This is a genomic window from Streptomyces sp. NPDC101118 (assembly GCF_044759445.1).
In the GTDB taxonomy this organism is placed as follows: Bacteria; Actinomycetota; Actinomycetes; order Streptomycetales; family Streptomycetaceae; genus Streptomyces.
The window spans coordinates 1-57,671 of record NZ_JBIVZG010000005.1 but is presented as its reverse complement, the minus strand read 5'-3'; the positions used below and the strand labels follow the sequence as shown (position 1 = coordinate 57,671).

Genomic DNA, 57,671 nt, shown 5'->3' with positions numbered 1-57,671 from the left:
CGCGTGACGCCAACCTGGTCTCCGTAGGCGGCAAGACGGCCACGGTGGTTTCTGCGACGAAGAACCGCCTGGTCGTGACGGTGCCGTCGGGCGCGTCCGACGGCAAGGTCAAGGTGACGGTGTCCGGCGTCGCCGCCGAGTCGGCCGAGGTCTTCGCCCTCGCCGGTGCGGCGCCGTCCGTCACCAGGCTGACCCCGGTGACCGGGGGTGCGGGCGCTTCGGTGACCATCACCGGGTCTCGCTTCTCATCCACCCTCACCGCCAATGTCGTCCGGTTCAACGGCGTCGTTGCCGAGGTCGTCTCCCGGACCTCCACCAGCTTGACCGTGAAGGTGCCACCCGGCGCCACGACCGGTCCGGTCTCCGTGGCGACCGCTGACGGTCAGGCGTCGTCGACGCCAACGTTCACCGTGACCCGGTCCGTCGGTGAGGTCGAGTCGTCCGTCTCGACCTCGTACGACGACACCTCGCCTCCCTCCGTAAAGGTGGCCACCGAGGGGAACACGGCCGAGGTCCACTTCGAGGGTGAGGCCGGCGACGCCGTCGGCTTCGGCATCGACGCGTCGACGTTCAACGATGCGGTGGCGCTCAGGCTGTTCGACCCGCAGGGCAACCAGGTCGATTCCGTCGCGTACATCTCCGACGCCGACGAGAAGGCCGACTGGGAGGTCGGGCGACTGCCGGTCCCGGGCCGCTACACGCTCCAGCTGTCCCCGGGCGCCGGCAACACCGGACAGGCCAGGGTCACCGTGTCGCGGGCCGAGCAGGCGGCGCCGACCACGCCCACAGGGGCGTCGAGTGCTCTGAACAACACCCGGTTCGGCCAGGACATACGATCCGCGTTCGCCGGAACGAAGGGCCGGCACCTTTCGCTCGGCCTGACGGACAACAAGTTCACCGAGTCGATGCGCGTCAGCGTGTTCGCTCCCTCGGGCGTGGCGGTCCTGGATTCCGTGTACGTCAGCGCTGGGAGGTCCAGGGCACTCGGGCTGCCGGAGCTGCCCGAGACCGGTACGTACGAGGTGCTCGTCGACCCCATGTACGGCGCGACGGGATCGGCCTCGCTCACGCTCTCAGTCGACGTGGTGGCCAGGCCGGCGGTGGACGGTGCTTCGGCACGGGCCACGGTGAGCCGTCCGGGCCAGCGGGTGCGGGCTTCCTTCGCTTCGCCTGACGACGGCGTCATCGGGTTCGGCTTCACCGGCATCACCCTGCCGGAAGGAGTGGACCTCAAGCTGGTCAAGCCGGAAGGCAAGACCTCGTACTTCGGATCCCTGCCCGACGCCACCGAGGGCGTGGCCTACGCCGATGGGCTCGCCGCCGGGACCCATACTCTGATCGTGGAGCCGGACGAGGCGACCACCGGGGCGCTCGAACTGTGGTTCTCGAAGGCGGTCCAGCTCGGAACGCTCACACCAAACGTCCCCACGCTTGCCAAACCGGCCCGCCCCGGACAGCAGTTCCGCTTCGCGTACACGGCGAAGGCCGGTGACGGAAACAGCCTCCTCGTATCGGACTCCACGCTCGAATCCGCCCGGGTACTGACCCTCCGCCCCGGCGAGAAGACTCCGGTCAGCGACCCGGTCAGCGGCACGACGGACGATGTGGATCACCGCGGCCCGCTGGCTGCGGGGACGCACTCCATCGCACTCCTGCCGGGCAAGGTCGGGGGACAGGCCACGCTGACCCTCGTACCCGATGTCGCGGCGGGCGCCCTCGCCGCCGACGGTGACCAGCGCACGGCCAAGCTGACCAAGACCGGCCAGAACGCGCGGTACACCTTCTCCGGCACCAAGGGGCAGCCGCTCGCGCTCACCGTGGGCAGGGCCCCGGCTGCCTGGGAACTGTCCGTCCGACAGCCGGACGGCACGTTCCTGCACAGCGAGCGCTACGTGGCGAAGGAAGCAACGAGCTTCGCCCTCGACGTACTTCCGGAGTCTGGGACCTACACGGTCACGGCCGCACCGATCGGTCTGGAGACCGGCGACCTGACCCTCGGCCTGTCCAGGAGAACCGTCTCTGCGGTCAAGGCGGCCGCTCCGACCGAGCCCGTACCAGCCGGCCGGCTCGCTGAGGTTCCCTCTGGCCCTGACACCTGGCGGCCGAGCAGGACCAACCTCGCCGGGACCGACTGGCTCACCGGCAAGCCGGAGACAGCCACCCCCACAGCCACTGGATTGCGCGCACCCCCCGGCCACACGGCCCTCACCGGACGCGTCCTCAAGCTGGACGGCAAGCCGCTCCCCGGGGTCTCGGTCCGCGTTGGCGCCAGGACCGGCCGCACGGACGCCCAGGGCCGCTTCCTCCTCGACGGCATTGCCGACGACGCCCGCACGCTGGTGGTCGACGGCACCACGGCCAACACGGCGCAGCGCAGCTACGGCCGCTTCGACGTACACATCGAGCCCAAGGCCGGAGCCACGCGCGAGCTCGGCTTCCCGGTGTGGATGACTCCGCTCGACACGCGCAACACCGTCCGCTTCGAGGCCCCGGCCGAGCGGGAGGTCGTACTGACCACCCCGCAGATCCCCGGACTGGAGGTCCGCATCCCCAAGGGGTCGGTGGTCCGCGACGAGCGCGGCAGGCCCGTCACCGAGCTGGGCATCACCGCCATCCCGATCGACCGCGCTCCGTTCCCGCTCCCCAAGAACAGCGTCGTCCCCGTCTACTTCACGGTCCAGCCCGGTGGCACGTACGTCTTCCCGGAGGGCGCACAGGTCATCTACCCCAACTACACGCACGAGCCGCCCGGCACGCGCGTGGAGTTCATGGACTACGACCCGGCCAAGCGCGGCTGGTACGTCTACGGCCGCGGCCAGGTCTCCGCTGACGGACGCCAGGTCCTCCCCGACGCCACGACGCGCGTCTGGGCCTTCCACGGGGCGATGTTCAACATCTCCGACCTCATCCCGTGGGACATGTCCTGGCTCAAGGACGTGATCGACTGGCTCTCCGGCGACCCGGTCGACCTGAGCACCGGACTCCTCACGGACAGCCGCACCGATCTGGCCGTGGGCGGCGCCCTCGGCACGGCCGACGTCACCCGGACCTACTGGCAGGGCGACACCCGCAAGCGCGCCTTCGGCATCGGGCGCGACCTCTCGTACAACGCCTTCCTGCACTCGGAGAAGCAGTACCAGGAGGTCGACCTGTACGTGCCGGGCGGCGCGAAGGTCCACTTCAAGCGCACATCGCCGGGCACCGGCTACCTCGACGCGGTTTTCGAGCCGGTCGACACCCCGTCCGAGCTGCGCGGAGCGAAGATCGTCAACGACAAGGCGGGTGCCTGGGAGCTCCGCTTCCGTGACGGCGGCGTCTGGGTCTTCCCGCAGTACGCACCGCTCAAGGAGATCCGGGACCGGTACGGCAACGCCGTCAAGCTCACCCGCCTCAGCCGCGACAAGGGAGAGATCACCCGGATCGACGCGCCCGGCGGCCGCTGGGTCAGCCTCTCCTACGACACCCAGCACCGGGTGAAGGAGGCCAGGGACAACACGGGCCGCAAGGTCGCCTACGCCTACGACAGCGCCGGCCGTCTCGCCTCCGTCACCGACCCCGCGGGCAAGACCATCCGCTACACGTACGACGGCACCAGCAACCGCATCAGGACGGCGGTCGACGCCCGAGGCATCACCTACCTCACCAACACCTACGACTCCTCGGGCAGGGTCAGGAAGCAGACCCTGCCCGAGGGAGCCACGTACGACTTCACCTACACCGCGAACGCCGCCAAGAAGGTCACCGCCGCCACGGTCACGCAGCCGGGCGGCACGGTGCGGCGCGTGGAGTTCGACGCCTCCGGCTACGGCGTGTCCGACACGCAGGCCTACGGGACGAGCCTGGCCCGCCGTACGGAGTACGAGCGCGGCTCGTATCACCGCATCGACGCCGTTACCGACCCGTACGGCCGGCGCACCGAGCTGACGTACGACGCGAACGGCCACGTCACCTCGGCCAAGGAGCTGGCGGGCACGGCGGACGCCAGGACCACGGGCACCGCGGAGTACGGAGGTCCCTTCGACCAGGTCAGCAGGGCGACGGACGCACTGGGCAACGCAACGCGCTTCGTCTACGACGGGAAGGGCGACCTGCGGCAGGTCACCGACCCCGAGGGGCGCCTGACCACGTTCACGTACACACCCCGCGGTCAAGTGGCCTCCGTCGTCGACCCGGTCGGCGTGACGGTCTACGGCTACCAGGGCGGTGACCTCGTCTCCGTCCAGGACGCGGAGGGGCGCGTCAGCCGCCGGACCCTGGACGCGGCCGGCCGCGTCACCGCCCTCACCGACGAGGCCGGTTCACGTACCACCATCAGCTGGGACGCGCTCAACCAGCCGAAGAAGGTCACCGACCCGCTCGGCCACGCCATCGCCTACGGCTACGACGCCAATGGCAACCTCACCAGCGTCAAGGACGCGCGGGACAACAGCACGACCTGGACGTACGATCAGGCGGACCGGCCCAAGTCGGCTCGCGACCCGCTCGGCGCGGAGGCGACCTTCGCCTACGACGCGGCAGGACGGGTCAAGCGCGTCACGGACCGGCTCGGCAAGGCCGCCACGGCCACGTACGACCTGCTCGGACGCCCAAAGGAGGCGCAGTACGGCGTCAACCTCGCGGGCAAGGCCGAGTCCTCGGCCACCTACACGTACGACAAGGCCGACCTCCTCGCGAAGATCACGGACACCCGGCTCGGGACCTCGACGTTCGCCTACGACAAGTTGGACCGGCTCCGCTCGACCAGCGGGCCCTCGGGAACCGTCGCCTACACCTACGACGCGGCCGACCGACGCCTGACCATGACGGCGGCCGGCGCCAAAACGGCCTACGGCTACGACGACTCCTCCATCCTCACCTCCGTCACCAGCGGGTCCCAGAAGGTCACCTTCGGACTCGACGCGGCCGGCCGCGAGCGGACGGCGGCGCTGCCCGGCGGCATGCTGCGGACCACGGACCTGGACCGGTCCGGAGTGGTCAAGGGCATCACCTACGCGAAGGGCACGACGAAGGTCGGCGACCTGGCGTACACCCGGGACGCCAGGGGTCTCCAGGAGAGGCTGCGGGGCTCACTGGCCCGCGTTGCCCTGCCGGCCGCGGAATCGGGTTCGGTCTTCGGCAAGGACAACCGGCTCACCCGCTTCGGCGACCGTTCCTTCAGCTACGACGCGGAAGGGCAGCTCAAGAACGACGGGCTGCGCACCTACAAGTGGGACGCACGCGGCCGCCTGGCTGCGGTCACCAAGTCCGGACAGAACTCGTCCTTCGGGTACGACGCCCTGGGCAACCGCATCCAAGCGGTGATCGGCGGCGTCAAGCGAGGCTTCCTGACCGACGCATCGAACCCCTTGGTGGAGCAGACGGGTTCCGGCGCCACGGCGGCCACGGTGGCGACCTCCGGCCTGGACGAGTTCCTGACGCGTACCGAGGACGGCAAGACCCAGGTCTACCTGACGGACGCCCTGGGCACGGTCGTAGGCCTCGCCGACCCGGACGGCTCGGTGGCCACGCGCTACACGTACGACCCGTACGGCCAGCCCACCCGATCGGGGAAGTCGACCTCCAACCGGCACACCTTCACCGGCCGTGAGGCGGACGGCACGGGCCTCCTGTATTACCGAGACCGTTACTACGACCCGGAGACGGGCCGGTTCATCTCCCAGGACCCGAGCGGCTTCGCCGGCGGCCCCAACCTGTACGAGTACGCGCTCTCCTCGCCGACGACGTTCACCGACCCGACGGGCAACAACCCGCTGCTGCTCGGCTGCCTGGGCGGCGGGCTGATCGACGGCCTGCTCGACTGGGGCTCCCAGCGGCTCTCCAGCCGGAAGGTCAACTGGAGCCAGGTGGGCCGTTCGGCGGCCATGGGCTGCGCGATGGGCATGCTGGGCGCGTGGGGCGGTGCCAAGTGGGCAATGCCGGGCTGCGGCCTCGGCAACAGCTTCACTGCCGATACGCCCGTCCTGATGGCGGACGGCACCCGCAAACGGATTGCCGACGTGGCGGTGGGCGACCGGGTCCTGGCCACGGATCCGGAGACGGGCGAGACGGGAGCCCAGGCGGTCACAGCCCTGATCCAGGGCTCGGGCGAGAAGCAGCTCGTCGACCTGACCGTGGCCGCACCGGACGGCAAGCGCTCCACCCTCACGGCCACGTCCGGCCACCCCTTCTGGGTCCCGGCCACGTCGTCCTGGACGCCGGCCTCCGCCCTCACCGCGGGCACCTGGCTCCGGACGTCGGCGGGCACCCTGGTGAAGGTTGCGGCGGTCCAGCGCCACCAGGCCGCGGGCGACGTCTTCAACCTCACGGTTTCGGGGCCCCACACTTACTACGTCCTTGCAGGCCAGATCCCGGTCTTGGTCCACAACTGCAGCGGGATGAAAATCTCCGACACTGTACGCAAGTACATCGCGCAGGGGCAGTGGGGTAGAGCGGCTGACTTTCACTGGGAAGACTTGGTGAGGTTGCATACGGGCGGCGTGTCCAAGGTGATAGATGGGCGCGAGATCGACTCAGTCACCGACAATGCGCTCATTCAGGCGAAGCGGAGTTGGGCGGCCGTGAACCGACCGAAGAACTTCCTCAGCAAGTCGGTGCGGAACCAGATCAAGGGGACCATCGAGAGGGCGGGCGAGAGGGGTGTTCAGGCCGAGTTCTGGTTCAAATATGGAGTTCATAACACTGTGCGAGATTACATCGAGGGCAAGGGTGGGATCGTGCGTATCGGGCTTGGAGGGTGACGGTAAGTGGCGCAGTATTTCAATGTTCGCGGATTCATCGACTGCGACTACCAAGACCTTGACGTGATCCGCAATGTTGTGGATCAGTTCAGCGATTCAGGCGGCGAGTTCCACCTTTCCGAAGAGTCTGTCTCCTTGTACTTGGGAGGGTGGGTCTACCAGCAGAGGGAGATCAACTGGATTGCCCACGCATTCTTCGGTGCGGTGATGCGGCTTGGCGGGGTGGACCTCGTCTTCTCTCAGCTGAAAAGGATCGCTGAAGCCGTTCCGGACCTGGAAGGCTTGTTTTTCGTGGATGACGAGGAGGGCGGCCCGACTGCCCAATGGAAAGTGGCTGATGGAAGTGTTTCCGTACGCCGCAGTGCCGCTTCGTGAAGCGGCGGTTCGTGTTGGCAGGCGTGCCCGGGGTACTGGTCGGGGCGGCGGCTCTTGGGTGTGGGCCCGTGGCGGACGCCGCCCCGCGGGTGCCTGCGCAGCTGTGGGGGGTTGAGCCCCCGCGCCGGGTGGCGATGGTGGCCTTCGGTGCCCCGGGTGGGGTGCGGCGGACGGATGTTGCCGCCGTGGTCCGGGCCCTGCCCGAGGGCGGGGGCATCGCCCTCGGGGTGACCGCCTTCCGAGACGTGCCCCGCACGCGGCGGCCCCGGCAGCTCGCGCCCATGCCCGGCTTCGCCGGTGACCTGCTCGATCCCCAACGCACCGGCGGCGATGTACTCGTACAGGTCGGCGGCAAGAGCGAGGCCGACGTCCGCGAGGCCGTCGGGCGAGTGCTCCGCGGCGCCCCCGGCTGGAAGGTCCGCTGGCGCATCGACGGGTTCCGGGAGCGGGGCAGGGAGGAGAACGGGCGCGGGATAGCTCGGAATCCGTTCCACTTCGACGACGGGTTCGGCAACCCGAACGGGGAGCGGGGGATCGCCGACACGGCGCTCGTGCGGGCCGGCGACGGGGAGCCGGAGTGGGCCGTCGGCGGGAGTTACCAGGTGGTGCGCGTCGTTCGGCTCGCCACGGCCCTGTGGGACAGGGACTCCGTCGAGGAGCAGGAGCGGATCATCGGGCGCCGGAGGGACGGGCGTTGGCTGGACGGGACCCCGGTCGGCGAGCGACCCGAGTTCGGTGCCGACCCGCGCGGGCGGGCCACGCCGCTCGACTCCCACGTGCGGCTGGCGGCGCCCGACCGCCACAACCCGCCGCCCCTGGTGCGCCGCAGCTACGCCTACGACCGCGGCGACGCCGACCGCGGCGTCCTCTTCTCCTGCTTTCAACGTGACCTCGCGGCCGGGTTCGAAGCCGTGCAGGCGCGGCTTGCCGGCGTCGAGGCGATGGCCAAGTACACGCTGACCGTCGGCGGCGGCTACTTCTTCGTGCCGCCGGCGGGTGACGGGTGGGTGCGCCGGGTCTTCGGGGACTGAGGGGGGAAGGGATAAAGACCGTTGGGGGCCTTTGGTCCCTAATTCGCGTTGTTGCCGTTTGGTCATGGGGGTGGCTGCAACCTCCTGTCGGGGGGTCACGTCATCAAGGGCGGGAGGAACGACGGATGAAGATGGCGAAGATACGCAAGCCGAAGTACACCAACCAGGCCGTGGTCGTGGCCTCGGCCGTCGCGCTCGCGGCGGCCGTGTGGGGCGCGACGCAGATCACGGCATCCGAGGCCGAGTCCCGCGGCGGTGCCAGGCCCGTGGCCCGCGAGAAGGTGCCGCAGGAGGACAAGAACCCCGCCGCGCCCCCGGCGCTGAAGCAGGTGCCGCAGGGCATCGCGCACGCGCCGCAGGGCGGCGGCGACGCGGTGAACGTCACCATCGACGACGGGCCCGACCCGACCTGGACGCCCAAGGTGCTGGAGGTGCTGAAGGAGCACCAGGTGAAGGCGGTCTTCTGCATGGTCGGGCCGCAGGCCCAGGCGTACCCCGGGCTCGTCAGGCGCGTCGTCGCCGAGGGGCACCGGCTGTGCGACCACACCATGTCCCACGACACCGGCATGGACAAGAAGCCGGTGGCGTACCAGGAGAAGGAGATCCTGGACGCGAAGAAGCTGATCGAGCAGGCCGCCGGCGGGTCCGCGAAGGTGGACTACTACCGCGCTCCCGGCGGAGCCTTCACGCCCGACAGCCGCCGGATCGCCGCCGCGAACGGGATGCGGCCGCTGGGGTGGAACGTCGACACGAAGGACTTCGAGAAGCCGGGTGTGGGCGCCATCATGCACACCATCCACAAGGAGCTGCCCCAGCAGGGCGCCACTGTGCTCTTCCACGACGGCGGCGGCAGCCGCGGGCAGACCGTCACGGCCCTGGACCGCTTCCTCGGCGAGCTGAAGGAGCAGGGGCGCAAGACCGACTTCCCCGTGTGGGACGCCCCCGGCTCCTGACACGTCCCGTTCCTGACACGTCCCGTTCCTGACACGTCCCGCTCCTGCACGCCCCGCCCCTGACACGCCCGCCGTCCGGCGACCGGGTGAGGGTCCGGCCGGTGATGGCGTCAGGGGGGTTCCCTGAGGGGGTTCGTTTCCGTTCGGTCCTGCCCACCCCTCAGGAGCCCCCGTGTCCATCGCCCCCGGCAAGCTCAGCGACCCCGCCGTCGCCGCCTTCGTGGCGGCCGTCAACAGCCACGACCGGCAGGCGTTCTTCGACCTGCTCACCACCGACGCGACCATGTCCGACGACGGGTCGGAGCGCGACCTGAAGGAGTGGACCGACCGCGAGATCTTCGACTCGAACGGCCACATGGACGTGCAGACCGAGTCCGACGGCGGCCGGGCCCTGGTCGTCGGCTACCGCAACGACACCTGGGGCGAGATGCGGACCGCGTGGCGGTTCACCGTCACCCCGGGAGGCAAGGTGAGCCGCTTCGAGACCGGCCAGGCCTGAGGCGACAGGGCCCGTACGCCCCACCCCGGGCGGGTCAGCCCAGCCGCCCCGCCACCTCCACCGCCACCCGGGCGAACCGGTCGTTCTCCGGCGCCGCACCGCCCGGGAAGGCGAACCGGCGGCGCGTGTACGCGTACGCCAGCCCCGTGGCCGGATCGGCGAAGGCGTTGGCCCCGGCCGCGCCGCTGTGCCCGAAGGCCCGGTCGCCCACCGTCGGCTGCCGCTCGAAGCCCAGGCCGAAGGCGTCCTCCTGCGGCACCACGGCGTCCGCGCCCGGCGTGGTCAGCCGCGCGCACACCGTCGCCGTCTCCGGCTCCAGCAGCTCCAGTGCGGCCGCGTACATCCCGGCGATCCCGCGTGCCGTGCCGACCCCGCCCGACGATGCCGGGCCGCCGGCCCGGACCCGCCGGTCGTTGGCGAAGTCCACCATGTCGAGCCGCGGCTCGGTGTTCCAGTTGAAGGCGACCAGCTGCAGCTCGCCGGGGCCGCCCAGTGCCGCCCGCGCCGCCAGCTGCTCGTCCGTCGGCAGCATCGGCAGGATCGGCGCCCAGCGCTCCTCCAGCTCCTCCGGCAGCCCGATGTAGAAGTCCAGCCCGTACGGGACGCGGACCCGCTCCTCGTACTCCTCTGCGACCGTACGGCCCGTCACCCGCCGCACCATCTCGCCGGTCAGGGCCCCGATGGTCATCGCGTGGTACCCGTACTTCGTCCCCGGCTCCCAGTACGGCTCCGCCCGCACCACCCGTGCCGCGAGGGCCGCGTCGTCGGTCAGTTCGTCGTACGTGAAGCCGCCCTCGACGCCGATCAGCCCCGACCGGTGCGCCAGCAGCTCGCGCACGGTCAGCCGCTCCAGCCCGCGCCCGGTGAACTCCGGCCAGTACCCCGAGACCGGCCGGTCCAGGTCGATCCGCCCCTCCTGCACGAGCAGCGCCACCACCAGGTGTGCGGCGCCCTTGGTGATCGAGTAGACCGTCCCGAGCGTGTCCGGCCCGGTGTCCTCGCCGGTCCACAGGTCCACCACCCGGCGGCCCCCGTGGTGGAGGACCAGCTGCGCCTCGGGGGAGTGCCGCTCGCCGGCCACGAACGCGGCCAGCTCGTCCCGTACGGGCTCCCAGCCCGGCGCCACCTGCCCGTGGACGCCGTCCCCCGCGCCCCGGACACTGCCCTGCACGTTCTCGTTCACGGCCTCGGTCATACGAGTTCCCCCTGTGGTCGGTTCCGGCGATCCTTGATCGGAGGCCGCCGAAGATCGACTCATACCACGAATCCGTGACCCCTCCGGAGCCCGCCCGGCCCTTACGGGTGAACCCCGCCTGGCCCACGTAACGGCCCCGCACGCGCGGTCCGTTGTCCCGGCATGAAGCGCATCCGGCTCACCCTCGTGACCACCGCCGCCGCCCTCTTCACCCTCACCCCGGCCCTCAGCGCGGCCGGGGCCCCGGCCGCCGCCCCGCCTTCGGGCTCGTACGTACAGGACCCGGCCGGGGACAAGATGCGACAGCAGTGGTCCGAGGACGGCCGCCGGCGCCTCGACGGACAGTTCCGCCTCCACTCGGGCCTGCAGATGGCGAAGAAGCCGAAGCCGGGGCCGAAGGGCGCGCCCGAGTGGGGCGGCCAGGTGGGGGACCCGGCGACGGCCCGGTACGAGCCGGCCTTCGAGTTCGCGTACGAGGTGCACAGCGCGGCCGTGCTGAAGAAGAGCGTCGTGGCGGGCAAGAGCGGCAGGCACGACGTGACCCTGCGCGCCGTGCTGCGCGACGCGCGCGGCGGGCTGGTGGCGGAGTTCGAGGAGGCGAAGGCGGGGCGGCACCACACCCTCCGCGCGACGCACCCCACCGGCAAGCGGGTCGCCTGTGACACCGGCGTCTACACCGCGGAGTGGAGCATCAGCCGCACCGGTCCCGACGCGCAGACGGTCACCGTGACCGGCCGGGTCACCTGGGACTCCAGCTGCGAGCCGCTCCGCACGAGCCTCGGCTAGGGCGAGGACCCCGAAGGGAGCGAAAGGGGGAGAAGGAGAGGGCGGGCCGGCCCGCGGGCGCCTTGTGGGCGCGGTGCGGGCGACGACCGCCCGGGCGTCGGATCGACGCCGCCGGCTCCATGCTGCCGCGTCGGGGGTGGCCACGGCACGGGTCCGGAGTCCTGTCCGGGCGGGACCTTCCGCACGTGGTACGGGGTACGTGCGGGCGGTGTCCGGGAGGGAGCGGACCGTCAGTCGTCCTACTTCTTCTTCGAGGTGCCGCGGGCCTGCTCCGCGATGTCCTCCAGCACGGTCTTCGGGTCGGAGCCCGGGGCGACCGCGCGGCCGATGTTGTGCTTGATGGTGTCGCTGACCTTCATCCAGGACGGCTCGTTGACGGGGTAGAGCTGGGCCCCGAGCAGCGCGGTGAGGAAGTTCTGGTCCACCTCGTCGGCCGCCGCGTCCTTCGAGACGCGGGTGGCCGAGGTCGTCGAGGGCAGCAGGTGGTACCGGCTCGCGAACTCGTTGAGGTTCTTGTCCTCGTAGAGGAAGTCGAGGAAGGACCCGACGCTCTCGCGGTTGCCGTTCTGCTTGAACGCCATCATCCAGTCCGCGACGCCCATGGTGGGCGGGGTCTCGCCCTTCGGCAGCCAGTCCGCCACCGGCATTTCCACGGTGCCGACGGCAATTCCCTTCGCCTTCGCCTCGTGCGCGAGCGAGGGATATCCGTTCAGCATGCCGACCTCACCGCGCAGGAAGGCCGCGAAGGCGTCCTTGCGGTTCAGCTTGCCGGGGGCGACGGGACCGGTGAGGCCCTTGCCGACCAGGTTGTCCCGGAGCCAGACGAAGGTCTGGGTGTTGGCCTCGGAGGCGATGGCGTAGCCGCCGCCGTTGTTGGCCCAGCCGCCGCCGTTGCTCAGCTCCCAGATCATCGCCTCGGCGTGGGCCTCCTCCGGGCCGAGCGGCAGCGCGTACGGGTACGCCACGCCGTCGTCCTTGAGGGCCTCGGCGGCCTTCTTCAGCCCCTTCCACGTCCGCGGCGGCTCGATGCCCGCCTTGTCGAAGAGTTCCTCGTTGTAGAACAGCAGCCGGCTGCTGGCCACGAAGGGCAGCCCGTAAAGGCGGTTCCCCACCGACCCGGCCTCCGCCAGCGGCGGCAGGAAGTTCGCCTCGGCCGACACCGACAGCAGCTCGCTGGCCTCGTACAGCTTGTCCTGGGCCGCGAAGTCGGAGTACGCGCCCATCAGCGCCATGTCGGGTGCGTCGCCGTCGGCGACCCGGCGGGTCACCTCGCGGTCGATGTCCGCCCAGGGCAGCAGCTCCACCTCGACGCGGGTGCCCGGGTGCTCCTCGCGGTAGGCCGCGGTCACCTTGTCCCAGAAGGGCCTGGCGCTGGTGCCCGGGGAGTCGCCGTACTCGGCGGCCACCAGGCGGAGGACGACGTCGTCGCCGGACCCGGAGGAACTGCCGCAGGCGGTGAGGGTGCTGAGCAGGCCGAGCGCGGCCGCCGAAGCGGTCACGCCGAAGATTCTTCGTCGCACGGTCGAAAACCCCTGAAATTCTTTGGTTCCGGTATTGCTTATGAGTTGCTCAGGGCTGCCGTGTCCCTCGGTGTCCCGTTGCGCCCGGAATTCTCTCCCGTATTCGGTGGGATCTGGCCTTTCGGGCCGCAGGTGTGGGGGTTGCCCCAACTGGCCGAATTCCTACTGGTGTTTTCCGACATCTGATCAACAATTCCCACGCGCGTAGACCGCCGTTGCGTCCCGTTTGTCCGCCGGTTCGGCGGAGTCCGGCGGAGGTCGGCGGACGGGGCCCACGCCCGGGCCCAGCCGCCCTCTGGGCCCCGTCTTGGGCCCACGGGCCCGCGCGTTCCGCTTCCGCCCGGGCGACGCTGCTGCGCAGTTTCCGGGTACGGCAGGGGAGGGCGGTCGGATGCGGGGGACCACGGAGGTCCCGTACCGGAGCGGCGCGGGAGCGGCGCTCGTGCGGGCCTGGGTCGCGGGACTGCTCGTCCTGTGCCTCACCGAGTACGTGCAAGTCGGCTGGATCTACGGGACGTTCGCCGACCCGGACCGGCTGGCGGGCTTCGGCGGGCGGCTGCTCCTGCTCCACCTGCCCAACGCGGTGTGCGTGGCGCTCGCCGCCTGGGCCGCGGCCGCCGCCCATCCCGCCCCCCACCGCCACCACCGGGGGCGTCACCTCCTGGCCGCCTGCGCCGTGCCGGCCGTCGCCCAGGTGCTGAACCTGGCGATCCAGCGGGACCGGGCCGGCGTCGAGGGCGTGCTGATGTCCTGCGCGGTGGTGGCCGCGGGCACCGCCACGGGCGTCGCGGTGGCCCGGCTGCGCGAGCCCGACCCCGGGCCGGGCACCGACCGCGGCGCCGGAGGGCCGTATGCCGGCGGAGGGCCGTACGCCGCCGGCGCCCCGTACGCCGGCCCGCGCACCCGCGGCCGCTCCCCGTACGGCCGCTCCCCGTACGGCCGGGCCCCGTACGACCGCGGCGCCACCGCCATGGAGTACCTCGGCTCCGTCCTCCTCGTCGGCGCCCTCGTCCTCGGCATCGGGGCCGCCGGCATCGGCGGCTCCCTCACCACCCGCCTCCTCTGCGCGGTCGGCGCCCTCGGCGGCGGTACGGGCGGCTGTGCGGGCGGCGGGAACCAGGCCGGCGGACCCCCGCTGACCGACGCCGACTTCGAACCCCCGCTGTGCCAGCTCTCCAGCGTCACCGACAAGGCCGGCTCCAAGGCCAAGGTGCTGTTCTTCGAGTGGGGCCAGGAGTACGGCTTCCAGCAGCAGGTCTTCCAGGCCAAGGAGGACGTCAACGGCGACGGGGTGATCGACGGCAAGGACCAGTACGTCTTCGTCACCTTCACGGACGCCGCGTCCGCCGCCCTGAAGAAGGACTTCAAACCCGGCATGAAGGTCGGCAGGTTCGGTGCCGACAAGGTCGAACTCGGCGCCGGCATCAAGGTCACAAACGGCGACACCTGGGTCTTCCGCAGCCCCGAGGAGGCCGCCCGGTTCCGCGACGACCTGGAAAAGCTCAAGATGTACGAGACGATGCGCAAGTCCCCCGGTGGCGCCGACGCCAGCCTCGGCAACGGCATCCTCGCCATCTTCGGCAAGGGCCCGCTCGCCGAGGAGGAGCGCATCCGCAAGCGCGTCGAGGAGAAGCTCGGCGACCGCCACATCGGTTACGGCAAGGTCGGCCTCGAACTCTCCGCCGGCGCAGGGCTGAAGCTCTCCGCCGCCGACGAGAAGAAGCTGAGCGCCACCCTCGGCGGCAACTTCAAGTTCTCGCCCGAGGCCACCTGGACCGACAACGACTTCAAGGGCACCAAGTCCTACACGTACACCGCCGCCCTGGAGTACGGCACCAAGGTGGGGTACGAGGCGGGCGGGCTCAGCGGCGAGGCGGGCGCCACCACCGTCCGCACCGGCGCGCTGACCGTCACGTACGACAAGAAGACCGGCGAGCTGATCCGCATCGACATGACCCAGACCATCGAGGAGGGCGGCACCAAGGACGGGGTCAAGGGCGGCGGCGACAACGGCAAGAAGGACGACGACAAGCGCGGTGGCAGCGCGGGCGTGAAGGGCACGAACAACACCACCGGCATCCAGGTGATCACCAACTCGATCAGCTTCGAGCCGGGCCCCAAGGGCGCGGCCGACCGGGCCCTCGCCCAGGCCTGGCTCGACGGCCGCGGCGACAACGCGGCGCCCTTCCTCTACCTCTTCGGCGACAGGGCCCCCACGACCCGGCCGGGACCCGACGACCCCTTCGGCCAGCTGCTGTTCGACAAGGGTCGCTCCAGCCGGACCCGCTACACCGGCACCACCGACGCGGCGGAGTACGGCTTCGAGCTCAACCTGGGCCTCAGCCTCGGCTTCTCGGTGAACACCGAGAAGAAGGAAGAGGTCCTCAACGAGGCCGAGTTCCTGGGAGCACCCCGCAACGGCACCCGCGGCTACGTCCCCTACAGCTACTGTGCGAACTGACCGAGGAGAGGGGCGGGCACGCGTGAGCAGCACGACCGGAACCCGATGGAGGACCGTCAGGGCGGCCGCCACGGCCCTCGCGGCGGCCGCGCTGCTGGCCGGCTGCGGCACGGCCGGCGGGGGCGGCGGCAACGGCGGGGGCGGCGGCGCCGGCCCGCAGGCGGTGGTCCCGGACGGCTGGGGCACCCTCAGGACGCCCACCGTCAGCGTCGCGTACCCCAAGGGGCCCGACGGCTACCGCGAGGAGGCCGCGAAGGACGGGCCCACGGCGGTGCGCGAGCGGTCCGGCCACAAGGAGTCGGTGATCAGCATCCGGATGAACTTCACGAACGCCGACTCCGTCGAGGAGGCCGCGATCGGCGCCGAGGCCGGCATCCAGCTCGGCTCCACCCTCCAGGGCACCCGCGACATCGACCTCGCGGGCACCGGCGCGGCCAAGCGCATCGACTTCGAGTTCACCGCCACGGGTGCGCCCGGCGGACCGCCCAAGGGCACCCGGGTCGCCGGGCTGATCCTCACCGGCCTGGACTCGAAGGGGCAGTCCTTCGCGGTCCGCGTGGACACGGTGAAGGCGGCGCGGAGCGGCTCCGAGCTGGCCGCCGTCATCAAGAGCGTCGAGGTGCGCTGAGCGTGCGGGTCCCGGGCGGCGGCTACCTCTTCTTCGGCGCGATGACGCTGCTCTTCGCCGCCGTCGCCGTGAAGTACGGGCGCCGCCTGGCGACCGTGCTGCGCACCGTGCGGCACGGGGTCCGGGTGCCGGGGGAGTGCGCACGGGTGGTCACCCACTCGGACACCGACGCCCGGGAGTACTTCTTCCGCTTCCGGACCGCGGAGGACGGGCGGGAGGTCGAGTTCCGCGACCTGGCCCCCTGGACTACGGGCACCGGCGACCCGGTCACGGTCACCTACGACCCCGCCGACCCGGAGCGCACCGCCACCATCGCGGGGCGCGGGGCGGGCTGGTCGCCCGTACGCCAGGCGGCGGTGATCACGGTGGGCTGCGGCCTGGCGGCCCTGCTCTCCGGGACGCTGACGGTGCTCATCGGCGGCGAGTAGGCCGGGGCCGCACACGTACGGGGCGCGGGCCGGCGTACGGGCCCTCAGCGCCCCGCACGGGCCGTCCGGCCCCCTGCAGGTCTCAGCGCCCCGCGTACGGGTCCGGCTCGCCCGTCTGCGGGTTGAGCCCCGCGAGCCAGCGGCGCTGCTCCTCGCGCCAGTTCACGAAGCTCTGGGGCCGCTCGCTGTCCCAGAACACCAGGGACACCGGATTGACCTCGAACTCGTCGGAGAACAGGCGGCACAGGAACTCCGCCATCCCGTAGGGGTGGAGCGCGAACACCTCGGCCGTGTGCCGCCCGCACACCAGCACCGGCCAGCGGTCCGGGTCCGGGTCGGAGGTGAGCCAGCAGAGTATGTCCGAGCCGCCGGTGACCCCCCAGGCCAGGATGTGCGCGGGGTCCGCCTCGAAGGCGGCCCGCCCACCGAGCACGGCCCACTGGGCGCGGGCGTTCGCGGTCTCCTCCGCCATCTGGTCCGGGTCCCACTGCGGGCCGCGCTTGGCCAGCGGCAGCAGGACGCTCGCCTCGCCGTTGATGCCGCCCGCGCCGAAGCGGGCCATGAAGGCGACGTAGTCCGCGGGGAAGCGGGTGCCCCAGGCGGCCTCCGCGGCCGCCCAGTCGATCTCCTCGTCGGCGCCGTGTACCGCGGGCATCAGCCGCTCAAGCGCCGCCACCTGCGCGTTCTCCGTCACGACCGCTCCCCACCACAGCCCGAGCCCAACCGGTCCAACCTACCGTGCGCCCCGGCCCCGGCCGGCGGGTGTCCGGCCTGTGGTCCGCGGCCCGGCGTCGCGCGGACTCCGGGCCCGCAGTCCGCCGGCCCGGCGGCCCGGAGACGTCCGGCCCGCGGTCCCTCGGACGTGCGGCCCGCGGTCCCGCAGACGTCCGGTCCGGCGTCCCGCGGACGTCCGGTCCGCGGTCCCGCGGACGTCCGGTCCGGCGTCCCGCCAGCCCGGCTTCCCGCTCAGACCCGGTGGAGCTCCACGGTGACGCCCGGCCTCAGCCCCCAGCGGGCCATCTGTCCGGCCTCCGCCTCCAGCACGTGACGGGAGTGCGGCCGGGGCAGGCCCAGGCGTCCGGGCCGCATCGTACGCACCGCGCGGACGCGCAGGTCCCGGTCGAGGTACGCCACGTCGATCGCGAACCGCATCCGGAAGGTGTGGATGCTCCCCGCGGGGGTCAGCAGCAGCGCCCCCTCGATCCCGTCCCGCCCGAGCAGCCCCCGGGTGCGGGCGCGGTAGGAGGCGGCGATCTCCACCGGCACGTCCAGGCCCTCCACCGTCAGCGTCCCCTTGCCGTCCTGCCAGCGCCGCGCCATCCGCGTCCCCTTCCCAGCCGTGCCTCCCGGGCCACCCGCGGCCCGGGCCGTGCGGGTGCGCGGCCCAGGCTAGGCCCCGCGGGTCCCGCCGCGAATGGGTCCACGGGCCCATGACCCGGGCCCAGGGGCTCCCTAGGGTCGGGGGCGTGCTCGCACTCCTGATCACCCTCGCCGCCGTCGGCTACGGCACCGCCGCCGGGCTCGTGCTGCCGCGTGCCGCCTACCGGCTCGCCGTCGAGCCGGGCGAGCCCTGGCGCGCGGCCTGCCCCCAGGGCCATCCGCTCACCGGCCGCGCCGGTGGCTGGCTGGGTACGGCCCGCTGCGCCGGGGTTCCGTACGGGCCGCACGCGGTGCGGGTCGCCGTGCTCACCGGTGGGGTGTGCGGGGCCCTGGCCTGGGCCGCCGGGACCGTGCCGGAGGCCGCCGTGTGGGTGCTGCTCGCGCCGTTCGCCGTGCTGCTGGCGCTGGTGGACCGGGCGGTGCACCGGCTGCCCGACGTGCTGACCCTGCCGCTGGCCGCCGGGGCCGCGGCGCTGCTGGGGGCCGCCGCGCTGGCGCCGGGGGCCGCCGGGTCCTGGCGGGGCGGACTGCTGGGCGGGCTGGTGCTGGGGGCGGCGTACTTCCTGCTGTTCCTGATCAACCCGAACGGCATGGGCTTCGGGGACGTCAAGCTGGCGCTCGCCCTGGGGGTCGCTCTTGGGTGGTACGGGTGGGGGGTACTGCTCGTCGGAGCCTTCCTCGGCTTCCTCTACGGCGGGATCTACGGCCTCGCCCTTGTGCTGCGGGGCCGGGCGGGCCGTAAGACGGCCCTGCCGTTCGGTCCCTTCATGGCCGCCGGGGCGTTCACCGGACTGCTCCTGGGCGGACTCGGAGCGTAATCGTGTCGCGGCAATGCACGCAGCACGCTTTACGAAGGGTTATGGTGGAACCCCCCCCTCGGGCCGGTCCGTATCCCCCCCACGGACCGGCCCGTTTTCCGTTTCCGGACGGGTCCCGGGAAACCCCAGGTCAGCGAGTGGTCAGCCGCGCTGGGCCCAGATGTTGGTGCCCGGGGTGGAGACGGCGAAGGAGTCGATCTCCTTCAGCTCCTCCTCCGTCAAGGGCGCGCCGGACAGCGCCGCGACGTTCTCCTCCAGCTGCGACACGCTGGACGCGCCGATCAGGGCCGAGGTCATCCGCTCGTCGCGCAGCACCCAGTTCAGGGCCAGCTGGGACAGCGACTGGCCGCGGCGGGCGGCGATCTCGTTCAGGCCGTTGAGCCGGCGGAGCACCTCGTCCGAGAGCAGGTCCGGGTTCAGCGACTTGCCCTGGGTGGCGCGGGAGCCCTCCGGGATGCCCTTGAGGTACTTGCCGGTGAGCAGGCCCTGGGCCAGCGGCGCGAAGGAGATGCAGCCCATGCCCGCCTCCTCCAGGGTGTCGAGCAGGCCGTCCTCCTCCGTCCAGCGGTTGATCATGGAGTAGGAGGGCTGGTGGATCAGCGCGCGCACGCCCATCTCGCGCAGGATGCCGGCGGCCTCGCGGGTCTGCTCCGCCGTGTAGGAGGAGACGCCCACGTACAGCGCCTTGCCCTGCTGGACTGCGGACGCGAGGGCGCCCATGGTCTCCTCCAGCGGGGTCTCCGGGTCGAAGCGGTGCGAGTAGAAGATGTCGACGTGGTCGAGGCCCATCCGGCGGAGCGAGGCGTCGAGCGAGTTGAGCAGGTACTTGCGGCTGCCCCACTCGCCGTAGGGGCCGGGGTGCATCAGGTAGCCGGCCTTGGTGGAGACCACCAGCTCGTCGCGGTACGCGGCGAAGTCCTGGGCGAAGATCTTGCCGAAGTTCAGCTCGGCCGAGCCGGGCGGCGGTCCGTAGTTGTTCGCCAGGTCGAAGTGCGTGACGCCGAGGTCGAAGCCGCGGCGCAGGATGGCCCGCTGGGACTCCAGCGAACGGTCGTCGCCGAAGTTGTGCCAGAGGCCCAGGGAGATGGCGGGGAGCTTGAGGCCGGAGCGACCCGTGCGGCGGTACTCCATCGAGTCGTACCGCTCCGCTGCTGCCCGATAGGGATTGTTATCAGTCACGTTGTCCTCCCTATCACGGACTTGTGACATCCCGGGTTGGGCCGCCCCTCCCGGGGCGCAGTAATGTGGCGCAGTCGGGGGAAGCGATTCGCACGGGGTCTTGGCACGGAGGGGCTGGAAGAACGTGAATCTGCGCGACCTGGTGTACCGACTCTATGCACGCCGCGTGGAGGGCCGCCTGGATCACGCTGCGGTGCCCAAGCACATCGGCGTCATCCTCGACGGCAACCGCCGGTGGGCCAAGGCCTCCGGCGGCACCACCGAGCAGGGCCACCAGGCGGGCGCGGACAAGATCTCCGAGCTGCTGGGCTGGTGCAACGAGACCGACGTCGAGGTCGTCACCCTGTGGATGCTGTCCACGGACAACCTGGACCGTCCCGAGGTCGAGCTCCGCCCGCTGCTGAACATCATCGAGAACACCGTCCGCGGCCTCGCCGCCGACGGCCGCTGGCGCGTCCACCACGTCGGCAACCTCGACATCCTGCCCGCGCAGACCCAGACCGTGCTGAAGGAGGCCGAGGAGGCCACGCACGGGGTCGACGGGATACTCGTCAACGTCGCCGTGGGCTACGGCGGCCGCCAGGAGATCGCCGACGCGGTCCGCTCCCTCCTCCTGGAGCACGCGGAGAAGGGCACCTCCTTCGAGGAGCTCGCCGAGAAGCTCGACATCGACCACATCTCCGAGCACCTCTACACCCGGGGCCAGCCGGACCCGGACCTCGTCATCCGCACCAGCGGCGAGCAGCGCCTGTCCGGATTCATGCTCTGGCAGAGCGCCCACTCCGAGTACTACTTCTGCGAGGTCTTCTGGCCGGCCTTCCGCAAGGTCGACTTCCTGCGGGCGCTGCGCGACTACGCGGCCCGCCACCGGCGCTACGGCACCTGACGGCCTCTCGGCCCACCACGGTCCCCGGCACCACCGGGAACCGCCGCGCCCCCCACCAGCGCATCCACGCAAGGCCTTCACCAGGACTTCACCGCGCGTCCGTCATATGCCATGGCATGGCACCCCGTGTTCGAGGGAATATCCCAACCAGGTCGACGCCCGATCCACGGGCGTCGAGTCTCAGCGGACGGCACCGGGCCGTCCGCCCGGGAGGCCCTTTGCACCAGGACGCGCGTGCGGACAGCACGTACGAAGCGGAGGGCCGGAAATCGGCCCTGGCATTGCGGCCGATGACCGGTCCGGTCTTCATGGCCCGACCTCACTCGAGGGGGTACGTCCTTCCGTGGTGACCAGCACAAAGCGCCGCACGCCCGACAGGCGCACCTACGTTCTCGACACCAGCGTCCTGCTGGCCGACCCGCACGCTTTCTCCCGCTTCGACGAACACGAGGTCGTCCTCCCGATCGTCGTGATCACCGAGCTGGAGGCCAAGCGGCACCATCCCGAACTCGGATACTTCGCGCGGCAGGCCCTCCGCCTGCTCGACGACTTCCGCGTCCGGTACGGCCGGCTCGACGCCCCCATTCCGCTGGGGGACCTGGGCGGCTCCCTGCGTGTCGAGCTCAACCACTCCGACCCGGGCGTCCTGCCCGCCGGCTTCAGGCTCGGGGACAACGACTCGCGGATCCTCGCGGTCGCCCGCAACCTCCAGGCCGAGGGGTACGACGTCACGGTCGTGTCGAAGGACCTGCCGCTCCGCATCAAGGCCTCCTCGGTGGGCCTGCTCGCCGAGGAGTACCGCGCGGAGCTGGCCATCACCGGCGACGGCTGGACCGGCATGAGCGAGCTCGCGCTCTCCGGCGAGCAGGTCGACCTCCTCTTCTCCGAGGAGCGCCTGTACGTGCCGGAGGCGGCCGAACTCCCCGTTCACACCGGACTGGTCCTCCAGTCCGAGCGGGGCAAGGCCCTGGGCCGCGTCACGGCCGACGGCAACGTCCGGCTGGTACGGGGCGACCGCGAGGCCTTCGGCATCCACGGCCGCAGCGCCGAGCAGCGCATCGCGCTGGACCTGCTGCTGGACCCGGACGTCGGCATCATGTCGATGGGCGGCCGGGCCGGCACCGGCAAGTCGGCGCTGGCGCTCTGCGCGGGCCTGGAGGCCGTACTGGAGCGCCGCCAGCACCAGAAGGTGATGGTCTTCCGGCCGCTGTACGCCGTGGGCGGCCAGGACCTCGGGTACCTCCCGGGCACCGAGGCCGAGAAGATGAGCCCCTGGGCGCAGGCGGTCTTCGACACGCTCTCGGCGGTGGCCGGGCGCGAGGTGATCGAGGAGGTGCTGGGCCGCGGCATGCTGGAGGTGCTGCCGCTCACCCACATCCGGGGCCGGTCGCTCCACGACGCGTTCGTCATCGTGGACGAGGCGCAGTCGCTGGAGCGCAACGTCCTGCTGACCGTTCTGTCCCGTATCGGGGCGAACTCCCGTGTTGTCCTGACTCATGACGTCGCCCAGCGCGACAACTTGAGGGTCGGCCGGTACGACGGGGTGGTCGCCGTGGTCGAGAAGCTGAAGGGGCATCCGCTCTTCGCGCACATCACCCTGACCAGGTCGGAGCGCTCGCCGATCGCGGCCCTGGTGACCGAGATGCTGGAGACGATCTGACCGTAACCGGTTAAAACGGACAGCCAGTTGGCGCCGCCCGGCAAAGGCACAGGAGCCTAGCCGGGCGGCGCCGTGTCGCACAGGGGTTTCCAAGAACCTTCTGCGTCATGCCTGGTGTGAGCTTTCACACGTAACGGGGAATTGCCTTGCGCCGTCCACCTCCGGCAGAGTCTTGCTTCCGTCAGGCCCCGCATACGGCACCCGTGTACCTCCTCGGAGTTGCACAGCACGGCAACAACTCAACAGACGACGCCGTATGCCGCCCGGAAGCACCATGCGGCACTCCTCTCAGGGGAGTTGCCCACGGGCCCGCGCCTCCAGTGACCATTGCTAGCGGAGGCCAGCGCCAGGGGCGCTCTTGCATCGCGAGGTCACGCCGCGACGCTGCTGGAAGGAAACCGTGTGAGCCGGATCTCGGTCCGGGGATTCGCAGTGGCATCTGCCACCGCGGTCACCACCGTCGGTGCAGTCGTGGGAGTCGCCGCGGGCGACACCCAGCCCTCGAGCGACCTCGAGACGACCGCTGCCGGCACGACTCTCCTCACTGACATCCCGGTCGGCGACCAGGCCCAGGTCCAGACTGCGTCCCTGACGCAGCAGGCCGACGCCCTCGCCAGCGCGGCCGACGCGGACGCGAAGAAGTCCCTCGAGGAAGCCGCACGCATCCAGGCAGCCAAGGACGCCAAGGCGAAGAAGGAAGCCGCGGAGGAGAAGGCGAAGGAGGAGCGCGAGGCCAAGGAAGCGGCCAGCCGTTCCGCCACGCGTGACGCCGACTCGTTCGCCCCGCAGAGCTCCTACACGGTCTCGCAGGTCAAGGCGATGGCCCGTCAGATCGTGGGCGCCGGCCAGTTCCAGTGCTTCAGCAACATCGTCAACCACGAGTCGACGTGGAACTACCGGGCGCAGAACCCGTCCTCCGGTGCCTACGGTCTCGTGCAGGCGCTGCCCGGCTCGAAGATGTCCTCGGCCGGTGCGGACTGGCGCACCAACCCCGCCACGCAGATCGAGTGGGGCCTCAACTACATGAACGTCCGCTACGGCAGCCCGTGCGGAGCGTGGAGCTTCTGGCAGGCCAACGGCTGGTACTAGGCCGCCCGCCCAGGGATCCGTCGCAGCCCCTCACCGTTCTTCGGTGGGGGGCTGTGCGCGTGTACGGTCGACCGGGATTGTGCTCACGGGCGGGGGGAAGGGACCGAGATGTCGAAGAAGCCAGGCTGGCTCAGCAGGCTGGGCAAGGGGCTGGACCGGGTGGAAGCGGCACTCGACGAGCGCCGTGCGGAGGTCGCGGCGGAGACGGAGGGGGACGGCCCGGTGAGTTCCGGACCCGTGCCGCCGCCCGGGGCCGCCGCCCACGCGTCCGGCCAGGTCCGCCCGGAGCCGGCCAGCGTGGTCCCGTGGGGCATGAGGGTGGCCGCCGAGGCCAGCTGGCGGCTGCTGCTGGTCGCCGCGATGCTCTGGGTGCTGATGCGGGTGATCGCCGAGGTCCGCCTCGTGGTCCTGGCCTTCGCCGCCGCCCTCCTCGTCACCGCGCTGCTCCAGCCCTTCGTCGTACGGCTGCGCCGGGCCGGGCTGCCCCGGGGCCTGGCCACCGCGGTGACCGCGGTGCTCGGCTTCGTCGTGATCGGGCTGGTCGGCTGGTTCGTCGTCTGGCAGGTCATGGAGAACCTCGACGACCTCGGCGACCGGGTCAGGGACGGCATCGACGAGCTCAAGCGCTGGGCGCTGGACAGCCCGTTCCACGTCACCGAGAAGCAGATCAACGACATCGCGAAGAACCTCCAGGAGACCATCACCACCAACACCGACGAGATCACCTCGGCCGGTCTCCAGGGCGTGACGGTGGTGGTCGAGGCGCTCACCGGCATCCTGCTCGCGATGTTCTCCACGCTCTTCCTGCTCTACGACGGCCGCCGCATCTGGCAGTGGACCCTCGGCCTGGTGCCGGCCATCGCCCGGCCGGGCGTCGCGGGCGCCGGCCCGCGCGCGTGGCGCACCCTCACGGCGTACGTGCGCGGCACCGTGATCGTGGCACTGATCGACGCCATCTTCATCGGCCTCGGCCTCTACTTCCTCGACGTGCCGATGGCCGTGCCGCTGGCCGTGTTCATCTTCCTCTTCGCCTTCATCCCGCTCGTCGGCGCGGTGATCTCGGGTGCCCTCGCGGTGGTCGTGGCCCTGGTGACGCAGGGCGTGTTCACCGCCCTGATGGTGCTGCTCGTCGTCCTCGCCGTGCAGCAGATCGAGGGCCACGTCCTCCAGCCGTTCATCCTCGGCCGGGCGGTGCGCGTGCACCCGCTGGCGGTGGTGCTGTCGGTCGCTGCGGGTGGGATGATCGCCGGAATCGGGGGCGCGGTGGTCGCGGTCCCGCTGGTCGCGGTCACGAACACGGTGGTCGTCTACCTGCGGGCGTTCTCCCGGGAACAAGAGCTGCGGATCGGTCCGGGCCCCCACGGGGCGACGGCGATCGCCGCGGCTCCGTCCGACCAGGGGGAAACGAACGGTGATATCCGAGCCTGAGCTCGACGGGGGATACGAGGACCCGCGCGGCGGGTCCGGCACGGCGGAGCCCGAGCCGCCGCCGGCGCGCGAGCGGCGCCCGGCGGCCCGGTGGCTGTGGGCGCTGGGCGGTGCCGCGGCGGCGTCCGCGGTGTGGGCGGGCGGCCTGTACGTCTACGGCTCGGGGGAGCCCGAGACACCGGTCATCGCGTACCGGGCGCCGCTGAACCTGTGTGACGAGGTGAAGGCCAAGGCCCTGAGCGGGCTGATGGGCAACCTGACGGAGCGGACCATCCGGCGGGAGAACGAGCACCCGGCGGTCGACCGGTTCACGTGCACGCTGATGGGGCAGGAGTCGGCCCCGAAGAAGGGCTGGTCGCGCTCCTACGAGGCCTACTTCACCCTCACGCTGCACAAGAAGACCGACCCGGAGCCGGAGTTCGACGCGGACTCCGAGGACATGCGGTGGGGCGGCCTGGAGCCGGCCACGCCCGAGCAGGTGCCGGGGCTGGGGGAGAACGCGGTCATGATGAGCGGCGGCGACTACCGCGGGCCGCAGCTGCGGGTGGTGGACGGGGGTGCCGTCCTGGTCGTGGAGACCGCCACCAACTGGAACTGGTCCTCCGAGGAGCCCTCGGGGGAGCAGCCCAAGGACCCCCTCGACGACACCTCGGTCAAGGCGGCGATGATCGAGGACGCCCGGGCGCTGCTGGACGTGCTGCGGCAGAAGGAGAAGAAGGACTGAGACGCGCGGGACCCCCGGCGCCGCCCGGAGGCGGCACCGGGGGTCCGGTGCGTCGAGGGGTCCGCTACTCGGCGAGCACGGCCTCGGCGTCGAGGGTGGCGCCCACGGCCTGGATCACCGCGGCGATCTTGACGGCCTCCTGGATCGTCTCGCGGTCCACGCCCGCCTTGCGCAGCACCTGCTCGTGGGAGTCGAGGCACTGGCCGCAGCCGTTGATCGCGGAGACGGCGAGGGACCACAGCTCGAAGTCGACCTTGTCCACGCCCGGGTTGCCGATGACGTTCATCCGCAGACCGGCCCGCATCGTGCCGTACTCCGGGTCGGAGAGCAGGTGGCGGGTGCGGTAGAAGACGTTGTTCATCGCCATGATGGCGGCGGCCGACTTGGCGGCCGTGTACGCCTCGGACTTGAGCCTGGCCTTGGCCTCCGGCTCCAGCTCGCGCAGCACCTTCGGCGAGCGCGAGGCGATCGCGCAGGCCAGGACGGTGCCCCAGAGCTGCTGCTCGGTGAGGGCGTCCTGGTTGCCGATGACCGAACCGAGGTTCAGCTTCAGGTCCTTGGCGAAGTCCGGTACGGCGGCCTTCAGCTCATCGAGGGCCATGCTCACTCACCGGCCAGGAGCTTGCCGGCGTCGAGGGTGTCCTCGCCCTTGGTCCAGTTGCAGGGGCACAGCTCGTCGGTCTGCAGGGCGTCGAGGACCCGCAGGACCTCCTTGGGGTTACGGCCCACGGAACCGGCGGTCACCATCGAGAACTGGATCTCGTTGTTCTGGTCGACGATGAAGACGGCGCGCTGCGCGAAGCCGTCCTCGCCCTGCACGCCACAGGCCTGCATGAGCTCGTGCTTGGAGTCGGCGAGCATCGGGAAGGGCAGGTCACGCAGGTCGGCGTGGTCCTTGCGCCAGGCGTGGTGCACGAACTCGGAGTCGCCGGAGACGCCCAGGATCTGCGCGTCGCGGTCGAGGAACTCGTCGTTCAGCTTGCCGAACGCGGCGATCTCGGTCGGGCAGACGAAGGTGAAGTCCTTCGGCCAGAAGAACACCACGCGCCACTTGCCCTCGTAGGTCTTGTGGTCGATCTGCGCGAACTCCTGGCCGGCCTCCAGCGAGACACAGGCGGTCAGATCGTACGTGGGGAACTTGTCACCGACGGTGAGCACATGCACTCCTTGCGGGAGGGAGGGCCCCGGCCCTTGTGGGGCGGAATGGGACCTTCCGTGAGGGTTGGACGGATCTCACATGCTGGCACAGCTGCATTGATTGCAGAAATAGCCAAGCTCTACGATGGTGATCGGAGGTACCTATCAGTGGCTGTCGGTAATAGAGGACCCAAAGCTCCCACGCTCGCGCAGCTGCGCGCCTTCGCGGCCGTGGCCGAGCACCTGCACTTCCGCGACGCCGCCGCGGCGATCGGAATGAGCCAGCCGGCGCTCTCCGGCGCCGTCTCCACGCTGGAGGAGTCCCTCGGCGTCCAGCTGCTGGAGCGGACCACCCGCAAGGTGCTGCTGTCTCCCGCCGGGGAACGCATCGCCGCCCGGGCCCGGACCGTGCTCGACGCGGTCGGCGGGCTGATGGAGGAGGCCGAGGCGGTCCGCGCGCCCTTCACCGGCGTACTGCGCCTCGGGGTGATCCCGACGGTGGCGCCGTACCTGCTGCCCACCGTCCTGTCCCTGATCCACCGGCGCTACCCGCGCCTCGACCTCCAGGTCCACGAGGAGCAGACCGCCTCGCTGCTGGACGGGCTGGCCGGGGGCCGGCTCGACCTGCTGCTGCTCGCGGTGCCCCTCGGCGTGCCCGGGGTCACCGAGATCCCGCTGTTCGACGAGGACTTCGTGCTCGTCGCGCCGCGCGACCACGAGCTGGCCGGCCGCCGCGACATCCCCCGCGAGGAGCTGCGCGGGCTGAACCTGCTGCTGCTCGACGAGGGCCACTGCCTGCGCGACCAGGCCCTCGACATCTGCCGCGAGGCGGGCCGGGAGGAGGGCGCCGCGGTCACCACCACGGCCGCCGGGCTCTCCACGCTGGTCCAGCTGGTGGCCGGCGGGCTCGGGGTGACGCTGCTGCCGCGCACCGCCCTGCGGCTGGAGACCACCCGCAACGAGTACCTGTCCACGGGGTACTTCGCCGAACCGGCGCCGTCCCGGCGGATCGCCTTCGCGATGCGCACCGGGACGGCGCGGCAGGGGGAGTTCACCGAACTGGCGGCGGCCCTGCGGGAGGCGGTCCGCCCCCTGCCGGTCTGGCTCACGGACTAGCCGTACCCGGCCGCTACTCGGTACGGAGGCCGTCCGGCCGCATCAGCCGCAGCAGCGGCGGCAGGCTGAGCGCGGTCACCAGCAGCACCACGCCGGCGCCGATGCCCGTCATCGCGGCCACCGAGGCCCAGTCGACCGACACGGCGACGTTCGTCATCCGCATCAGTACGGCGCCCAGCGCGAGTCCGGTCGCGGTGGCCAGCAGCAGGCCCAGGCCGATCGGCACCGCCGTCTGCCAGAGGACCGACAGGCTGAGCGTGGAGCGGCGGGTGCCGAAGGCCACCAGGGCCGACAGCAGCTTCTTGCGCTCGCGCAACTGCTCCAGCTGCGAGACCAGCATGCTCGCGCCGATCAGCACCAGCACGCCCGTGGCGCCGATGAAGAGGCCGGTGCGAATGGTGGCGAAGCGGTTGGACTGCTGGGTGGAGACGGCCGTGAAGGCGGTCATCATCGGGTCCGTCAGGAAGACCTTGGTGCGGACCCGCTCCATTGCGTCCCGGTTCCCGGGCGGGACCTGGACGTAGATGATCGTGTACAGACGGTCGCCCAGGTTCCTGGGCGCGGCCTTGGGGGTGGCCAGCACGCCGGAGCGCATGACGCCCGTGGGGTCCTTGCGCGAGGGCGCGGGGCGGGCGTCCTTCGGCAGGGTCCACCGCACCGCCTTGTGCGCGGTGGGGTCGTCGCCGTAGACGGGCCCGGCGAACAGACGGGTGCCCGGCACGGTGAGCGCGGAGATGTCGGTGCCGTACGTGTCCCCGCCCTGGAGCACGAAGGTGTCGCCGTCCTTGCAGGAGGGCAGCGTCGCGAGTTCGCTCAGGGCCGCGCACGTGCCGACGGTCAGGGACGCGCTCTGCTCCGGGTCCTTGGCCTTGAGGGCGAGGTCGGAGGTGCTCAGCGGCGTCGACCTGGTGACGCCCTCGATCGCGCCCAGTTCCCGGGCGAAGGCGTCGGTCCGGCGGGCCGACTCGCTGCCGGACGGGATGTGCACGGAGATGGCCGCCCGCCGCGTGTCCTGACCGGTGTCCCTGGTGTACTCGCCCTCGACGCCGGCGAACAGCATCTGGAGCGCGATGGCACCGGCCACGGCCACGGCGATGCCGTTGACCAGACGGGCGGCGGTGCTGCTGCCGAGCTGGAGGCGGCGTACGGCCAGCTGCCAGGAGACCCCGCCGCCACCGAGGCGGGCGACGGTCTTCTCGACCAGCCAGGGCAGCAGCGCCGTGATGCCGACCAGCAGCAGGACGACACCGCCGATGACCTGCCACTGGTTGAACTGGCCCTCCTCGTTGCCCCGTCCCATCAGCGGGACGAGCAGGGCGAGCCCGCCCAGGGGCATCAGCAGGCGCCACCAGATGCGGCGCCTGGCCGGCTTGGCGGTACGGACCACCCCGAGCGGCTCGATCACCACGCCCCGCAGGGCGAGCAGCGTGACGGCGACGGCCGCGGCCGGTACCGCGACGGCGACCAGGGCCGCGAGCCACAGGGTCGGGTTGAGGTCGGCGGGGAAGACGCTGCGCTGCATGAGCGTGACCTCGCCGGCGAAGTGCCGTACGAGCAGGAAGAAGACGGCGCCCAGGCCGAGCCCGAGCACGGAGCCCGTGGCCGCCTCACCCGCGGCGATGCGGCGGGTCATCCGGCCGTCGGCGCCGACCAGCCGCAGGGCTGCCAGACGGCGGTCGCGGCGGTCGCCGCCGAAGCGGACGGCCGCGGCGATGAACACGGCCACCGGCATCAGCAGGGCCACGAAGACCATGGTCAGCAGGAGGGTGAGGATGGGGTCGAGCGGCTCGGGCACGGCGTCGTTCTTGAAGCCGGTGACCCGCTTGATGTGGGTGCCGTCCGGCTGGAGCCGGTCCTGGCCCTGGTAGAAGGCGAGTTCGTTGGGGCCGATCAGGCCCTCGTCGCCGATGACGGAGACGATCTTTCCGTTGAGGCGCTCCCGCAGCAGCTTGCCCTCGGAGGACTTCAGCAGCTCGGCGAGGGCGGGGGAGACGGCGAGCTCGCCGGTGCCGGGGAAGCTCTTCAGGCCGGGCGGCAGGGGGGCGTCCGGGCCCTCGGGCTGGAGCTGGCGGCCGTAGACGTCGTACTCGCGGAACGTCGAGTCCGCCTCGGCGACCAGCAGGGTGCCGGGGCCGGGTGCCTCCGCCGTCGGAGCGGTGAACGTGCTGCGTGCGTCGGAGCGCACGTCCCGGGCCTGGAGGGCGCTGGGGAGAGCGGTGGTGACCAGCAGCAGGGCCACGCCCAGGCCGACGCCGACGGCGGTGAGGAGGGTGCGGGTCCAGCCCTCGCGGCCGCCGCCGAGGGCGAACCTGGCGCCCATCCGGAGGTCCTGGGACCAGGTGCGGAGGCTCATATCACGCGCTCCATGTCGCGGGAGCGGCCGTCCCGTACGACGATCTCGCGGTCGGAGTAGGCGGCGACCCGGGTCTCGTGCGTGACCAGGACCACGGCCGCGTTGGTGGACCGGGCGGCCTCGGTGAGCAGCTGCATCACGCGCTCGCCGTTGAGGGAGTCGAGGGCGCCGGTGGGCTCGTCGGCGAAGAGCACGCGGGGTCCGGTGACGAGGGAGCGGGCCACGGCGACGCGCTGGCCCTGGCCGCCGGAGACCTCGCCGGGGCGCTTGTCCTTGAGGCCGTCCACCTCCAGGCGGGCCATCCACTCCAGGGCGGTGCGCTCGGCCTCCCGGCGCTTGGCGCCGTTGAGGCGGAGGGGGAGGGCCACGTTCTCGACGCAGGTCAGCTCGGGGACGAGCTGGCCGAACTGGAAGACGAAGCCGAACTCGCTGCGGCGCAGGGCGGACCGCTCGCGGTCGCTCATGGCGGTGAGCTCGCGGCCGGCATAGGTGATGGAGCCGGAGTCGGGCGTGACGATGCCGGCCAGGCAGTGCAGCAGGGTCGACTTGCCGGAGCCCGAGGGGCCCATGACGGCGACGACCTCGCCGGGGTGGATGGAGAAGGCGGCGCCGTCGAGGGCGTTGGTGGGCCCGTACGCCTTGCGCAGGTCGGTGGCGGTGAGCAGGGAGCCTGCGGGGTTCATCGGCGTACCTCCTGGGCGAGCTGGTCGAGCCGGGCGGCGGTGAGTTCGAGCCAGCGCAGGTCCGCTTCGAGGTGGAACAGGGCGTGGTCGCAGACGAGCTGGTCGGCGAGGTCGCCCTTGCGCTTGCGGGTGGTGAGGATGCGCATCAGGCGGAGGTGCTCCGCCCGCTGCGTGTCGAGGAGGTCGGCGGCGCTGCGTCCGGTGAGGAGCGCGAGGACGACCTTGGTGTAGAGGGTCGACTGGAGGTACGGCTCGGGCTTCTCCGGCTGGGCGAGCCATTCCTCGACGTCGGTGATGCCGGCGTCGGTGATGGCGTAGCGCTTGCGGTCGGGGCCGCCGCCGGCCTCTATGCCTTCGACCTCGACGAGGCCGTTCTTCAGCAGCCGGGACATGGTCGAGTAGACCTGCCCGTAGTGCAGCGGGCGGTCGTGCCCGAACTTCTCGTCGAAGGCGCGCTTGAGGTCGTAACCGTGACGTGGGCCGGCCTCTAGCAGGCCGAGCAGGGTGTGGCCGATGGACATGCCGACGACTGTACACGCGGTGTATACCCCCGATGTATACACCCGGTGCATAGAGTGGGGCGGATGAGCTGTCCGTGCAGGTCAGAGGGTTGTGTCACGGTTCGGAACGGGACTTTGGTCCCGGCCGCGCACGGCATGGGCGAAGCCCCCGCGGCAGTGCCGAGAGGGCTTCGGGTCAGGGATCGGGGGACTTGCGGGGGCGGCCTCTGGGGGCGATGGGAGCCGCGTCGCCGGGCAGTCGCCCCGACTCCGCCAGCGCCCGCCGCAGCAGGAACTCGATCTGGGCATTGGCCGAGCGGAGCTCGTCGCCCGCCCAGCGCGCCAGCGCGTCGTACACCTGCGGGTCCAGCCGCAGCAGCACCTGCTTGCGCTCCGCCCGCGCCGCCCTGGCGGGCCGGTCCGCGGCGCGCGCGGGCCGGCCGCTCCCGCCGGGATCCGGCGGAGTCGGGGCGGCGGGGTCCTTCCCTGGAGGGGTCACTGGTACAGGGTGCCCGTGTTCACGACCGGCTGCGCGGCGCGGTCACCGCAGAGCACCACCATCAGGTTCGACACCATCGCGGCCTTGCGCTCCGGGTCCAGGTCCACGATGTCCTCCTCCGCCAGCCGGGTCAGGGCGAGCTCGACCATGCCGACCGCGCCCTCGACGATCTGGCGCCGGGCCGCGACCACCGCGCCGGCCTGCTGCCGCTGGAGCATCGCGGAGGCGATCTCCGGGGCGTACGCGAGGTGGGTGAAGCGGGACTCGATGATCCGCACGCCCGCCGCCGTGACCCGCGCCGACAGCTCGACGGCCAGCTTCTCGGTGATCTCCTCGGCGTTCTCGCGCAGGGAGAGGCCGTCGTCCTCGTGGGCGTCGTACGGGTACTCGATGGCGATGTGCCGGACCGCGGACTCGGCCTGGACCGAGACGAACTCCTCGAAGTCGTCGACCTCGAAGGTGGCCTGAGCGGTGTCCTCGACCTTCCAGACCACGACGGCCGCCAGCTCGATCGGGTTGCCGTACGCGTCGTTGACCTTCAGCACGGCCGTCTCGTGGTTGCGCACCCGCGTGGAGATCTTCTCCCGCGAGGTCAGCGGGTTCACCCAGCGCAGGCCGTCGGTGCGGATCGTCCCGCGGTAGCGGCCGAAGAGCTGGACCACCCGGGCTTCGCCGGGGGCCACGGAGTTGAGGCCGCACATCATCACGAAGGCCGTGAGCGCCAGCAGGACGCCCGCGACGATCACGGCCGCCTTGCCGCCGCCGGTCAGCGCGGTGGCGCCGAACACCACCAGCAGGACGCCGGCCGTGAGCCCGAGCAGGCCGCACAGCAGCGCGGTGCCGCCGCCGACGCTGTGCGCGGGGAACTCGCGCACCTCCGGGTCGGGCAGGACCGGGTCCACCGTGCTGTCGGTCGGTTCGTTGGTGTTCGTCATGGTCCGCCCCGTTTCAATCAGTCGCTCTGCTTAGCAAAGTGATATCACTTTTTCAGCTCACAGCAACCCCCCGCACACTCCATGCGTCGGTTCCATCGGGGTGGGTGCTCATTCTCACGTCCGGAAAAGACCGGATTGGCCGACCTTTGTCCATTCCGTCGGTGTTAGCTTCGTGAGCTGACATCGGGGGTACACGAGCGGAGCAGGAGCGATGGGCCGAGCAGAAGCGCGACGCGCTCAGAAGCAGCGCGGGGCGCGACGGGCGCCGCGTACCCGGGGCCAGAAGACCGGCATACGCCGGTTCTTCACGTTGAAGAAGGTGCTCGGCACCCTCCTCGGGGCCCTCCTCCTCGGCATGGGCCTGCTGATCGGCTTCTACTTCTACCTGCCCGTGCCGCAGCCCAACGACCAGGCGACCCTCCAGAGCAACATCTACCGGTGGTCCGACGGCTCCGTGATGGCGCGCACCGGCGAGGTCAACCGCGTCATCCTCTCCATCGACCAGATCCCCCGGCCGATCCAGAACGAGTTCATCGCCGCGGAGAACATGTCCTTCGAGAAGGACAACGGCGTGGACGTGAAGGGCCTCGGCCGCGGCCTCCTCAACACCGTCACCGGCAAGGGCAAGCAGGGTGGTTCGACCATCACCCAGCAGTACGTCAAGAACTACTACCTGAACCAGGAGCAGACGGTCACCCGGAAGCTCAAGGAACTGGTCATCGCCCTCAAGGTCGACCGCAGCATGAAGAAGCCGGAGATCCTCGCCGGCTACATGAACACGAGCTACTACGGGCGGGGCGCGTACGGCATCCAGGCCGCGGCCCAGGCGTACTACGGCGTCAACACCGACAAGCTCACCCTGGAGCAGGGCGCCTACCTCGCCGCGCTCCTCCAGTCGCCCAACGGCTACGACTGGGCCATCGCCACCGAGCGCGGCAAGGCCTTCGCCAAGGAGCGCTGGAACTACGTCCTCGACAACATGGTCAAGATGGGCGAGCTGGACGCCGGCAAGCGCGCCGGCATGCAGTTCCCGGTCCCGATCAAGCCCAAGCCCGCCTCCGGCATGGACGGCCAGAAGGGCTACCTGATCCAGGCCGCCGAGGCGGAGCTGAACCGCCAGGGCATCACCGACGACCAGATCAAGGCCGGCGGCTGGGACATCACCCTCAGCATCGAGAAGAAGAAGCAGGCCGCCCTGGAGAACGCGGTCCAGGAGGAGCTGGAGTCCAAGCTCGACCGCAAGGACCGCAAGGTCGACGCCGCCGTCCAGGCCGGTGCCACCTCCGTGGACCCGAAGACCGGCCGGATCGTCGCGATGTACGGCGGCCGGGGCCAGCAGGAGCACTGGATCAACAACGCGACCCGGCAGGACTACCAGCCGGGCTCGACGTTCAAGCCGATCGTGCTCGCCTCCGCCATCGAGAACGGCGCCAGCACCCAGGACGGCCGCCCGATCGCACCGAACACCATCTACGACGGCACCAGCCGCCGCCCGGTCGTCGGCAGCGACACCCCCTTCGCCCCGCAGAACCAGGACGACGAGGACTACGGCAAGCGGATCACCGTCCAGAAGGCGACCAACTCCTCGGTCAACTCCGTCTACGCGCAGATGATCGTGGACGTCGGCCCCAAGACGGTGAAGAAGACCGCCCTGTCCCTCGGCATGAAGGACCGCGGCGCCTTCGTCGAGCGGCCGGCCATGGCCCTCGGCTCCATGCAGTCCACGACCGTCGACATGGCGGGCGTGTACGCCACCTTCGACAACCACGGCAAGAAGGTCACGCCGTCGATCGTCAAGGCCGCCAAGCACAGCGAGCGCACCTACGAGGAGCTGGAGCCCATCGGCGGCCAGGTGCTGTCCCGCGCCACCGCCGACACCGTCACGAAGGTCCTCACCGGCGTGGTGCGCAACGGCTCCGCCAACGCGGTGTCCTCCAGCGCCTACGAGGCCGCGGGCAAGACCGGTACCACCGAGTCCAACAAGGCCGCCTGGTTCACCGCGTACACCCCGGAGCTGGTCACCGTCGTCGCGATGTTCGGCGAGGAGCCCGGCACCGGCACCCAGGTCACGCTGACCGGCACCGCCGGCGGCGGCCGCGCGGGCGGCTCCAGCTTCCCGGCCGACATCTGGAAGGCGTACACGCTCGCCGCCCTGCAGGGCGTCAGCACGGACACCTTCGACCTGGAGGACGCCGAGATGGGCCGCGTCGAGGACCCGGAACCGACGCCGAGCGCCAGCCGCTCCAAGAAGGACGACGACCCGAGCCCGTCGCCGAGCCGCTCCAGGAAGCACGACGACGACCCCTCGCCCAAGCCGAGCAAGTCGGACAAGGACCCGGAGCCGACGCCCTCCAAGACGCGGACGAGCAAGCCCAAGCCCGACCCGTCCCCGAGCGCCTCGGACGACGACGGCGACAAGCCGGAGGAAGACGGCGGCGCGCGGCTCAGCGGCTGACCGCGCAGCAGTACGCCGAAGGGCGGCTCCCCTCGGGGCGCCGCCCTTCGGCGTACTGCCGGGCGGTGACGGGACCGGCCCGGCTCAGGACCGGCCGCGCCCGCCCGGCAGCGGCAGTTCGAACCACACGACCTTGCCGCTGCTCAGCCGGGTCGCACCCCACCTGCGGGCCATCCGGTTGACCAGGAACAGGCCCCGGCCTCCCTCGTCGGTGTCCCGCGCCCGGCGCTGGCGCGGCAGCTGCGGCGAGTCGTCGCCGACCTCGCACCGCAGCACGTCCGTACGCAGCAGACGCAGCGTCACCGGCCGCTCGGCGTACCGCACGGCGTTCGTGACCACCTCGCTGACCAGCAGCTCCAACGAGTCCGACAGCTCCTCAAGACCCCACCGCGACAGCGCACGGCGGGCCAGCCGGCGGGCCCGCCCGGGGGCGGTCTCCTCCGGGTCGAGGAACCAGTACGCCACGTCGCTGGGCGCGATCCCGTCGAACCGGGCCGCCAGCAGCGCGATGTCGTCGTCCCGGTCGCCGGGCCCGAGCATGTCGAGCACGTCGTCGCAGAGCGCCTCCAGCGGCGGCGGGTGGTCCAGGCCGGTCAGCTGGGCGGTGGTGGCCAGCCGCTCGCGCAGCTGCTCGATGCCCGTCCACACGTCCCGCAGCCGGGACTCGACCAGACCGTCGGTGTACAGCAGCAGGGTGGCCCCGGCGGGCGCGTCCAGCTCCACGGCCTCGAAGTCGACCCCGCCGACGCCGATGGGGGCGCCCGGGGGTACGCGGAGCACCTCGGCGCGGCCGCCGAGGTGGAGCAGCACCGGCGGCGGGTGGCCGGCGTTGGCGATGGTGATCCGGTGCGAGACCGGGTCGTACACCGCGTACAGGCAGGTCGCCATGCGGTCCGAGCCGAGCCGCTGCGCCTGCTCGTCCAGGTGGTGCAGCACCTCGGCCGGGGGCAGGTCGAGCTGGGCCAGGGTCTGCGCGGTGGTGCGCAGCTGTCCCATGATCGCCGCGGACGTCATGGAGTGGCCCATGACGTCGCCCACGACCAGCGCGACCCGGCTGCCGGGCAGCGGTATGGCGTCGTACCAGTCGCCGCCGACCCGGGCCGTCTCGGCCGCGGGGAGGTAGCGGGAGGCCAGCCGCACGCCCGTGGGCTGCGGCAGGCTGTCCGGCAGCATGGTGCGCTGGAGCTCGTCCGCGATGTACGCCTCGCGGCCGTACAGCACGGCCTTGTCGATGCCGAGTGCGGTGTGCGTGGCCAGCTGGGCCGCGACCAGCAGGTCGTTGTGCTCGAAGGCGGGCCGGTCCGGCCGGCGCAGGAACACAGCGGCCCCGATCACCCGGCGCCGCCCGCGCAGCGGCGCCAGGATGGCCCGCTGCCCGCGCGGTACGGGGTGCTCGGCGCCCAGCAGCTCCGGCAGCGCGGCGCGCGCCGCCGGCGTGGAACCGAACACCGGGCGGACGCCGCGCAGCACCTCGGCCAGCGCGCCGCCGGGCCGGATCTCGCACAGCTCGGCCGCCGGCAGGTCCCCCTGGGGGCCGAGCAGCGGCAGCTGGCTGAAGTCCAGCTCGGGCGAGGTGCCGTCCTGGGCGGCCGTCTCGGTGAGGTCCTCGATGGGCCGCAGGCGGTCGGTCCGGCGCAGCCTTAAGACGACGGGGCCGACCGGGCGCTCGTCGCCGACCGGGAGCGGATCGCGCAGGTAGACCAGGATCGCGTCCGAGAACGTCGGGACCGTGGCCCGGCACAGGCCCAGGACGATCTCGTCCAGGTCGATGCCGCGCGCGATGCGGCGGGTCGCCGCGCCGACGAAGCGCAGCCGGTCGCCCTCGCGCCGGGCCACGGAGGTGGGGTCGATGCCCGCGGCCGGCGTGCCCGTGCCGGAGCCGCCGGCGGCGTCCGCCGTGCCGGGCACGGCGGCCGGGGCGGCGGGGGCCGCCGGGGTGCCGGGGTCGGTGGTGCCGGACGCGGTGCCGGCGGCCGGGGCACGACGGGCTCCTGGGATGCCCTCCGCGCCGGGTGCCGCGCTGCGGGTGGCCTGGCGGGAGGGGGCCGGCGCCTTGTCGTGGCCCTCGGGGTCGGCCGACGCGGTGGCGGAGGTGCGCGGGCCGGGACCGGTGCCCGTGCTCGTACCGGAGGTGCCGGCGGCGGGCCGGCCGCCCGGCTGCGCGGGCACGCCGAGACCGCCCGGGGCGTGGTTCGCCGCCGCGCTCGCCGCTGCCCCGGCACCCGGCTGCGGGCCCTCGTGAGAGGTGGGGTACTCCGTCACGCGTGGAATTCCGTCCGTTTGCGCTCGATGTGCGCTGCACACAACTCGGTCAGTCGCGGTATACCCGCTCAGCGGCACGGGCACCGTCGCCCGTCAAACCCGCTCCCCGCTCGTTACCTCTCGCTCGGTTCGGTGACTCCTGGTCAAGTCCTGCGCACAGTATGAGAATTACGGAAGTGCAGCCTTGCGGAGGACGATCCTACGTTTGAACCCCGGGGGCGCATCAAGGGTCTCATGAGGTCATATGCGCCGGGGTCCGGTCCCAGTCCTCGGGAAGGGCCGGGACGGCCCAGCCCGGATCGGGCCGCCAGTCCTGCCAGCGGTCGGAGAACGGCCGCCCCCACGCCGTGATCACGTCGACCGCCGCGCGTCCCGCGTCCCGTACCCGGGCCGCCTGGGCGGGGCCCATCAGGCCGGACCGCTGGGCCTGGGCGAACTCGTCCTCGTCCCGCCACTTCCAGCTGTGGTCCGGGTAGACGGAGATGTCCAGGAAGTGGTCCTCGGAGTCGACGCCGCCGGACCAGCGGACCCGGGGCTCCTCGAGGTTCACGTACCAGCTCTTGAACTCCCAGTCGTGGTCCCAGAACAGCCAGACCGACCAGGGGTCGCCGGGCCGGGCCAGCTTCAGCACGCCGGCGCCCCACCACTTCGAGCGGACGGTGGTGCGGGGCGCGGTGTAGCGGGTGGCGAGCGGCTCCTCGTGGACGGGGGAGCCGTCGGCGAGCACCGGCTTGACGCACTCGGTGCCCGGGGCCATCCAGACCGCGAGGAGGTCGGCGGTGTCCTGCACCACGGTCACGGGGCGGCAGATGTGGACGTGCCCCTTCAGGCCGGGGGCGTTGTCGCGGTAGCGCCAGAGGATGTGGTCCCCGGGTGCCCAGTGCGCTTCCTCGGGCGCGCCGTGCGCGGTGCCTGCCGTACCTGTCATGCGCAGATCTTAGGGGCGGGCGCACCGGGACCGCTGCGGTGCAGGTCACGGACGTAAATCGGCTGGATTTCGACGGTGCTCCGGCGGCCCGCGGAACCGGCTCGTCCGGGGCCGCGCCGGGGTCCGCATCCTGCTCCGGCCCGGGTCCGGCCCTGGTCGGGGCCAGGGTCGGGGCCGGGGCGGGGCGCGGTCAGGGGCGGGTCATGCGCAGGACGTCGAGGGCCTCGTCGAGCTGTTCGAGAGTGAGGTCGCCCCGGTCCACGTAGCCGGATTCGAGCACGACCTCACGGATGGTCTTGCGTTCCGCGAGCGACCGCTTGGCGACCTTGGCGGCCTCCTCGTAGCCGATGTACTTGTTGAGCGGCGTGACGACCGAGGGAGAGGACTCGGCGTACTCGCGGGCCCGCTCGACGTTGGCGGTGATCCCGTCGACGGTGCGGTCGGCCAGCAGGCGGGCGGCGTTGCCGAGCAGCCGGACCGACTCCAGCAGGTTCTTCGCCATCACCGGCAGCATCACGTTGAGCTCGAAGTTGCCGGCCGCGCCCGCCACGGCCACGGCCGTGTCGTTGCCGGTGACCTGTGCGGCGACCATGAGCACCGCCTCGGGCACGACCGGGTTGACCTTGCCGGGCATGATCGAGGAACCCGGCTGGAGGTCGGGCAGATTGATTTCGGCCAGTCCGGTGCGCGGTCCCGAGGACATCCAGCGCAGATCGTTGGCGATTTTGGTGAGCGATACGGCGATCGTCCGCAGTTGTCCCGAGGTCTCGACGAGCGCGTCCCGGGCGCCCTGGGCCTCGAAGTGGTCCCGGGCCTCGGTCAGGGGGAGGCCGGTGGCGGCGGCGACCTCGGCGATCACGGCCGCGGAGAACCCGGGCGGGGTGTTGATGCCGGTGCCCACGGCCGTGCCGCCGAGGGGGAGTTCGGCGAGCCGGGGGAGCGAGGTGCGCAGGCGCTCGATCCCGTACCGGACCTGGGCGGCGTACCCGCCGAACTCCTGGCCCAGGGTGACCGGGGTGGCGTCCATCAGGTGGGTGCGGCCGGACTTCACGACCTCGGCGAACTCGGCGGACTTCCGCTCCAGGGCCTCGGCGAGGTGGGCCAGGGCCGGGACCAGGTCGTTGGTGACCGCGGCGGTGGCGGCGATGTGGATGCTCGACGGGAAGACGTCGTTGGAGCTCTGCGAGGCGTTGACGTGGTCGTTGGGGTGGACCGGCCGGCCCAGGCGCTCGGCGGCGAGGGTGGCGATCACCTCGTTGGCGTTCATGTTGGACGAGGTGCCCGAGCCCGTCTGGAACACGTCCACCGGGAACTGGTCGTCCCAGCGGCCCTCCGCGACCTCCTCGGCGGCCGCGGCGATGGCGTCCGCCATGTCCTGATCCAGCACCCCCAGACGGGCGTTGACCGCGGCCGCGGCGGCCTTCACGCGGGCCAGCGCGGCGATGTGCCGGGCTTCGAGCCGCTGTCCGGAGACGGGGAAGTTCTCCACCGCCCGCTGGGTCTGCGCACGCCACTTGGCCTGCGCGGGGACCCGTACCTCTCCCATCGAGTCGTGCTCGATCCGGTGGTCGTCGGTGTGCTGATCGTCAGTCATGTTCGTTGCCTCCCAGAAAAGTTGAGCAATTGTCTTGTTCGAAGTATTCCCAAGTCCCCTACTGGCCAGTAAATACCGTGGGTAACACTGACACCGGGGAGGCGTTCCATGGCGCGTACCACACCCAGAATCAGATCTACCTTCGCCGCGTTCGCGGCGTTCGCGGCCGCTCTCGGCGGCGTGTCGGCCATCACCCCGACGGCCCAGGCGGCCACTCCCGCCTCAGCCGTCACACCCCTCTCGCCCGAACTGGAGGCCGTCCGCGCCGCGGAGGCCACCCGCATCTACGGCGACCCGGCCATCCGCCCGATGGCCGACCGCAAGACGGGACTGATCTCGCTCGGGGACAGCGAGATCTCCGGCGAGGGCGTCGGCAACTACGACCCCGCGACGAACACCTCGTCCAACCAGTGCCACCGCTCGCCCGACACCGCCATCCACCGCACCGGCATCGCCGCGGACCTCACCTTCAACGTGGCCTGCTCCGGCGCGTACACCGGCAACATCCGCATCGGCGGCTCCAAGCAGTACGCCGACGAACTCGTCCAGAGCGACAGCCTCGCGATCAAGGCCCGCAACACCCGCATCAAGATGGTCCTGCTCGTCGCCGGCGCCAACGACGACCTGCAGTTCGGCCCGGTCATGACCGACTGCGTCACGCGGTGGGTGCTCAGCCAGGGCACCTGCGAGCCGAAGTACGCCCCCGGCTGGCAGGCCAGGGTCGACGGCCTCCGCCCCAAGGTCGAGGCCACGGTCGCCGACCTCCGCACGGTCATGCGGGACGCGGGGTACGCGGACGCCGACTACAAGCTCGTGGTCATGGGCTACCCGAGCCCGATCGGCCCCGACTTCTACGACAACCCGAACTTCCCCGGCAAGCTGCCCGGCGGCTGCGCCGGCTACGACTCCGACGCCACCTGGGGCCGCAACTACGCCGTGCCGACGTTCGAGAAGGGCATGCGGGCGGCGGCCAGGGCGTCGGGCGCGGTCTACCTCGACAACTCCCGCCTCTTCCACGGCCACGAGGTCTGCATGGAGGACGCCTGGGCCCGCGGCCTCTACCTGGACCTCGGCGACCACTTCCCGTGGGACGAGAACACCGCCCGCCAGTCCTTCCACCCGAACCACCGGGGTCACGGCGCGTTCGCGTCCTGCCTGACCCAGCTCTACGACTCCGGGCTGCGCGAGGCGAGCTGCGCCGACCCGGGCTCCACCGGCACCCCCGTCCTGCAGCCGGTGGCCTGGGACGACGCCTTCAGGCCGCTGAAGAACGAGGCCACCGGCACCTGCCTGGACGCCAACGGCGGCGCGAGCGCCAACGGCACCAAGGCCATCGGCTGGGACTGCCACGGCGGCCGCAACCAGGGCTGGTGGTACGACGCGGCCCGCAAATCGGTGCACGTCGAGCTCACCCACGACCGCTGCCTCGACGTCACGGGCGCCAACTACGCGGCCGGCACGCCGCTCGTCCTGTGGAACTGCCACGGCGGCGCCAACCAGAAGTTCACCCGCGACGGGTCCACCTACCGCCCCGTGGCGGCCCCGTCGATGTGCCTCACCCTGGCCGCCCCCAAGGACCAGGTGAAGCTCCAGCCCTGCAACGGATCCGCCGCGCAGCGCTTCGCGTAACCGCCACCCGTCACACTCCGCACCCCCCACAGCCCCGGCCGGCGACCCACCGGCCGGGCGTTGTGCTTTCCGGGGGCCGCGAGGGGCCCCGGAAGGCTCACCGGGCGCGGGCGCGGGGTGCGGCGGACAATGAAGGAGGCTCGGGGGCCGGACGGGGTAAGCCTGACGCCCAGGAGGCAGTACATGTCCCGCAGCTACAGGAGACTCGGCACGCTCGGGGCCTGCGTGGCCGCCGCCGTCGCCCTCGGCTTCCCGGCGCCGGCATCCGCCGCCGTGGCCGACTTCACGATCTACGCCAAGGAGGTTCCGAGCGGCGGCGAGAGCCCCGGCAACGAGGAACCCGAGGTCGGCCAGAGCTTCGCCTTCGCCGACGACCTCTACCGCGAGAAGGGCGGCTCGACCATCGGCCGGGACGGCGTCAGCTGCACCGTCGTACGCGCCGGGTCGGGCAACAACCCCAGCGACATGCAGTGCATCGGCACGCTCACCCTCAACGGCGGCCCCGGCGGCCAGCTCGCCGTCCAGGCGCTGGTGTCGGTCAACCCCGACGACGAGGCCCTGCCGTCCTTCGACGGCGCCATCACCGGCGGCACCGGGGACTTCAAGGACGCCCGCGGCTACATCCGCTTCTCCGACGGGGGCGACGGGTACCAGAAGATGGAGCTGCACTTCTTCCGCTGACGGCGGGCGGCCGACCGCTCACCGCCCACCACCGGCCGTGGGACCCCGCCCGGGGCCCCACGACCGCGGCACGGCTCAGCCCAGACCGGGACCGCGGACCGGGATGTGGGTGAACGTCGGCTCCGGGGCGGGGTTCTGGAAGAAGTCGTTGCCCTTGTCGTCGACCACGATGAAGGCCGGGAAGTCCTCGACCTCGATCTTCCAGACGGCCTCCATGCCGAGCTCCTCGTACTCCAGGACCTCGACCTTCTTGATGCAGTCCTGGGCCAGCCGCGCCGCAGGGCCGCCGATGGAGCCCAGGTAGAAGCCGCCGTGCGTGCCGCACGCGTCCGTCACCTGCTGCGAGCGGTTGCCCTTGGCCAGCATGACCTTCGAGCCGCCCGCCGCCTGGAACTGGGCGACGTACGAGTCCATCCGGCCGGCCGTGGTCGGGCCGAAGGAGCCGGACGCGTAACCCTCGGGGGTCTTCGCCGGGCCCGCGTAGTAGACCGGGTGGTCCTTCAGGTACTGCGGCATCTCCGCGCCGGAGTCCAGCAGCTCCTTGATCTTCGCGTGCGCGATGTCGCGCGCGACGACCAGCGGGCCGGTCAGGGACAGCCGGGTCTTCACCGGGTGCTTGGTCAGCTCGGCGAGGATGTCGTCCATCGGCCGGGTCAGGTCGATCTGGACCACGTCACCGGACGTGTCCAGGTGCGCTTCGGTGGTGTCCGGCAGGAAGCGCGCCGGGTCCTTCTCCAGCTGCTCCAGGAAGACGCCCTCCGCCGTGATCTTGGCGACCGCCTGGCGGTCCGCCGAGCAGGAGACGGCGATGGCCACCGGCAGCGAGGCGCCGTGCCGCGGCAGGCGCACCACGCGCACGTCGTGGCAGAAGTACTTGCCGCCGAACTGGGCGCCGATCCCGATCTTCTGCGTCAGCTCGAAGACCTGCTGCTCCAGCGCCTCGTCGCGGAAGCCGTGGCCCAGCACCGAGCCCTCGCGGGGCAGTTCGTCCAGGTAGTGCGCCGACGCCAGCTTCGCCGTCTTCAGCGCGTGCTCGGCCGAGGTGCCGCCGACCACGATGGCCAGGTGGTACGGCGGGCAGGCCGCGGTACCCAGCGAACGGATCTTCTCCTCCAGGAACTTCATCATGGACGCCTCGTTGAGGACGGCCTTGGTCTCCTGGTACAGGAACGACTTGTTGGCCGAGCCGCCGCCCTTGGCCATGAAGAGGAACTTGTACGCGCCGCCGTCGGTCGCGAACAGCTCGATCTGCGCGGGCAGGTTCGAGCCGGTGTTCTTCTCGTCCCACATGGTCAGCGGGGCCATCTGCGAGTACCGCAGGTTGAGCTTGGTGTAGGCGTCGTAGATGCCGCGCGAGAGGGCCTCCTCGTCGCCGCCCTGCGTCAGGACGTTCTGGCCGCGCTTGCCCATCACGATCGCCGTGCCGGTGTCCTGGCACATCGGCAGCACGCCCGCGGCCGCGATGTTCGCGTTCTTCAGCAGGTCGAGCGCCACGAACTTGTCGTTCGACGACGCCTCGGGGTCGTCGATGATGCGGCGCAGCTGCGCGAGGTGCTCCGGGCGCAGGTAGTGCTGGATGTCGTGGATCGCCTCGGCGGCCAGCAGGCGCAGCGCCTCCGGCTCGACCTTGAGGAACGTACGGCCGTCGGCCTCGAAGGTGGAGACACCCTCGGAGGTCACCAGTCGGTAGGGCGTGTTGTCCTCTCCCAGGGGGAGCAGATCGGTGTACGCAAACTCTGGCATCTTTACCGCGGCCATTCCTCACTCGGCAGATGCGCTGACGTCCGTTGGCAGCGCAGTAGACCAGCGTAGGACCTCCTCCGGGAGTCCTGTATGTGAGGTAAGGCTCACTCGGCAGTATCGCGATCTATCGCGTCTCGCTATGCTGGGTCGGTGGACCTCGAAAAGCACCCCGCCGCCGCACCCGCCGACCCGGCCGCCGCGATCCGGGCCTCGGACGCCGACCGCGACCGCATCGCCCACGTCCTCGCCGACGCGCTCGCCGAGGGCCGCCTGACCGCCGAGGAGCACTCCGAGCGCCTCGACGCGCTCTACGCGCGCAAGACCGTCGGCGAGCTGGAGGCGCTGGTACGCGACCTCCCCGGCCCGCACGCCCAGGCCCAGGCCCCCGCCGCCGTCCCGCACTACGCCCCGGCGCCGCCCTACGGCGGTCAGCCGGAGACGCTGTTCGCGGTGTGCTCGGGCGCCACCCGCAAGGGCCGCTGGCGGCCCGGCGCCCGTACCCGCGCGATCAGCGTCATGGGCGACGTGACGATCGACCTCTCCGAGGCCGTCTTCGAGCAGCAGGTCATCGAGATCAGCGCGACGGCGGTGCTCGGCAGCGTCGAGATCAAGGTCCCGGAGAACGTGACGCTGCGCGGGCACGGCAGCGGCGTCCTCGGGAACTTCGAGGTCGCGGACCACGAGGGGACGGACCCGGGGGCCCCGGTCGTGATCGTCCGCGGGTTCGCGCTGCTCGGCAACATCGAGGCCAAGCCCAGGCGCGGGCACCGGCTCGTCGACCTGGCCGGCCGGCTGCGGAAGCGCCTGGACACCTGACCTGCGGAGGACCGGCGAATTCCGGTCACTTCGTGCCGGATAACGGGCGCCACGGCGGCACGCAGTGCTTAGGGGCACGCACAGCGGGTAGGGACTGTCGCATCGTCTCTCGCTCGCGAATCCGTCGTCAGGAGTAGACCGTGCTTCAACCGCCGCATCAGTCCCTGCAGGTAGCCGCAGCGCCGTCGGTTCCGGCCCCGCGGGTGCCAGCCAGGGAAGAGGACGGCCCATGGCACTCGGAGGCGGTCTGCCGCCGGGACGAGGCGGGACTCTTCTTCGCGCCCTCCAAGGAGCCGACGGCCGCCCGGCTGTCCCGGGAGGAGGCCGCGAAGCGGGTCTGCGCCCGGTGTCCCGTGATGGTCGCCTGCCGTGAGCACGCGCTGCTCCAGCCCGAGCCGTACGGCGTGTGGGGCGGCCTGACCGCCGCCGAGCGCCGCGTGGTGCTGGCCAGGCGGCGCCGCCGGGCGGCCGAGCTGCGCCAGGCGCCGGGCGCCGGACCGATCGCGGCCGCGGGCTGACGTACGTACGCGGGCACGCACGACGCGCGTACCGCGGGCATGGCAAAGGGGCGGTCCCCCGCACAGGGACCGCCCCTTGCCGTGCCGCCCCGGCGCTGCCGGGGTGTACCGCTACTGCGCGCGGTCGAAGTCGATGGCGCTGTACGCGCGCAGCTTCGACAGGCGGTGGGTGGAGTCGATCTGCCGGATCGTGCCCGACTTCGAGCGCATCACCAGCGAGGACGTGGTGGCGGTCTCGGAGCGGTAGTGCACGCCGCGGAGCAGCTCGCCGTCCGTGATGCCGGTCGCGACGAAGAAGACGTTGTCGCCGGAGACGAGGTCGCCGGTGTGCAGGACGCGGCCGAGGTCGTGGCCGGCGTCGAGGGCCTTCTGGCGCTCCGCCTCGTCCTTGGGCCACAGCTTGCCCTGGATCGTGCCGCCCAGGCACTTTATGGCGCAGGCCGAGATGATGCCCTCGGGCGTGCCGCCGATGCCCATCAGCAGGTCGACGCCGGTGCCCTCGCGGGCGGCCATGATCGAGCCGGCCACGTCGCCGTCGGAGATGAACTTGATCCGGGCGCCGGTCTCGCGGATCTCCTTGACGATGCCCTCGTGGCGGGGGCGGTCCAGGATGACGACCGTGATGTCCTCGACGGCCATGCTCTTGGCCTTGGCCACGCGGCGGATGTTGACCGAGACGGGGGCGTTGATGTCGACGAAGTCGGCGGCCTCGGGGCCGGTGACGAGCTTCTCCATGTAGAACACCGCGGACGGGTCGAACATGGTGCCGCGGTCGGCGGCGGCCAGTACGGCGATGGCGTTGGGCATGCCCTTGGCGTTGAGCGTCGTACCGTCGATCGGGTCGACGGCGATGTCGACCTCGGCGCCGGTGCCGTCGCCGACCCGCTCGCCGTTGAACAGCATCGGGGCCTCGTCCTTCTCACCCTCACCGATGACGACGACGCCGTTCATCGAGACGGTGGAGACGAGGGTGCGCATGGCGCGGACCGCCGCGCCGTCCGCGCCGATCTTGTCGCCGCGACCGACCCATCGGCCGGCGGCCATGGCTGCGGCCTCGGTGACCCGGACGAGCTCCAGGGCCAGGTTGCGGTCGGGGGCCTCGGGGGAGACCTCGAGCTGGGGCGGCAAGTTGTGCTCGGTCATCGGAGCGCACCTTTCTGTACGACGACGGCCGGAAAGAGAAGAGGGTCCTGCGACTCTATCGTTAGGCCGATAGATTGAGCAGAGGGGGGCACGTATGAGCGGCATATCGGTATCCGCTTGGTATGTGCCCGCTTTGCCCCTTCTCTTTGCCCCACCCTGCCGATGATCGCTCCAGTGGATGGGGGACGATGGTCGCGTGGCAGGTATGAAAGGCAAGCAGACCATCTGGGACATGGTGCGGTCGCTGGCGGTGATCGGCGCCGTCGTGGCCCTCATCTACGTGTTCATCCCGCATGACGAGGACGCCGACCCGACCAGGGTGGTGGACTACCGGGTGGAGCTGATCACGGCCCGGCGCGCGGCGCCGTACCCGGTGGCGGCGCCCCAGGGGCTGTCGGCGGACTGGCGCGCGACCTCGGTGACGTACGAGCGCAGGAACGCCAACTCCTGGCACCTGGGCTTCCTCGACCCCGACGGCCAGTACGTGGCCGTCGAGCAGTCGACCGAGGAGCCGCGGAAGTACGTGCCGCGGGTGACGCAGCGGGCGGAGAAGACCGACGCGACCCGCGCCCTGGGCAGCGCGACCTGGCAGGTGTGGGAGGGCGCGAAGTACAACGCCCTGGTGCGCGAGGAGCAGGGCCACACCACGGTGGTGACCGGCACGGCCCCCGTCGACCGGCTCGCCGCGATGGCGCAGGCACTGGAGGCGAAGAAGGGCTGACGCCCGCCGCCCGTGCCGGCGGCACCCGCCGCCAGGACAAGCGGAAGAGGCCGCCCCCGGAAATCCGGGGAGCGGCCTCTCGTCGCTTCGGGGGAGGCCCGGGCTCGGTGGCCCGGGCCGTCGGTCGTCAGACCGTGGTGACGACGTCGTCGTACGCCAGGCGCGGGGAGCGCGGGAACCAGGCGTCGTCGCCCGGCTTGCCGATGTTGACGACCATCAGCGGGGTGTGGTCGGCGTCCAGGAACTCCTTCTGCACGCCGCCGAAGTCCAGGCCGGTCATCGGGCCGGCGGCCAGGCCGGCGGCGCGGATGCCCACGATGAAGTAGGCGGCCTGCAGGGCGGCGTTCAGCAGCGCGGACTGCTCGCGGACCGGACGCTCGGAGAAGAAGACGTCCTTGGCCTGCGGGAAGTGGGGGAGGAGCTGGGGCAGCTCGTCGTGGAACTCGTTGTCCGCGGAGAGGATCGCGACCAGCGGGGCGGTGGCGGTCTTCGGCTGGTTGCCCTCGGCCATGTGCTTCACGAGGCGCTCGCGGGCCTCGGCGGAGCGGACCAGGGTGATGCGCAGCGGCGTCTGGTTGAACGCCGTCGGGCCGAACTTGACCAGGTCGTAGATGGCCTGGATCTGCTCGTCCGTCACCGGCTCGTCCGAGAACGTGTTGGCGGTGCGGGCCTCGCGGAAGAGGAGGTCCTGGGCGGCGGGGTCAAGAACGAGGGACATCTGGGTGCCTTCCATACGTGCTGGTCGAAGCGACGTGAACGACTCTACGACCAGATAGATGAAATTTCAACTAACTGGTGGTTCGTAGTTCAACGAACGGCATCAACCTGCGCACGCAGGTTCCTATTCCCCGGCTCCCGTTCCGCCGGTTTCCGCACCTCCACCCTCACGCCCCTCCCGCGCGGCCAGCGCGGAGTCCAGCCGGGCCCGCGCCCCCTCCAGCCAGTGCCGGCAGACCTGCGCCAGCTCCTCGCCCCGCTCCCACAGGGCCAGGGACTCCTCCAGCGAGGTGCCCCCCGCCTCCAGGCGGCGCACCACCTCGATCAGTTCGTCGCGGGCCTGCTCATAGCCCAGTGCCGTCTCCGTGCCGGTGTCCGTCTCGGCCATCCGTGATCATCCTAGGTCGGTAGTGTGGCGGAAGGATTGCGTGTGTACGAATAACTACGGTCGAATTCAAGGGACTTGAGACGGTGCGTCGGCTGCGGTTCGAGGCCGCGGCCGGGACCCCGCCGGCGCCGCCCGGTCAGCTGCCGGCCCCGTCCCCGCCGGGCTCCCCGGCCACCCGCACGGTGAACTCCCCCTCGGCGACCCGCGCCCTCAGCGGCTCGTCCGCCCCCACCTCCGAGGGCGACCGCACCACGTGCCCGTCGGCCCGCTGGAGCACCGCGTACCCCCGCTCCAGGGTCGCCGCCGGCGACAGCGCCACCACCCGGGCCCGGGTGTGCGCCAGCTCCGAGTCGGCCCGGTCCAGCAGGTGCCCCAGCGTCCGGCGGCTGCGCGCCAGCAGCGCCTCGACCTGCCCCTCCCGGTCCTCGACCATCCGCTGCGGGTGCACGAAGACCGGCCGCGCCAGCGCGTGCGCCAGCCCCCGCTCCTCCCGGTCCAGCAGGGCGCGTACGGAGCGCAGCGCGCGGTCGCGGAGCATGCCCACCCGGTCCAGCTCCTCGCCCACGTCCGGCACCACCTTCTTCGCGGCGTCCGTCGGGGTGGACGCGCGCAGGTCCGCCACCAGGTCCAGCAGCGGCGAGTCGGGCTCGTGGCCGATCGCCGACACCACCGGCGTACGGGCCGCCGCGACCGTGCGCACGACCTCCTCGTCCGAGAACGGCAGCAGGTCCTCCACGCTGCCGCCGCCGCGGGCCACGATGATCACGTCGACCTCGTCGATCGCGTCCAGCTCCTTGACCGCCCGCACCACCTGCGGCACCGCGTGCACCCCCTGCACCGCGACGTTGCGCACCTCGAACCGCACCGCCGGCCACCGCCGCCGCGCGTTCTCCAGCACGTCCCGCTCGGCCGCCGACGCCCGGCCCACCACCAGCCCGATCAGCTGCGGCAGGAACGGCAGCGGCCGCTTGCGGTCCAGCGCGAACAGCCCCTCGGCAGCCAGCGAGCGCTTGAGCTTCTCCAGCCGCGCCAGCAGCTCGCCGATGCCGACCGGCCGTATCTCCGTGGCCCGCAGCGACAGCTGGCCGCGCACCGCGTACCACTGCGGCTTGGCCAGGAGCACGACCCGCGCCCCCTCCTGCACCACGTCGGCGACCTCGTCGAAGACCTCGCGGTAGCAGGTCACGCTCACCGAGATGTCGTGCGACGGGTCGCGCAGGGTCAGGAACACCACCCCCGCGCCCGGACGGCGGTTGAGCTGCGTGATCTGCCCCTCCACCCACACCTGGCCCAGCCGCTCGATCCAGCCCCCGATGAGCCGGGACACCTGGCCGACGGGCAGCGGCGCCTCGGCCGACGTATTCAGACCCATGCAGGCAGGCTAACGGGCGGGGCCGACAGGGCCACCGACCTCCGGGCCGCGCCGCCCCCGCTGCACCACCAGCACCACCAGCCCCACGGCCAGCCAGACCGCGCCCACCAGCTGCGCCGTCCACGCCGCCTCGACGATCACCGCCACCGTCACCCCCGCACCCAGCACCGGCACCAGCACGTGCCGCCACCAGCTGAAGCCGCCCTCCCCGCGCCGCACGACGAACCAGCCCACCACCGACGCGTGCAGCAGCGTGAACGCCACCAGCGCCCCGATGTCCACCACGGACACCAGGTGGTCCAGCCCGTCGTCGCGCCGGGCCGCCCACACCGCCGCCGTCAGCGTCACCGCCGCCGCCACCAGCAGCGCCGGCCGGGGCACCCCGCCCGACGTACGCGCCAGCGCACCCGGCAGCCGCCGCTCCCGCGCCATCGCGAACAGCAGCCGCCCCGCCGCGGCCTGCCCCGCCAGCGCCGCGAACGCCGCCCCCACCGCCTTGCTGACCGCCACCAGATCGCGCAGCCACGACCCCACCGACGCGTCCACCGTGTCGTAGAAGGCCGCCCCCTGCCGACCCGGAGCCGCCGCCAGCTCCGCCGACGACACCGGCTCCAGCAGCGCCGCCAGGTACGTCTGCGCGATGAACAGCACCCCCGTCAGGGCCAGGCAGAACAGCAGCGCCCGGGCCACCCGCCCACTGCCCCCCGTCACCTCCTCGGCGAACGACGCGATCGCGTCGAACCCCAGGTACGACAGGACAGCGACCGACACCGCCCCCAGCACCGCCCCCGCGGAGAAGCCCAGCGACCCGTCCCCGGTCAGCGGCGAGAGCCAGCCGCGCTGCGCCCCGTCCCGCACCAGCACCGACACGGCGGCCACCAGGAAGACCAGCAGGACGGCGATCTCCATGGCCAGCACCACGAAGCCCACCCGAGCGGCGACCCGTACCCCCCACAGGTTGAGCAGCGTGGTCACCACCACCGCCAGCGCCGTCCACACCCAGCGGGACACCTCCGGCACCAGCGCGTGCATCGCGATGCCGGAGAAGAGGTACGCAACCGCCGGGATCAGCAGGTAGTCGAGCATCGCCATCCACCCGGCGACCAGCCCGGCCCCCTCGCCCAGCCCCTTGCGGGCGTACGTGAACACAGACCCGGCCTGCGGCGCGACCCGCACCATCTGCGCGTAGCTGAAAGCGGTGAACCCCATCGCCACCGTGGCGACCAGGTAGACCAGCGCGACCGCACCGTGCGACCGGGCGTCGAGGGTGCCGAAGACACCGACCGGTGCCATCGGGGCGATGAACAGCAGCCCGTAGACCACCAGGTCACGGAAGCCCAGGTTCCGTCGGAGCCGGCCCCGGCCCGCGTCCCGTTCCTGCGCCGCCGTCATGCTTCCCTCCACGAGCCGCCCGTACCCGCCGCACCCGTCCCCGGGCACCCCGGCCGGAAGACGATCTTCAGCCACCAGTCTGGGGCATGGGCACGATCTTCGGCGCCCGCGGGACGGCCTTACGATGGACCGCATGACTGCTCCCGCTTCCCGCCGTGTCCTGCTCGCCGCCCCTCGTGGCTACTGCGCGGGCGTGGACCGTGCCGTCATCGCCGTCGAGAAGGCCCTCGAGCAGTACGGCGCCCCCGTCTACGTGCGCCACGAGATCGTGCACAACAAGTACGTCGTGCAGACCCTGGAGAAGAAGGGCGCGATCTTCGTCGAGCGGACGGAGGAGGTGCCCCCGGGCAACATCGTGATGTTCTCCGCCCACGGCGTCGCCCCGGTCGTCCACGAGGAGGCCCGCGAGGGCCGGCTCGCGACCATCGACGCGACCTGCCCCCTGGTCACCAAGGTGCACAAGGAAGCGATCCGCTACGCCAACGAGGACTTCGACATCCTCCTCATCGGCCACGAGGGCCACGAGGAGGTCATCGGCACCTCCGGCGAGGCCCCCGACCACATCACCATCGTCGACGGCCCGCACGACGTCGAGAAGGTCACCGTCCGCGACGAGTCCAAGGTCGTCTGGCTCTCCCAGACCACCCTCTCCGTCGACGAGACCATGGAGACCGTCGACGCGCTGAAGACCAAGTTCCCGCTGCTGGTCTCCCCGCCGAGCGACGACATCTGCTACGCCACCTCGAACCGCCAGGCCGCCGTCAAGAAGATGGGCGCCGACGCCGACCTCGTGATCGTCGTGGGCTCGAAGAACTCCTCGAACTCCATCCGCCTCGTCGAGGTCGCCCTGGACGCCGGAGCCCGCGCCGCCCACCTGGTCGACTTCGCCCGCGAGATCGACGAGGCGTGGCTGGAGGGCGTCACCACCGTCGGCCTCACCTCGGGCGCCTCCGTGCCGGAGGTCCTGGTCGAGGAGGTCCTGGAGTGGCTCGCCACCCGCGGCTACGCGGACGTCGAGCTGGTCAAGACGGCCGAGGAGTCCATCACCTTCTCGCTGCCCAAGGAACTCCGCCGCGACCTGCGCGCCGAGGCCGCGGACCTCGTCGCCGGCGAGTAACGGCCGCCCCGGGCGGACCGGCCCCCCGTACGGGTGAGGGCCGGCCGCCGACGGGTACGGGCGCGCCGCTCACCGTACGGTGATTCCATGCAGATCTTCGGCGTGGACATCGGCGGATCCGGCATCAAGGGCGCTCCCGTGGACCTGGACCGCGGCGACCTGGCGCGCGAGCGCCACAAGGTCCTCACCCCGCACCCGGCCACCCCCGAGGGCGTGGCCGACGGCGTGGTCGAGGTCGTCTCGCACTTCGGCTGGTCCGGCCCGGTCGGGGTCACCTTCCCCGGCGTGGTCACCGACGGCGTCACCCGTACGGCCGCCAACGTCGACCAGGGCTGGGTCGACCTCGACGCACGCGCCCTGCTCTCCGCCCGCCTCGGCGGGCTGCCGGTCACCGTCCTGAACGACGCGGACGCCGCCGGCGTCGCCGAGATGACCTTCGGGGCCGGCCGCGGCCGTACGGGCACGGTCATCCTCCTCACCCTCGGCACGGGCATCGGCAGCGCCGTCTTCACGGACGGGCGCCTGGTGGCCAACACCGAGCTGGGGCACCTGGAGCTGCACGGCCACGACGCCGAGAAGAAGGCCTCCACCCGCGCCAAGGAGGACGAGGAACTCAGCTGGGAGAAGTGGGCCAAGCGGGTGCACCGCTACCTGGCGCACGTGGAGATGCTGTTCTCGCCCGAGCTGTTCATCATCGGCGGCGGCGTCAGCCGCAAGGCCGACAAGTTCCTGCCGCTCCTGGAGGGCATCAGGGCCGAGATCGTGCCGGCCACCCTCCAGAACAACGCGGGGATCGTGGGCGCGGCGATGGCGGCCAGGCGGTCGGCGGCGATCTGAGAGCCACGGGCTCACGGGGCCTTACGGGCCTACGGGCGCCCGGACCGGTGCGGCAACCGCCGCCGCCCCACCAGCACCGCCTTCCGCACCACCACGATCAGGGCGGCGACCAGCGTCCCGGCGTACAGCCACCCCGCGTGCAGCGCGAGGGCGGTCACCACCCCCATCAGCTGCCCTCCGAGCCCGCCGGAGCCGCCCGAGATCGGCCAGACCCCGGCCGCGAAGGCGATCGGCACGGCGATGGGCGCGGTGATCAGATCGGCCGGCCGCACCCACAGGGCGGTCGCGGCGGCCACGGGCAGGAACAGCAGCCCGTAGGCGAGCATCGAGCCGTCGAAGAGCAGCCAGTCGAACCCGGCGACCAGCGCCATCGCCGCACACGCGAAGAGCCCGCCGCCCAGCCCCGTCAGCCGGGGCCGCGGCAGCCTGCGCAGCAGCGGCACCGCCCGGCCCGCCGAAGGCCGGGGGCGCGGCCGGGCCTGGGGCGGCAGCGGCGAGGGACGCCGCGCCTGCTGTCGCTGAGGGTGGTACGGGGATCGCGTCCTGTGTTGCTCCACCCCCCAAAACTAGGTGGCGGGGGCCCGGTATCCCCCCTGGACACGTCGACCGGCGGACATCGGAACGTAAACTGTCCGGTGGCCCGTCTCCGGGCCGGGTGTCCATACCCCCCTCCAGCTCACGGGAAGTCGCCAACGTGTCGCTCACGATCGGAATCGTCGGCCTGCCGAATGTCGGCAAGTCGACCCTGTTCAACGCCCTGACCAAGAACGACGTGCTGGCGGCCAACTACCCGTTCGCCACCATCGAGCCGAACGTCGGCGTCGTCGGCGTCCCGGACCCGAGGCTGGCCGTGCTGGCCGGCATCTTCGGCTCGGCCAAGGTCCTCCCGGCCACCGTCGACTTCGTCGACATCGCCGGCATCGTCCGCGGCGCGAGCGAGGGCGAGGGCCTGGGCAACAAGTTCCTGGCGAACATCCGCGAGTCGGACGCGATCTGCCAGGTCATCCGCGCCTTCAAGGACGAGAACGTCGTGCACGTCGACGGCAAGGTCTCGCCGAAGGACGACATCGAGACGATCAACACCGAGCTGATCCTCGCCGACCTGCAGTCCATCGAGAAGGCGGAGCCGCGCCTGACGAAGGAGTCCCGCCTCCAGAAGGACAAGGTCGCGGTCCTCGCCGCGGTCGTCGAGGCGCGCAAGATCCTCGAAGAGGGCCACACCCTCTTCTCGAAGGGCATCACCAAGGGCACGGAGCAGGGCGACCTCCTCCACGAGCTGCACCTGCTCACCACCAAGCCCTTCCTCTACGTCTTCAACGTCGACGAGGACGAGCTGACGGACGACGCCTTCAAGGCCGAGCAGTCCGCGCTGGTCGCGCCGGCCGAGGCGATCTTCCTGAACGCCAAGCTGGAGGCGGACCTCGCCGAGCTGGACGACGAGGAGGCCCTCGAGCTCCTCCAGTCCGTCGGCCAGGAGGAGCCGGGCCTGGCGACGCTGGGCCGCGTCGGCTTCGACACCCTGGGCCTGCAGACCTACCTGACGGCCGGCCCGAAGGAAACCCGCGCCTGGACCATCAAGAAGGGCGCCACCGCCCCCGAGGCCGCCGGGGTCATCCACACCGACTTCCAGCGCGGCTTCATCAAGGCCGAGGTCATCTCCTTCGCGGACCTGGTCGAGTGCGGCTCGGTCGCCGAGGCCCGCGCCAAGGGCAAGGCCCGCATGGAGGGCAAGGACTACGTCATGCAGGACGGCGACGTGGTGGAGTTCCGCTTCAACGTCTGACCCACCCGCAGCACACGAAGGGGCCGGCTCCCGAGGAGCCGGCCCCTTCGCCGCACCCGGGCTGCCGGTTACGTCGCGGGGGCATGCTCGGGGTGAAGGACACAGCTAAGGGCTGTTTTGCGCCAAGATCCTGAAACCTCTCTCCTGATCGGCCGCACGCGGCGATTCTGAGTTCTGCAGGTCACTCTGGCGGGTTTTTCACGGGGTTGAGGGGAGCTGGCGTGTCCAGTCTGAAGGAGAGGCCCACGGCGGCCACGTTCGACGTGGAGGCGCTGGTCGCGGCGGCATGGAACGGCGAGATTCGCGTGCCGCACTTCCAACGGGGTTTTAGGTGGGCCCGCGAGGACGTCCGCCGTCTTTTCGACAGCATCGTGAAGGGGTACCCGGTGGGCAGCCTCCTCCTGTGGGAGCGCCCTGCCACTGAGCAGCGCGTCAGTCTGGGAGCGCTGCGCATCGATGCCCCTGCGACGGACGCGGCCCAGTGGGTGGTCGATGGTCAGCAGCGCATCACGGCGTTGGCGAACGCGTTGGATCCCTCGGGGCAGGCCGATCAGAGGTTCGCACTCTCGTACAACCTGCGAACCGGGGCCTTCATCTCCTCCCCGCCCTCTCCGGACCCCATGATCATCCCGTTGCCAGTGGTCTTCGACCTTCAGCAGATCCTCAAATGGTTCGCGAAGTACCCGGAGATCGCCGATCACCTCGATGCCGCGACCAGCGTGACCAAGCGACTCCGTCAGTTCCCGATCCCCGCCTATGTCGTCAAGCAGGGAAGTCCAGATGTCCTGCAGGACATCTTCGACCGCATGAACAACTACGGGAAGAGGCTCAAGCGCGCCGAGGTGTTCTCTGCCCTCTATGCGGGGGATGAGAGCAAGCAGGACGAGACGCTCACGATCGAGCGGATCGCTCATGGAATCAACATCGAGCGTCAGTTCGGGGCGATCGACGACGACACCATCCTGAGGGCCATCCTCGCCCGGCGCGGCCCTGACGTGACGCGCGATATCCACCACGAATTCGAGGATGGTCGGGAAGACCGGGACGCGGCGTACAAGGCGGGCGAGGAGGCCTTGCTGCGGGCCGTGACGTTCGTCCAGGAAAAGGCGGGTGTCCCACACTTCCACCTGCTGCCCTACCGCTTCCTCCTGGTCGTGTTGTCGCGCTTCTTTGCTCACCACCCTGAGCCCGGCCCCGACGCCCTGGAGACTCTGAGGCGTTGGTTCTGGCGCGCCTCGGTGGTGGGGCCCTACATCTTCCGCGGCAGCGCCACGGGTGCGATGAGGACGCAGAACTACAGGATCTCGCCGCAGTCGATGGAGGAGTCGCTGCAAGGCCTCATCGACGTTGTCGAAAGGTCAGAGCGATCCGTCCCCAATGCGGCGCGCCTGCGAACCAACGAAGGGGCCGGCAAGATCATCCTGTGCTCCCTTTGGGCCCTGGGGCCGCGAGACCTGCTGACGGCGGACAGTATCGAGCAGCCGCGTCTGGCGAGGTCCGTGGGCGAATCGAACACTGCGGCCACAGCGATCGGCTACATCGTCAATCCCCGGAACGTAGGCAGTAGCCACAGGTTCTCTGCAGGCAACCGGATCATTCTCAGTTCAGACAAGATCCCCGCAAACGAGGTGGACAGCCTCGTCGCCATGCAGCCGGTGCACCTCGGCGACGGCGAATGGGAGGCCGTGCTCGCCTCACACGCGATCACCGCTGACATGGCCGCTCTCCTCGCTTCGGGACGAACGGTCGAGTTCCTGCAGCGGCGCGAGCAGGCCGTGCAGGAGTGCCTCCGGAGCTTCCTCACCGAGATGTGCGGGTGGAAGTTCGAGGCCATCGAGCCGCTGCTGGACCGGAGGGAAGACGAGCGCGAGCCAGGAGTGATGGACTGACAGGTGAGCGTCGAGGGCGCGGAGCTGGACGCGTCCGGCCTGGAGCAGTGAGGCGGGCGCAGCCCCGTGGGCACAGAAACGGCCTAGTTCTGATGCGAGGCTGCCGGTTCCGTACCCCGCCAGGCCGTCAAGAAGGTGGGCCGGCTCCTCAGGAGCCGGCCCCTTATGGTCATTCGCGCGGCATGAGTGCAGGCACCGCCCATCCGTGGCCACGCCCGTTGCTTGCGGGCAACATGGGCCGAAGGTGAGCCGCAGGCGGGAAGTTGACACGGCCCTCCCCGATCCGTAGTCTTCTCCGAGTTGTCCGACGTGAGCGCCGACTCCGGTCGGTCCCCGGACAGCCATTCCGCAAGCACCCATTCGAACGAACGACGCACTTTGTCGTCTCGTTTTCATGCGTATTTGCGAATGAGGAATCCGTGTCCGAAGGGCGCGGCCGCCGATTAGGTCGGAGGCCGGGAATCCGCTACTGTCTCACTCGCCTCAAGGGCCCAACGGCCCGCGAAGCGAAACCCGCTGACTGGGAGTCAGGCCCGAAAGAGTCTGATAGAGTCGGAAACGCCGAAAGGGAAAAGCGACGGAAACGCCGCAGGAACCGGAAAGCACCGAGGAAATCGGGTCGAAAAGATCTGATAGAGTCGGAAACGAAGGAAGCGCCCAGAGGGCCCGGAAACGGGAACAAAGGA

General features: G+C 71.3%; 48 protein-coding genes (1 of these 48 running past the window's edge). 26 read left to right on the top strand and 22 right to left on the bottom strand.

The window, feature by feature from the left end; all coding sequences use genetic code 11:
• The 5 genes from ACIQUQ_RS11310 to ACIQUQ_RS11290 all read left to right on the top strand — a co-directional run.
• Positions 1-6,737: the 3' portion of a restriction endonuclease fold toxin gene (locus tag ACIQUQ_RS11310; RefSeq protein WP_403973967.1), read on the top strand. Its footprint begins 295 nt before the window's first position; 6,737 of the gene's 7,032 nt are visible here — the last part of the coding sequence; its start codon lies beyond the left edge, outside the window; its stop codon occupies positions 6,735-6,737.
• A 6-nt stretch (positions 6,738-6,743) separates the two neighbouring features.
• Complete coding sequence (locus ACIQUQ_RS11305) at positions 6,744-7,112, top strand: hypothetical protein (protein WP_403973964.1); 369 nt, start codon at positions 6,744-6,746, stop codon at positions 7,110-7,112.
• A 185-nt stretch (positions 7,113-7,297) separates the two neighbouring features.
• Positions 7,298-8,143 (top strand): Dyp-type peroxidase, encoded by an 846-nt coding sequence (locus tag ACIQUQ_RS11300; RefSeq protein WP_403973961.1) that lies wholly within the window; start codon positions 7,298-7,300, stop codon positions 8,141-8,143.
• A gap of 125 nt (positions 8,144-8,268) precedes the next feature.
• Positions 8,269-9,096, top strand: a complete 828-nt coding sequence (locus tag ACIQUQ_RS11295) for a polysaccharide deacetylase family protein (protein WP_403973959.1) — start codon at positions 8,269-8,271, stop codon at positions 9,094-9,096.
• A gap of 172 nt (positions 9,097-9,268) precedes the next feature.
• Positions 9,269-9,595 (top strand): nuclear transport factor 2 family protein, encoded by a 327-nt coding sequence (locus ACIQUQ_RS11290; protein ID WP_403973957.1) that lies wholly within the window; start codon positions 9,269-9,271, stop codon positions 9,593-9,595.
• Positions 9,596-9,629: 34 nt separating this feature from the next.
• Here the strand turns inward: ACIQUQ_RS11290 and ACIQUQ_RS11285 are convergent, their stop codons facing one another.
• Positions 9,630-10,790 carry a serine hydrolase domain-containing protein gene (locus ACIQUQ_RS11285; RefSeq protein WP_403973955.1) on the bottom strand — a complete coding sequence of 387 codons (1,161 nt, stop codon included), beginning with the start codon at positions 10,788-10,790 and terminating at the stop codon, positions 9,630-9,632.
• A 162-nt stretch (positions 10,791-10,952) separates the two neighbouring features.
• On the opposite strand from ACIQUQ_RS11285, the gene ACIQUQ_RS11280 reads away from it, so the two are divergent.
• The gene (locus ACIQUQ_RS11280; protein WP_403973953.1) at positions 10,953-11,576 is read left to right on the top strand and encodes a hypothetical protein; all 624 of its coding nucleotides are present in this window, start codon (positions 10,953-10,955) and stop codon (positions 11,574-11,576) included.
• A gap of 239 nt (positions 11,577-11,815) precedes the next feature.
• Here the strand turns inward: ACIQUQ_RS11280 and ACIQUQ_RS11275 are convergent, their stop codons facing one another.
• Positions 11,816-13,075 carry an extracellular solute-binding protein gene (locus tag ACIQUQ_RS11275; RefSeq protein ID WP_403973951.1) on the bottom strand — a complete coding sequence of 420 codons (1,260 nt, stop codon included), beginning with the start codon at positions 13,073-13,075 and terminating at the stop codon, positions 11,816-11,818.
• A 412-nt stretch (positions 13,076-13,487) separates the two neighbouring features.
• Between ACIQUQ_RS11275 and ACIQUQ_RS11270 the strand changes: the two genes are divergently transcribed.
• The 3 genes from ACIQUQ_RS11270 to ACIQUQ_RS11260 are packed head-to-tail and all read left to right on the top strand — an operon-like array spanning position 13,488 to position 16,613.
• Positions 13,488-15,557 (top strand): hypothetical protein, encoded by a 2,070-nt coding sequence (locus ACIQUQ_RS11270; RefSeq protein ID WP_403973949.1) that lies wholly within the window; start codon positions 13,488-13,490, stop codon positions 15,555-15,557.
• Between the two features lie 22 nt (positions 15,558-15,579).
• A complete protein-coding gene (locus tag ACIQUQ_RS11265; RefSeq protein ID WP_403973946.1) occupies positions 15,580-16,185 on the top strand; it encodes a hypothetical protein in 606 nt (201 codons plus the stop codon).
• A 2-nt stretch (positions 16,186-16,187) separates the two neighbouring features.
• A complete protein-coding gene (locus ACIQUQ_RS11260) occupies positions 16,188-16,613 on the top strand; it encodes a DUF3592 domain-containing protein (RefSeq protein ID WP_403973944.1) in 426 nt (141 codons plus the stop codon).
• Positions 16,614-16,695: 82 nt separating this feature from the next.
• On the opposite strand, the gene ACIQUQ_RS11255 is transcribed toward ACIQUQ_RS11260, so the two are convergent.
• Both ACIQUQ_RS11255 and ACIQUQ_RS11250 read right to left on the bottom strand, forming a co-directional pair.
• On the bottom strand, positions 16,696-17,307 hold the full coding sequence (locus ACIQUQ_RS11255) for an SMI1/KNR4 family protein (protein ID WP_399954487.1): 612 nt from the start codon (positions 17,305-17,307) through the stop codon (positions 16,696-16,698).
• A gap of 272 nt (positions 17,308-17,579) precedes the next feature.
• A complete protein-coding gene (locus ACIQUQ_RS11250; protein WP_403973942.1) occupies positions 17,580-17,933 on the bottom strand; it encodes a DUF192 domain-containing protein in 354 nt (117 codons plus the stop codon).
• A 146-nt stretch (positions 17,934-18,079) separates the two neighbouring features.
• On the opposite strand from ACIQUQ_RS11250, the gene ACIQUQ_RS11245 reads away from it, so the two are divergent.
• Positions 18,080-18,811, top strand: a complete 732-nt coding sequence (locus ACIQUQ_RS11245) for a prepilin peptidase (protein WP_403973940.1) — start codon at positions 18,080-18,082, stop codon at positions 18,809-18,811.
• A 141-nt stretch (positions 18,812-18,952) separates the two neighbouring features.
• On the opposite strand, the gene mgrA is transcribed toward ACIQUQ_RS11245, so the two are convergent.
• The gene (mgrA, locus tag ACIQUQ_RS11240; protein WP_403973938.1) at positions 18,953-20,020 is read right to left on the bottom strand and encodes an L-glyceraldehyde 3-phosphate reductase; all 1,068 of its coding nucleotides are present in this window, start codon (positions 20,018-20,020) and stop codon (positions 18,953-18,955) included.
• Positions 20,021-20,114: 94 nt separating this feature from the next.
• Here mgrA and ACIQUQ_RS11235 point away from each other — a divergent pair, with 94 nt between their 5' ends.
• From ACIQUQ_RS11235 to ACIQUQ_RS11215, 5 genes are all read left to right on the top strand, one after another.
• Positions 20,115-20,876 (top strand): isoprenyl transferase, encoded by a 762-nt coding sequence (locus ACIQUQ_RS11235; RefSeq protein ID WP_403973936.1) that lies wholly within the window; start codon positions 20,115-20,117, stop codon positions 20,874-20,876.
• 343 nt (positions 20,877-21,219) lie between these two features.
• Positions 21,220-22,536, top strand: a complete 1,317-nt coding sequence (locus ACIQUQ_RS11230) for a PhoH family protein (protein ID WP_403662807.1) — start codon at positions 21,220-21,222, stop codon at positions 22,534-22,536.
• Between the two features lie 402 nt (positions 22,537-22,938).
• Positions 22,939-23,625 carry a transglycosylase SLT domain-containing protein gene (locus ACIQUQ_RS11225; protein ID WP_403973933.1) on the top strand — a complete coding sequence of 229 codons (687 nt, stop codon included), beginning with the start codon at positions 22,939-22,941 and terminating at the stop codon, positions 23,623-23,625.
• Positions 23,626-23,733: 108 nt separating this feature from the next.
• Positions 23,734-25,053: an AI-2E family transporter gene (locus ACIQUQ_RS11220; protein WP_403973931.1), complete on the top strand. Its 1,320-nt coding sequence runs from the start codon at positions 23,734-23,736 to the stop codon at positions 25,051-25,053.
• A complete protein-coding gene (locus ACIQUQ_RS11215) occupies positions 25,037-25,777 on the top strand; it encodes a hypothetical protein (RefSeq protein WP_403973929.1) in 741 nt (246 codons plus the stop codon). Before ACIQUQ_RS11220 ends, ACIQUQ_RS11215 begins: the two co-directional genes overlap by 17 nt.
• Positions 25,778-25,841: 64 nt before the next feature.
• On the opposite strand, the gene ACIQUQ_RS11210 is transcribed toward ACIQUQ_RS11215, so the two are convergent.
• Together ACIQUQ_RS11210 and ACIQUQ_RS11205 are read right to left on the bottom strand one after the other, a co-directional pair.
• On the bottom strand, positions 25,842-26,378 hold the full coding sequence (locus ACIQUQ_RS11210; protein WP_403973927.1) for an alkyl hydroperoxide reductase: 537 nt from the start codon (positions 26,376-26,378) through the stop codon (positions 25,842-25,844).
• A gap of 2 nt (positions 26,379-26,380) precedes the next feature.
• Positions 26,381-26,935, bottom strand: coding sequence for a peroxiredoxin (locus ACIQUQ_RS11205; protein ID WP_399954516.1), 555 nt, complete (start codon positions 26,933-26,935; stop codon positions 26,381-26,383).
• A 147-nt stretch (positions 26,936-27,082) separates the two neighbouring features.
• On the opposite strand from ACIQUQ_RS11205, the gene ACIQUQ_RS11200 reads away from it, so the two are divergent.
• The gene (locus ACIQUQ_RS11200; protein ID WP_403973924.1) at positions 27,083-28,030 is read left to right on the top strand and encodes a LysR substrate-binding domain-containing protein; all 948 of its coding nucleotides are present in this window, start codon (positions 27,083-27,085) and stop codon (positions 28,028-28,030) included.
• 13 nt (positions 28,031-28,043) lie between these two features.
• Here ACIQUQ_RS11200 and ACIQUQ_RS11195 read toward each other — a convergent pair whose 3' ends face one another.
• The 5 genes from ACIQUQ_RS11195 to ACIQUQ_RS11175 all read right to left on the bottom strand — a co-directional run bounded on the left by ACIQUQ_RS11195 (position 28,044) and on the right by ACIQUQ_RS11175 (position 33,000).
• Positions 28,044-30,383 (bottom strand): ABC transporter permease, encoded by a 2,340-nt coding sequence (locus ACIQUQ_RS11195; protein ID WP_403973921.1) that lies wholly within the window; start codon positions 30,381-30,383, stop codon positions 28,044-28,046.
• The gene (locus ACIQUQ_RS11190) at positions 30,380-31,066 is read right to left on the bottom strand and encodes an ABC transporter ATP-binding protein (protein WP_403973919.1); all 687 of its coding nucleotides are present in this window, start codon (positions 31,064-31,066) and stop codon (positions 30,380-30,382) included. Before ACIQUQ_RS11190 ends, ACIQUQ_RS11195 begins: the two co-directional genes overlap by 4 nt.
• Positions 31,063-31,587: a PadR family transcriptional regulator gene (locus tag ACIQUQ_RS11185; protein ID WP_399954529.1), complete on the bottom strand. Its 525-nt coding sequence runs from the start codon at positions 31,585-31,587 to the stop codon at positions 31,063-31,065. The genes ACIQUQ_RS11190 and ACIQUQ_RS11185 overlap by 4 nt, the downstream gene beginning before the upstream one ends.
• A 175-nt stretch (positions 31,588-31,762) precedes the next feature.
• A complete protein-coding gene (locus ACIQUQ_RS11180; RefSeq protein WP_403973916.1) occupies positions 31,763-32,065 on the bottom strand; it encodes a hypothetical protein in 303 nt (100 codons plus the stop codon).
• Entirely contained in the window at positions 32,062-33,000 is a 939-nt protein-coding gene (locus ACIQUQ_RS11175) for an SPFH domain-containing protein (protein WP_403973914.1), read from the bottom strand. Before ACIQUQ_RS11175 ends, ACIQUQ_RS11180 begins: the two co-directional genes overlap by 4 nt.
• A 211-nt stretch (positions 33,001-33,211) precedes the next feature.
• Between ACIQUQ_RS11175 and ACIQUQ_RS11170 the strand changes: the two genes are divergently transcribed.
• Positions 33,212-35,455 carry a transglycosylase domain-containing protein gene (locus ACIQUQ_RS11170; RefSeq protein ID WP_403973911.1) on the top strand — a complete coding sequence of 748 codons (2,244 nt, stop codon included), beginning with the start codon at positions 33,212-33,214 and terminating at the stop codon, positions 35,453-35,455.
• Between the two features lie 84 nt (positions 35,456-35,539).
• Here the strand turns inward: ACIQUQ_RS11170 and ACIQUQ_RS11165 are convergent, their stop codons facing one another.
• The 3 genes from ACIQUQ_RS11165 to ACIQUQ_RS11155 all read right to left on the bottom strand — a co-directional run bounded on the left by ACIQUQ_RS11165 (position 35,540) and on the right by ACIQUQ_RS11155 (position 40,239).
• Positions 35,540-37,717: a SpoIIE family protein phosphatase gene (locus ACIQUQ_RS11165; protein ID WP_403973908.1), complete on the bottom strand. Its 2,178-nt coding sequence runs from the start codon at positions 37,715-37,717 to the stop codon at positions 35,540-35,542.
• A 232-nt stretch (positions 37,718-37,949) separates the two neighbouring features.
• Positions 37,950-38,645 carry a DUF402 domain-containing protein gene (locus ACIQUQ_RS11160; protein WP_403973906.1) on the bottom strand — a complete coding sequence of 232 codons (696 nt, stop codon included), beginning with the start codon at positions 38,643-38,645 and terminating at the stop codon, positions 37,950-37,952.
• Between the two features lie 190 nt (positions 38,646-38,835).
• Positions 38,836-40,239: a class II fumarate hydratase gene (locus ACIQUQ_RS11155; protein WP_403973904.1), complete on the bottom strand. Its 1,404-nt coding sequence runs from the start codon at positions 40,237-40,239 to the stop codon at positions 38,836-38,838.
• A 108-nt stretch (positions 40,240-40,347) separates the two neighbouring features.
• Here ACIQUQ_RS11155 and ACIQUQ_RS11150 point away from each other — a divergent pair, with 108 nt between their 5' ends.
• Together ACIQUQ_RS11150 and ACIQUQ_RS11145 are read left to right on the top strand one after the other, a co-directional pair.
• On the top strand, positions 40,348-41,868 hold the full coding sequence (locus ACIQUQ_RS11150) for a ricin-type beta-trefoil lectin domain protein (protein WP_403973901.1): 1,521 nt from the start codon (positions 40,348-40,350) through the stop codon (positions 41,866-41,868).
• A 183-nt stretch (positions 41,869-42,051) separates the two neighbouring features.
• On the top strand, positions 42,052-42,549 hold the full coding sequence (locus ACIQUQ_RS11145) for a hypothetical protein (RefSeq protein WP_403973899.1): 498 nt from the start codon (positions 42,052-42,054) through the stop codon (positions 42,547-42,549).
• Between the two features lie 75 nt (positions 42,550-42,624).
• Here the strand turns inward: ACIQUQ_RS11145 and ACIQUQ_RS11140 are convergent, their stop codons facing one another.
• A complete protein-coding gene (locus ACIQUQ_RS11140; RefSeq protein WP_403973896.1) occupies positions 42,625-44,292 on the bottom strand; it encodes a fumarate hydratase in 1,668 nt (555 codons plus the stop codon).
• A gap of 150 nt (positions 44,293-44,442) precedes the next feature.
• On the opposite strand from ACIQUQ_RS11140, the gene ACIQUQ_RS11135 reads away from it, so the two are divergent.
• Together ACIQUQ_RS11135 and ACIQUQ_RS11130 are read left to right on the top strand one after the other, a co-directional pair.
• A complete protein-coding gene (locus tag ACIQUQ_RS11135) occupies positions 44,443-45,108 on the top strand; it encodes a DUF1707 domain-containing protein (RefSeq protein WP_403973893.1) in 666 nt (221 codons plus the stop codon).
• Between the two features lie 140 nt (positions 45,109-45,248).
• Positions 45,249-45,626: a WhiB family transcriptional regulator gene (locus ACIQUQ_RS11130; protein WP_399954565.1), complete on the top strand. Its 378-nt coding sequence runs from the start codon at positions 45,249-45,251 to the stop codon at positions 45,624-45,626.
• Positions 45,627-45,737: 111 nt separating this feature from the next.
• On the opposite strand, the gene glpX is transcribed toward ACIQUQ_RS11130, so the two are convergent.
• Positions 45,738-46,769 carry a class II fructose-bisphosphatase gene (gene glpX, locus ACIQUQ_RS11125; protein WP_399954567.1) on the bottom strand — a complete coding sequence of 344 codons (1,032 nt, stop codon included), beginning with the start codon at positions 46,767-46,769 and terminating at the stop codon, positions 45,738-45,740.
• Between the two features lie 205 nt (positions 46,770-46,974).
• Here glpX and ACIQUQ_RS11120 point away from each other — a divergent pair, with 205 nt between their 5' ends.
• Positions 46,975-47,490 (top strand): DUF4245 domain-containing protein, encoded by a 516-nt coding sequence (locus ACIQUQ_RS11120; RefSeq protein ID WP_403974506.1) that lies wholly within the window; start codon positions 46,975-46,977, stop codon positions 47,488-47,490.
• 127 nt (positions 47,491-47,617) lie between these two features.
• Here the strand turns inward: ACIQUQ_RS11120 and ACIQUQ_RS11115 are convergent, their stop codons facing one another.
• The 4 genes from ACIQUQ_RS11115 to ACIQUQ_RS11100 all read right to left on the bottom strand — a co-directional run bounded on the left by ACIQUQ_RS11115 (position 47,618) and on the right by ACIQUQ_RS11100 (position 51,359).
• Positions 47,618-48,208: a malonic semialdehyde reductase gene (locus ACIQUQ_RS11115; RefSeq protein ID WP_403973891.1), complete on the bottom strand. Its 591-nt coding sequence runs from the start codon at positions 48,206-48,208 to the stop codon at positions 47,618-47,620.
• Positions 48,209-48,331: 123 nt separating this feature from the next.
• Positions 48,332-48,595 carry an exodeoxyribonuclease VII small subunit gene (locus tag ACIQUQ_RS11110; RefSeq protein WP_403973889.1) on the bottom strand — a complete coding sequence of 88 codons (264 nt, stop codon included), beginning with the start codon at positions 48,593-48,595 and terminating at the stop codon, positions 48,332-48,334.
• A 136-nt stretch (positions 48,596-48,731) separates the two neighbouring features.
• Positions 48,732-49,967, bottom strand: coding sequence for an exodeoxyribonuclease VII large subunit (gene xseA, locus ACIQUQ_RS11105; protein WP_403973887.1), 1,236 nt, complete (start codon positions 49,965-49,967; stop codon positions 48,732-48,734).
• 9 nt (positions 49,968-49,976) lie between these two features.
• On the bottom strand, positions 49,977-51,359 hold the full coding sequence (locus ACIQUQ_RS11100) for an APC family permease (protein ID WP_403973885.1): 1,383 nt from the start codon (positions 51,357-51,359) through the stop codon (positions 49,977-49,979).
• Between the two features lie 124 nt (positions 51,360-51,483).
• Between ACIQUQ_RS11100 and ACIQUQ_RS11095 the strand changes: the two genes are divergently transcribed.
• Together ACIQUQ_RS11095 and ppgK are read left to right on the top strand one after the other, a co-directional pair.
• Positions 51,484-52,476, top strand: a complete 993-nt coding sequence (locus ACIQUQ_RS11095; protein WP_403973883.1) for a 4-hydroxy-3-methylbut-2-enyl diphosphate reductase — start codon at positions 51,484-51,486, stop codon at positions 52,474-52,476.
• 87 nt (positions 52,477-52,563) lie between these two features.
• Positions 52,564-53,313: a polyphosphate--glucose phosphotransferase gene (ppgK, locus tag ACIQUQ_RS11090; RefSeq protein WP_403973881.1), complete on the top strand. Its 750-nt coding sequence runs from the start codon at positions 52,564-52,566 to the stop codon at positions 53,311-53,313.
• A 29-nt stretch (positions 53,314-53,342) separates the two neighbouring features.
• On the opposite strand, the gene ACIQUQ_RS11085 is transcribed toward ppgK, so the two are convergent.
• Positions 53,343-53,870: a DUF6542 domain-containing protein gene (locus ACIQUQ_RS11085; protein ID WP_403973878.1), complete on the bottom strand. Its 528-nt coding sequence runs from the start codon at positions 53,868-53,870 to the stop codon at positions 53,343-53,345.
• A gap of 137 nt (positions 53,871-54,007) precedes the next feature.
• On the opposite strand from ACIQUQ_RS11085, the gene ychF reads away from it, so the two are divergent.
• Together ychF and ACIQUQ_RS11075 are read left to right on the top strand one after the other, a co-directional pair.
• Positions 54,008-55,096, top strand: coding sequence for a redox-regulated ATPase YchF (gene ychF / locus ACIQUQ_RS11080; RefSeq protein ID WP_403662729.1), 1,089 nt, complete (start codon positions 54,008-54,010; stop codon positions 55,094-55,096).
• 221 nt (positions 55,097-55,317) lie between these two features.
• A complete protein-coding gene (locus ACIQUQ_RS11075) occupies positions 55,318-56,985 on the top strand; it encodes a DUF262 domain-containing protein (protein ID WP_403973876.1) in 1,668 nt (555 codons plus the stop codon).
• The last annotated feature ends 686 nt before the right edge of the window (positions 56,986-57,671 follow it).

Coding starts and splice junctions, on each gene's coding strand:
- ACIQUQ_RS11295 (WP_403973959.1), top strand. CDS start 8,269: ATGAAGATGGCGAAGATACGCAAGCCGAAGTACACCAACCAGGCCGTG.
- ACIQUQ_RS11285 (WP_403973955.1), bottom strand. CDS start 10,790: ATGACCGAGGCCGTGAACGAGAACGTGCAGGGCAGTGTCCGGGGCGCG.
- ACIQUQ_RS11280 (WP_403973953.1), top strand. CDS start 10,953: ATGAAGCGCATCCGGCTCACCCTCGTGACCACCGCCGCCGCCCTCTTC.
- ACIQUQ_RS11270 (WP_403973949.1), top strand. CDS start 13,488: ATGCGGGGGACCACGGAGGTCCCGTACCGGAGCGGCGCGGGAGCGGCG.
- ACIQUQ_RS11250 (WP_403973942.1), bottom strand. CDS start 17,933: ATGGCGCGGCGCTGGCAGGACGGCAAGGGGACGCTGACGGTGGAGGGC.
- mgrA (WP_403973938.1), bottom strand. CDS start 20,020: ATGTCACAAGTCCGTGATAGGGAGGACAACGTGACTGATAACAATCCC.
- ACIQUQ_RS11220 (WP_403973931.1), top strand. CDS start 23,734: ATGTCGAAGAAGCCAGGCTGGCTCAGCAGGCTGGGCAAGGGGCTGGAC.
- ACIQUQ_RS11210 (WP_403973927.1), bottom strand. CDS start 26,378: ATGGCCCTCGATGAGCTGAAGGCCGCCGTACCGGACTTCGCCAAGGAC.
- ACIQUQ_RS11195 (WP_403973921.1), bottom strand. CDS start 30,383: ATGAGCCTCCGCACCTGGTCCCAGGACCTCCGGATGGGCGCCAGGTTC.
- ACIQUQ_RS11190 (WP_403973919.1), bottom strand. CDS start 31,066: ATGAACCCCGCAGGCTCCCTGCTCACCGCCACCGACCTGCGCAAGGCG.
- ACIQUQ_RS11185 (WP_399954529.1), bottom strand. CDS start 31,587: ATGTCCATCGGCCACACCCTGCTCGGCCTGCTAGAGGCCGGCCCACGT.
- ACIQUQ_RS11175 (WP_403973914.1), bottom strand. CDS start 33,000: ATGACGAACACCAACGAACCGACCGACAGCACGGTGGACCCGGTCCTG.
- ACIQUQ_RS11170 (WP_403973911.1), top strand. CDS start 33,212: ATGGGCCGAGCAGAAGCGCGACGCGCTCAGAAGCAGCGCGGGGCGCGA.
- ACIQUQ_RS11160 (WP_403973906.1), bottom strand. CDS start 38,645: ATGACAGGTACGGCAGGCACCGCGCACGGCGCGCCCGAGGAAGCGCAC.
- ACIQUQ_RS11155 (WP_403973904.1), bottom strand. CDS start 40,239: ATGACTGACGATCAGCACACCGACGACCACCGGATCGAGCACGACTCG.
- ACIQUQ_RS11150 (WP_403973901.1), top strand. CDS start 40,348: ATGGCGCGTACCACACCCAGAATCAGATCTACCTTCGCCGCGTTCGCG.
- ACIQUQ_RS11145 (WP_403973899.1), top strand. CDS start 42,052: ATGTCCCGCAGCTACAGGAGACTCGGCACGCTCGGGGCCTGCGTGGCC.
- ACIQUQ_RS11140 (WP_403973896.1), bottom strand. CDS start 44,292: ATGCCAGAGTTTGCGTACACCGATCTGCTCCCCCTGGGAGAGGACAAC.
- glpX (WP_399954567.1), bottom strand. CDS start 46,769: ATGACCGAGCACAACTTGCCGCCCCAGCTCGAGGTCTCCCCCGAGGCC.
- ACIQUQ_RS11120 (WP_403974506.1), top strand. CDS start 46,975: ATGAAAGGCAAGCAGACCATCTGGGACATGGTGCGGTCGCTGGCGGTG.
- ACIQUQ_RS11115 (WP_403973891.1), bottom strand. CDS start 48,208: ATGTCCCTCGTTCTTGACCCCGCCGCCCAGGACCTCCTCTTCCGCGAG.
- ACIQUQ_RS11110 (WP_403973889.1), bottom strand. CDS start 48,595: ATGGCCGAGACGGACACCGGCACGGAGACGGCACTGGGCTATGAGCAG.
- xseA (WP_403973887.1), bottom strand. CDS start 49,967: ATGGGTCTGAATACGTCGGCCGAGGCGCCGCTGCCCGTCGGCCAGGTG.
- ACIQUQ_RS11100 (WP_403973885.1), bottom strand. CDS start 51,359: ATGACGGCGGCGCAGGAACGGGACGCGGGCCGGGGCCGGCTCCGACGG.
- ACIQUQ_RS11095 (WP_403973883.1), top strand. CDS start 51,484: ATGGACCGCATGACTGCTCCCGCTTCCCGCCGTGTCCTGCTCGCCGCC.
- ppgK (WP_403973881.1), top strand. CDS start 52,564: ATGCAGATCTTCGGCGTGGACATCGGCGGATCCGGCATCAAGGGCGCT.